Origin of the sequence: Variovorax sp. RA8, assembly GCF_901827175.1 — a bacterium.
GTDB lineage: Bacteria > Pseudomonadota > Gammaproteobacteria > Burkholderiales > Burkholderiaceae_C > Variovorax.
Window position 1 is genome coordinate 4,423,685 of the sequence record NZ_LR594662.1, and the last position, 54,641, is coordinate 4,478,325.

59 protein-coding genes and 3 pseudogenes (2 of these 62 running past the window's edge) are annotated in these 54,641 nt (G+C 63.8%); 43 read left to right on the top strand and 19 right to left on the bottom strand.

The genetic code is table 11. From position 1 onward, the window contains the following. From E5P3_RS20705 to E5P3_RS20720, 4 genes are all read left to right on the top strand, one after another. On the top strand, nucleotides 1-486 hold the 3' end of the coding sequence (locus E5P3_RS20705) for a LysR family transcriptional regulator (protein ID WP_162587688.1). The gene continues 558 nt to the left of window position 1, outside the view; 486 of the gene's 1,044 nt are visible here — the last part of the coding sequence; its start codon lies off the left edge, out of view; the stop codon is at nucleotides 484-486. Between the two features lie 119 nt (nucleotides 487-605). After that, entirely contained in the window at nucleotides 606-1,574 is a 969-nt protein-coding gene (locus E5P3_RS20710; RefSeq protein ID WP_162587689.1) for an alpha/beta fold hydrolase, read from the top strand. A gap of 36 nt (nucleotides 1,575-1,610) precedes the next feature. Then, nucleotides 1,611-2,486 (top strand): hypothetical protein, encoded by an 876-nt coding sequence (locus tag E5P3_RS20715; protein ID WP_162587690.1) that lies wholly within the window; start codon nucleotides 1,611-1,613, stop codon nucleotides 2,484-2,486. Between the two features lie 10 nt (nucleotides 2,487-2,496). Further along, nucleotides 2,497-3,198, top strand: coding sequence for a dienelactone hydrolase family protein (locus E5P3_RS20720; protein WP_162587691.1), 702 nt, complete (start codon nucleotides 2,497-2,499; stop codon nucleotides 3,196-3,198). A gap of 96 nt (nucleotides 3,199-3,294) precedes the next feature. Here the strand turns inward: E5P3_RS20720 and E5P3_RS36160 are convergent, their stop codons facing one another. After that, complete coding sequence (locus E5P3_RS36160; protein WP_269473985.1) at nucleotides 3,295-3,426, bottom strand: hypothetical protein; 132 nt, start codon at nucleotides 3,424-3,426, stop codon at nucleotides 3,295-3,297. Nucleotides 3,427-3,555: 129 nt separating this feature from the next. Here E5P3_RS36160 and E5P3_RS20725 point away from each other — a divergent pair, with 129 nt between their 5' ends. The 3 genes from E5P3_RS20725 to E5P3_RS20735 all read left to right on the top strand — a co-directional run bounded on the left by E5P3_RS20725 (nucleotide 3,556) and on the right by E5P3_RS20735 (nucleotide 6,267). After that, nucleotides 3,556-4,791 carry a hypothetical protein gene (locus E5P3_RS20725; protein ID WP_162587692.1) on the top strand — a complete coding sequence of 412 codons (1,236 nt, stop codon included), beginning with the start codon at nucleotides 3,556-3,558 and terminating at the stop codon, nucleotides 4,789-4,791. Nucleotides 4,792-4,890: 99 nt separating this feature from the next. Beyond that, the gene (locus E5P3_RS20730; protein WP_232073232.1) at nucleotides 4,891-5,595 is read left to right on the top strand and encodes a hypothetical protein; all 705 of its coding nucleotides are present in this window, start codon (nucleotides 4,891-4,893) and stop codon (nucleotides 5,593-5,595) included. A 135-nt stretch (nucleotides 5,596-5,730) separates the two neighbouring features. After that, complete coding sequence (locus E5P3_RS20735; protein WP_232073233.1) at nucleotides 5,731-6,267, top strand: acyloxyacyl hydrolase; 537 nt, start codon at nucleotides 5,731-5,733, stop codon at nucleotides 6,265-6,267. On the opposite strand, the gene E5P3_RS20740 is transcribed toward E5P3_RS20735, so the two are convergent. Next, nucleotides 6,264-7,004, bottom strand: coding sequence for an AraC family transcriptional regulator (locus E5P3_RS20740; RefSeq protein ID WP_232073235.1), 741 nt, complete (start codon nucleotides 7,002-7,004; stop codon nucleotides 6,264-6,266). The genes E5P3_RS20735 and E5P3_RS20740 overlap by 4 nt on opposite strands. Nucleotides 7,005-7,327: 323 nt before the next feature. On the opposite strand from E5P3_RS20740, the gene E5P3_RS20745 reads away from it, so the two are divergent. From E5P3_RS20745 to E5P3_RS20805, 14 genes and pseudogenes are all read left to right on the top strand, one after another. Beyond that, entirely contained in the window at nucleotides 7,328-7,990 is a 663-nt protein-coding gene (locus tag E5P3_RS20745) for a hypothetical protein (RefSeq protein WP_232073237.1), read from the top strand. Nucleotides 7,991-8,394: 404 nt separating this feature from the next. Continuing rightward, complete coding sequence (locus E5P3_RS20750) at nucleotides 8,395-9,027, top strand: glutathione S-transferase family protein (RefSeq protein WP_162587696.1); 633 nt, start codon at nucleotides 8,395-8,397, stop codon at nucleotides 9,025-9,027. Next, nucleotides 9,024-9,383, top strand: coding sequence for a hypothetical protein (locus tag E5P3_RS20755; protein ID WP_232073238.1), 360 nt, complete (start codon nucleotides 9,024-9,026; stop codon nucleotides 9,381-9,383). Before E5P3_RS20750 ends, E5P3_RS20755 begins: the two co-directional genes overlap by 4 nt. Before the next feature lie 41 nt (nucleotides 9,384-9,424). Then, complete coding sequence (gene wrbA, locus E5P3_RS20760; protein WP_162587697.1) at nucleotides 9,425-10,027, top strand: NAD(P)H:quinone oxidoreductase; 603 nt, start codon at nucleotides 9,425-9,427, stop codon at nucleotides 10,025-10,027. A gap of 7 nt (nucleotides 10,028-10,034) precedes the next feature. Continuing rightward, nucleotides 10,035-10,727: a pirin family protein gene (locus tag E5P3_RS20765; RefSeq protein WP_162587698.1), complete on the top strand. Its 693-nt coding sequence runs from the start codon at nucleotides 10,035-10,037 to the stop codon at nucleotides 10,725-10,727. A gap of 16 nt (nucleotides 10,728-10,743) precedes the next feature. Beyond that, entirely contained in the window at nucleotides 10,744-10,959 is a 216-nt protein-coding gene (locus E5P3_RS20770) for a hypothetical protein (RefSeq protein ID WP_162587699.1), read from the top strand. A 17-nt stretch (nucleotides 10,960-10,976) separates the two neighbouring features. After that, nucleotides 10,977-12,170 carry a bifunctional alpha/beta hydrolase/OsmC family protein gene (locus E5P3_RS20775; RefSeq protein ID WP_232073239.1) on the top strand — a complete coding sequence of 398 codons (1,194 nt, stop codon included), beginning with the start codon at nucleotides 10,977-10,979 and terminating at the stop codon, nucleotides 12,168-12,170. A 134-nt stretch (nucleotides 12,171-12,304) separates the two neighbouring features. Beyond that, nucleotides 12,305-12,682: a carboxymuconolactone decarboxylase family protein gene (locus E5P3_RS20780; protein WP_162587700.1), complete on the top strand. Its 378-nt coding sequence runs from the start codon at nucleotides 12,305-12,307 to the stop codon at nucleotides 12,680-12,682. Nucleotides 12,683-12,837: 155 nt separating this feature from the next. After that, on the top strand, nucleotides 12,838-13,257 hold the full coding sequence (locus tag E5P3_RS20785) for a cupin domain-containing protein (RefSeq protein WP_162587701.1): 420 nt from the start codon (nucleotides 12,838-12,840) through the stop codon (nucleotides 13,255-13,257). Nucleotides 13,258-13,480: 223 nt separating this feature from the next. Continuing rightward, nucleotides 13,481-14,380, top strand: a complete 900-nt coding sequence (locus tag E5P3_RS20790) for a glutathione S-transferase family protein (RefSeq protein ID WP_162587702.1) — start codon at nucleotides 13,481-13,483, stop codon at nucleotides 14,378-14,380. Nucleotides 14,381-14,444: 64 nt separating this feature from the next. Continuing rightward, nucleotides 14,445-14,642 (top strand): annotated as a pseudogene (locus tag E5P3_RS36165) (FAD-dependent oxidoreductase); the annotation flags it as partial. A 48-nt stretch (nucleotides 14,643-14,690) separates the two neighbouring features. Next, nucleotides 14,691-15,096 (top strand): annotated as a pseudogene (locus E5P3_RS20795) (4Fe-4S dicluster domain-containing protein); the annotation flags it as partial. A gap of 161 nt (nucleotides 15,097-15,257) precedes the next feature. Beyond that, nucleotides 15,258-15,443: pseudogene (locus tag E5P3_RS36170) on the top strand (UBP-type zinc finger domain-containing protein); the annotation flags it as partial. A gap of 49 nt (nucleotides 15,444-15,492) precedes the next feature. Further along, nucleotides 15,493-16,128 (top strand): peroxiredoxin-like family protein, encoded by a 636-nt coding sequence (locus tag E5P3_RS20805; RefSeq protein WP_162587704.1) that lies wholly within the window; start codon nucleotides 15,493-15,495, stop codon nucleotides 16,126-16,128. Between the two features lie 78 nt (nucleotides 16,129-16,206). Here the strand turns inward: E5P3_RS20805 and E5P3_RS20810 are convergent, their stop codons facing one another. Next, a complete protein-coding gene (locus tag E5P3_RS20810) occupies nucleotides 16,207-16,503 on the bottom strand; it encodes a hypothetical protein (RefSeq protein ID WP_162587705.1) in 297 nt (98 codons plus the stop codon). Nucleotides 16,504-16,793: 290 nt separating this feature from the next. On the opposite strand from E5P3_RS20810, the gene E5P3_RS20815 reads away from it, so the two are divergent. The 5 genes from E5P3_RS20815 (at nucleotide 16,794) to E5P3_RS20835 (ending at nucleotide 20,862) form a co-directional block, all read left to right on the top strand. Beyond that, the gene (locus tag E5P3_RS20815; RefSeq protein ID WP_162587706.1) at nucleotides 16,794-17,273 is read left to right on the top strand and encodes a carboxymuconolactone decarboxylase family protein; all 480 of its coding nucleotides are present in this window, start codon (nucleotides 16,794-16,796) and stop codon (nucleotides 17,271-17,273) included. Nucleotides 17,274-17,338: 65 nt separating this feature from the next. After that, nucleotides 17,339-18,094: an SDR family oxidoreductase gene (locus tag E5P3_RS20820; protein WP_162587707.1), complete on the top strand. Its 756-nt coding sequence runs from the start codon at nucleotides 17,339-17,341 to the stop codon at nucleotides 18,092-18,094. 84 nt (nucleotides 18,095-18,178) lie between these two features. After that, nucleotides 18,179-18,760: a YceI family protein gene (locus E5P3_RS20825; RefSeq protein ID WP_162587708.1), complete on the top strand. Its 582-nt coding sequence runs from the start codon at nucleotides 18,179-18,181 to the stop codon at nucleotides 18,758-18,760. A 39-nt stretch (nucleotides 18,761-18,799) separates the two neighbouring features. Then, the gene (locus tag E5P3_RS20830; RefSeq protein WP_162587709.1) at nucleotides 18,800-19,345 is read left to right on the top strand and encodes an Ohr family peroxiredoxin; all 546 of its coding nucleotides are present in this window, start codon (nucleotides 18,800-18,802) and stop codon (nucleotides 19,343-19,345) included. A 59-nt stretch (nucleotides 19,346-19,404) separates the two neighbouring features. Continuing rightward, nucleotides 19,405-20,862: a catalase gene (locus E5P3_RS20835; protein WP_162587710.1), complete on the top strand. Its 1,458-nt coding sequence runs from the start codon at nucleotides 19,405-19,407 to the stop codon at nucleotides 20,860-20,862. Nucleotides 20,863-20,874: 12 nt separating this feature from the next. On the opposite strand, the gene E5P3_RS20840 is transcribed toward E5P3_RS20835, so the two are convergent. Further along, entirely contained in the window at nucleotides 20,875-21,855 is a 981-nt protein-coding gene (locus E5P3_RS20840; protein ID WP_232073240.1) for a LysR family transcriptional regulator, read from the bottom strand. Nucleotides 21,856-21,866: 11 nt separating this feature from the next. Here E5P3_RS20840 and E5P3_RS20845 point away from each other — a divergent pair, with 11 nt between their 5' ends. Continuing rightward, entirely contained in the window at nucleotides 21,867-22,616 is a 750-nt protein-coding gene (locus E5P3_RS20845; protein ID WP_162587712.1) for an SDR family NAD(P)-dependent oxidoreductase, read from the top strand. A gap of 37 nt (nucleotides 22,617-22,653) precedes the next feature. Here E5P3_RS20845 and E5P3_RS20850 read toward each other — a convergent pair whose 3' ends face one another. The 3 genes from E5P3_RS20850 to E5P3_RS20860 form a co-directional block, all read right to left on the bottom strand. Beyond that, the gene (locus E5P3_RS20850) at nucleotides 22,654-23,166 is read right to left on the bottom strand and encodes a hypothetical protein (protein ID WP_197893977.1); all 513 of its coding nucleotides are present in this window, start codon (nucleotides 23,164-23,166) and stop codon (nucleotides 22,654-22,656) included. Nucleotides 23,167-23,244: 78 nt separating this feature from the next. Further along, nucleotides 23,245-24,240 (bottom strand): acyltransferase family protein, encoded by a 996-nt coding sequence (locus tag E5P3_RS20855; RefSeq protein ID WP_443083255.1) that lies wholly within the window; start codon nucleotides 24,238-24,240, stop codon nucleotides 23,245-23,247. Nucleotides 24,241-24,256: 16 nt separating this feature from the next. Then, a complete protein-coding gene (locus tag E5P3_RS20860; RefSeq protein ID WP_162587714.1) occupies nucleotides 24,257-26,140 on the bottom strand; it encodes a CocE/NonD family hydrolase in 1,884 nt (627 codons plus the stop codon). Nucleotides 26,141-26,665: 525 nt separating this feature from the next. Between E5P3_RS20860 and E5P3_RS20865 the strand changes: the two genes are divergently transcribed. From E5P3_RS20865 to E5P3_RS20875, 3 genes are read left to right on the top strand one after another with little or no spacing between them, the layout of a single operon-like run. Then, nucleotides 26,666-27,355 (top strand): glutathione S-transferase family protein, encoded by a 690-nt coding sequence (locus E5P3_RS20865; protein ID WP_162587715.1) that lies wholly within the window; start codon nucleotides 26,666-26,668, stop codon nucleotides 27,353-27,355. 1 nt (nucleotide 27,356) lies between these two features. Then, nucleotides 27,357-27,701 carry an ArsR/SmtB family transcription factor gene (locus E5P3_RS20870; RefSeq protein ID WP_162587716.1) on the top strand — a complete coding sequence of 115 codons (345 nt, stop codon included), beginning with the start codon at nucleotides 27,357-27,359 and terminating at the stop codon, nucleotides 27,699-27,701. After that, the gene (locus tag E5P3_RS20875; protein ID WP_162587717.1) at nucleotides 27,698-28,156 is read left to right on the top strand and encodes an SRPBCC family protein; all 459 of its coding nucleotides are present in this window, start codon (nucleotides 27,698-27,700) and stop codon (nucleotides 28,154-28,156) included. The genes E5P3_RS20870 and E5P3_RS20875 overlap by 4 nt, the downstream gene beginning before the upstream one ends. A gap of 568 nt (nucleotides 28,157-28,724) precedes the next feature. On the opposite strand, the gene E5P3_RS20880 is transcribed toward E5P3_RS20875, so the two are convergent. The 6 genes from E5P3_RS20880 to E5P3_RS20905 all read right to left on the bottom strand — a co-directional run bounded on the left by E5P3_RS20880 (nucleotide 28,725) and on the right by E5P3_RS20905 (nucleotide 36,652). Further along, nucleotides 28,725-30,515 carry an acyl-CoA dehydrogenase C-terminal domain-containing protein gene (locus E5P3_RS20880; RefSeq protein ID WP_162587718.1) on the bottom strand — a complete coding sequence of 597 codons (1,791 nt, stop codon included), beginning with the start codon at nucleotides 30,513-30,515 and terminating at the stop codon, nucleotides 28,725-28,727. A gap of 142 nt (nucleotides 30,516-30,657) precedes the next feature. Continuing rightward, nucleotides 30,658-31,188 carry a MarR family winged helix-turn-helix transcriptional regulator gene (locus E5P3_RS20885; protein ID WP_162587719.1) on the bottom strand — a complete coding sequence of 177 codons (531 nt, stop codon included), beginning with the start codon at nucleotides 31,186-31,188 and terminating at the stop codon, nucleotides 30,658-30,660. An 84-nt stretch (nucleotides 31,189-31,272) separates the two neighbouring features. After that, a complete protein-coding gene (locus E5P3_RS20890) occupies nucleotides 31,273-32,079 on the bottom strand; it encodes an alpha/beta fold hydrolase (RefSeq protein ID WP_162587720.1) in 807 nt (268 codons plus the stop codon). A 120-nt stretch (nucleotides 32,080-32,199) separates the two neighbouring features. After that, nucleotides 32,200-33,417, bottom strand: a complete 1,218-nt coding sequence (locus E5P3_RS20895) for a xanthine dehydrogenase family Fe-S subunit (RefSeq protein WP_162587721.1) — start codon at nucleotides 33,415-33,417, stop codon at nucleotides 32,200-32,202. A 5-nt stretch (nucleotides 33,418-33,422) separates the two neighbouring features. Continuing rightward, nucleotides 33,423-34,274, bottom strand: a complete 852-nt coding sequence (locus E5P3_RS20900; RefSeq protein WP_162587722.1) for an FAD binding domain-containing protein — start codon at nucleotides 34,272-34,274, stop codon at nucleotides 33,423-33,425. After that, entirely contained in the window at nucleotides 34,271-36,652 is a 2,382-nt protein-coding gene (locus tag E5P3_RS20905) for a xanthine dehydrogenase family protein molybdopterin-binding subunit (RefSeq protein ID WP_162589774.1), read from the bottom strand. Before E5P3_RS20905 ends, E5P3_RS20900 begins: the two co-directional genes overlap by 4 nt. A gap of 467 nt (nucleotides 36,653-37,119) precedes the next feature. On the opposite strand from E5P3_RS20905, the gene E5P3_RS20910 reads away from it, so the two are divergent. The 13 genes from E5P3_RS20910 (at nucleotide 37,120) to E5P3_RS20970 (ending at nucleotide 48,787) form a co-directional block, all read left to right on the top strand. Beyond that, nucleotides 37,120-37,437 carry a non-heme iron oxygenase ferredoxin subunit gene (locus E5P3_RS20910; protein WP_162587723.1) on the top strand — a complete coding sequence of 106 codons (318 nt, stop codon included), beginning with the start codon at nucleotides 37,120-37,122 and terminating at the stop codon, nucleotides 37,435-37,437. Further along, nucleotides 37,434-38,687, top strand: coding sequence for an NAD(P)/FAD-dependent oxidoreductase (locus E5P3_RS20915; RefSeq protein ID WP_162587724.1), 1,254 nt, complete (start codon nucleotides 37,434-37,436; stop codon nucleotides 38,685-38,687). Before E5P3_RS20910 ends, E5P3_RS20915 begins: the two co-directional genes overlap by 4 nt. A 26-nt stretch (nucleotides 38,688-38,713) precedes the next feature. Further along, nucleotides 38,714-40,024 (top strand): aromatic ring-hydroxylating oxygenase subunit alpha, encoded by a 1,311-nt coding sequence (locus E5P3_RS20920; RefSeq protein WP_162587725.1) that lies wholly within the window; start codon nucleotides 38,714-38,716, stop codon nucleotides 40,022-40,024. Then, a complete protein-coding gene (locus E5P3_RS20925; protein ID WP_162587726.1) occupies nucleotides 40,021-40,536 on the top strand; it encodes an aromatic-ring-hydroxylating dioxygenase subunit beta in 516 nt (171 codons plus the stop codon). The genes E5P3_RS20920 and E5P3_RS20925 overlap by 4 nt, the downstream gene beginning before the upstream one ends. 17 nt (nucleotides 40,537-40,553) lie before the next feature. After that, the gene (locus tag E5P3_RS20930) at nucleotides 40,554-41,549 is read left to right on the top strand and encodes an amidohydrolase family protein (protein WP_162589775.1); all 996 of its coding nucleotides are present in this window, start codon (nucleotides 40,554-40,556) and stop codon (nucleotides 41,547-41,549) included. Nucleotides 41,550-41,572: 23 nt separating this feature from the next. After that, nucleotides 41,573-42,616, top strand: coding sequence for a 2,5-dihydroxypyridine 5,6-dioxygenase (locus tag E5P3_RS20935; protein WP_162587727.1), 1,044 nt, complete (start codon nucleotides 41,573-41,575; stop codon nucleotides 42,614-42,616). Further along, complete coding sequence (locus E5P3_RS20940; protein ID WP_162587728.1) at nucleotides 42,613-43,254, top strand: isochorismatase family protein; 642 nt, start codon at nucleotides 42,613-42,615, stop codon at nucleotides 43,252-43,254. The genes E5P3_RS20935 and E5P3_RS20940 overlap by 4 nt, the downstream gene beginning before the upstream one ends. A gap of 76 nt (nucleotides 43,255-43,330) precedes the next feature. Further along, complete coding sequence (locus tag E5P3_RS20945; RefSeq protein WP_162587729.1) at nucleotides 43,331-44,509, top strand: ABC transporter substrate-binding protein; 1,179 nt, start codon at nucleotides 43,331-43,333, stop codon at nucleotides 44,507-44,509. 15 nt (nucleotides 44,510-44,524) lie between these two features. After that, nucleotides 44,525-45,394, top strand: coding sequence for a branched-chain amino acid ABC transporter permease (locus tag E5P3_RS20950; RefSeq protein ID WP_162587730.1), 870 nt, complete (start codon nucleotides 44,525-44,527; stop codon nucleotides 45,392-45,394). Further along, nucleotides 45,391-46,404, top strand: coding sequence for a branched-chain amino acid ABC transporter permease (locus E5P3_RS20955; protein WP_162587731.1), 1,014 nt, complete (start codon nucleotides 45,391-45,393; stop codon nucleotides 46,402-46,404). The genes E5P3_RS20950 and E5P3_RS20955 overlap by 4 nt, the downstream gene beginning before the upstream one ends. Further along, nucleotides 46,401-47,153, top strand: a complete 753-nt coding sequence (locus E5P3_RS20960) for an ABC transporter ATP-binding protein (protein ID WP_162587732.1) — start codon at nucleotides 46,401-46,403, stop codon at nucleotides 47,151-47,153. The genes E5P3_RS20955 and E5P3_RS20960 overlap by 4 nt, the downstream gene beginning before the upstream one ends. Continuing rightward, nucleotides 47,146-47,868, top strand: coding sequence for an ABC transporter ATP-binding protein (locus E5P3_RS20965; RefSeq protein ID WP_162587733.1), 723 nt, complete (start codon nucleotides 47,146-47,148; stop codon nucleotides 47,866-47,868). Before E5P3_RS20960 ends, E5P3_RS20965 begins: the two co-directional genes overlap by 8 nt. A 46-nt stretch (nucleotides 47,869-47,914) precedes the next feature. Continuing rightward, complete coding sequence (locus E5P3_RS20970; protein WP_162587734.1) at nucleotides 47,915-48,787, top strand: LysR substrate-binding domain-containing protein; 873 nt, start codon at nucleotides 47,915-47,917, stop codon at nucleotides 48,785-48,787. Between the two features lie 66 nt (nucleotides 48,788-48,853). On the opposite strand, the gene E5P3_RS20975 is transcribed toward E5P3_RS20970, so the two are convergent. The 6 genes from E5P3_RS20975 to E5P3_RS21000 form a co-directional block, all read right to left on the bottom strand. Then, entirely contained in the window at nucleotides 48,854-49,669 is an 816-nt protein-coding gene (locus tag E5P3_RS20975; RefSeq protein WP_197893978.1) for a hypothetical protein, read from the bottom strand. A gap of 146 nt (nucleotides 49,670-49,815) precedes the next feature. Continuing rightward, nucleotides 49,816-50,685, bottom strand: coding sequence for a Bug family tripartite tricarboxylate transporter substrate binding protein (locus E5P3_RS20980; protein ID WP_232073242.1), 870 nt, complete (start codon nucleotides 50,683-50,685; stop codon nucleotides 49,816-49,818). A gap of 161 nt (nucleotides 50,686-50,846) precedes the next feature. Next, complete coding sequence (locus tag E5P3_RS20985) at nucleotides 50,847-51,770, bottom strand: tripartite tricarboxylate transporter substrate-binding protein (RefSeq protein ID WP_162587736.1); 924 nt, start codon at nucleotides 51,768-51,770, stop codon at nucleotides 50,847-50,849. A 162-nt stretch (nucleotides 51,771-51,932) separates the two neighbouring features. Then, a complete protein-coding gene (locus tag E5P3_RS20990) occupies nucleotides 51,933-52,898 on the bottom strand; it encodes a tripartite tricarboxylate transporter substrate-binding protein (RefSeq protein ID WP_162587737.1) in 966 nt (321 codons plus the stop codon). A 113-nt stretch (nucleotides 52,899-53,011) separates the two neighbouring features. Beyond that, a complete protein-coding gene (locus E5P3_RS20995; protein WP_162587738.1) occupies nucleotides 53,012-53,788 on the bottom strand; it encodes an enoyl-CoA hydratase/isomerase family protein in 777 nt (258 codons plus the stop codon). Nucleotides 53,789-53,797: 9 nt separating this feature from the next. Beyond that, a protein-coding gene (locus tag E5P3_RS21000; protein WP_162587739.1) for a CaiB/BaiF CoA transferase family protein crosses the window boundary here: on the bottom strand, nucleotides 53,798-54,641 show its 3' portion. 347 nt of this gene lie beyond the right edge of the window; only the last 844 of its 1,191 coding nucleotides appear in the window; the start codon falls outside the window, past its right edge; it ends in the stop codon at nucleotides 53,798-53,800.

Sequence of the window (54,641 nt, forward strand, 5' to 3'; positions counted from 1 at the left end):
ATGCAGTTGCTGCTGTGCGCCTCACCCGCCTACCAGGCAGCCCACGGGCTGCCCGACAGCGTGGAAGCCCTGGCCGGGCACGAGTGCATCAACTTCCGCTTTTCATCCGGCCGGATCTTCGAGTGGGAGTTCAAGGTCGGGGGGCAGCCACGCAAGCTCGTGCCCCAGGCCAAGCTCACCTACAACGATGCGGACCTGGTGCTGCAGGCCGTGCTCGACGGCCACGGCATCGCCCAGCTGCCAGGCTACCTGGCGTGCGAGGCGCTCAGGACCGGTGCGCTTGTCCCGTGCCTGACCCAGTATGCGCCCGACGACAGCGGCCATTACATCTGCTATCTGAGCCGCCAGCACCTGCCTTCGCGCATGCGCGTGTTCATCGACTTCATGACCTCGAAGATTCGGGCCGCCGACCTGGATTGCCTCACCGACCTCAGCCCGAAGCTGCAGGCCGAGGCCGGGATTGGTGCCGACGCGACAACAGCGTGAGTCCCTGCGCAGGCCTACTCCCTCGCCTTCGGCGAACCTAGCATTTCAATCGTTCCACGGCCTCCTTCCCAGCGCTCGCGCACCGTGGTCCGACGTTTCAATTTCAACCGCAGGAAACCATGAAGACCACACAGAATCCTTCGCGCCGACACCTGATTGCGACCGGCGCTGCCGTCGCCACCGGCACCCTCGCCTTCGGCATGCAAGAAGCAGCCGGCGCAGCAACCCGCACCCGGCCCCTCCAGCCTTCGAGCCCTTCGAGGACTAGCAACACCATCACCACCCCCGACGGCACGCAGATCTACTACAAGGACTGGGGCGAAGGTCCCGTCGTCACCTTTTCTCACGGATGGCCGCTCAACGCCGATGCATGGGACGGACAGATGCTCTTCCTGGCGCGCAACGGCTTCCGCGTCATCGCGCACGACCGGCGTGGGCATGGCCGCTCGAGCCAGTCCTCGTCGGGCAATGACATGAACGGCTACGCCGACGACCTCGCGGTTCTCTTCGAGGCACTCGACCTGAAGAAGGCCACGATGGTCGGCCATTCCACGGGCGGCGGCGAGGTGGCGCGCTACATCGGACGCCACGGCAGCAAGCGGGTGGCCAAGGCGGTGCTCATCGGCGCTGTTCCGCCTGTCATGTTGAAGTCCGCGGCAAACCCCGAAGGCCTGCCGATGGAGGTGTTCGACGGCCTTCGCGCCGGGGTCGCCGGCGATCGCTCGCAGTTCTACAAGGAGTTCGCTCTCCCGTTCTTCGGCGCCAACCGCCCAGGCGCGAAGGTGTCGCAGGGCATCCTGGACCAGTTCTGGCTCTGGAGCATGCAATGCGGCCAGAAGAACTCCTACGAGTGCATCAAGGCCTTCTCCGAAACCGACTTCACCGAAGACCTGAAAAAGATCGATGTGCCCACGCTGATCATGCACGGCGAGGACGACCAGATCGTGCCCATCCACGACTCGGCAAAGAAGTCCGCTCAGCTCGTCAAAGGCGCCAAGGCGATCTACTACCCCGACGCTCCGCACGGGCTCACCGCCACGATGCAAGACAAGATCAATGCAGACCTGCTTGCCTTCCTCAAGAGCTGAACCACGCACACGACCGACCGACCTCGAACCTGCACCATGCTGAATCTTTTGCTGCAAACCACGATCGAAGGAGACCCAGACGACTGGAACATTTCGCGATTCAGTCGCCTGGGTTCGTTTCTCTCGCAGCTTCAGGACGACAACGGTCGGCCCGCCTTCCAGGTGACTGCGCGCGACCGTTCGTCGCGCACTGCTCCCGACCCCGTGCTGTCGACGCTGGATGAATCGGACTTCGACCAGCTCTGGCTCTTTGCCGTCGATACAGGCGACGGCCTCACACCGGAAGACTGCGCGAGCATCAGCCGATTCCGCCGTCGCGGCGGTGGCCTCATGGTCACGCGTGACCACATGGACCTGGGCAGTTCGATCTGCAACCTCAGTGGCGTCGGCGCCGCACACCACTTCCACAGCCGCAACTGCGAGCCCGATACGAACCGCCAGTGCGTCGACAACCCGTTCTCGGGCGCCATCTCGTGGCCCAACTACCACTCGGGCGCAAACGGCGACTACCAGCGCATCCGGTCGGTCGGCAGCATTCACCCGGTGATGCGCGACAGGCGCTCGGCCACGGGCGTGATCCAGTACCTTCCCGCGCATCCGCATGAAGGCACGGTCGGTGTACCGCCCGGTGATTCGAGCTGCCGCGTCGTCATGGAAGGGCAGAGCTCGCTGTCCGGCAGGCGCTTCAACATCGCGGTCGCGTTCGAGCACTCCGAGCACGGTGGTCGGGCCATCGCGCAGTCGACCTTTCATCACTTCGCTGACTTCAACTGGGACCCTTCGGCCGGTTGTCCTTCCTTCGTGGCGGAACCGGCCGGCGATGGAATCATCCGCTTCTCCGAAGCGCTTCGCTCGACGAAGCAATACGTGCGCAACGTCGCCTTCTGGCTCAGCGCCGACCAGCCCGCCTGAGGAGAAAACCATGCACGCGCCCTTTCGGATCGCCACCACGGGGGGCAGCTTCACCGCGTACGTCGCCCGTCCGCAGAAACTTCCCGCGCCGGCCATCGTCGTCATCCACGAAGTCTTTGGCGTGAACGCCGACATGCGCCAGACCTGTGATGACCTCGCGGCGCAAGGTTACGTGGCGGTCTGCCCCGACCTGTTCTGGCGGATCGCGCCGGGCCTTGACCTCTCCGATCGCACGGAAGCGGAGCTCGCGCAAGCCCAGGCCCTGTACAACGCCTTCGACCTCGATGCAGGTGTGAGCGACATCGCCGCCACCGTACAGGCCACCCGTGCGATGCCGGAGGTCACGGGCAAGATCGGCGTGGTCGGTTACTGCCTGGGCGGCCTGCTGGCCTTCCTCACGGCCGCGCGCGCGAGACCCGACGCAACGGTGGCGTTCTACCCCGGCAACGCGGACAAGCATGTCCGCGAAGCGGACCGGATCGCCAACCCACTGATCGTTCACCTCGCGCAGAAGGACGAGTACATCCCCGCCGATGCGCAGCGGCAGATCGCATCTGAGTTGAACCGACGGCCGCAGGTGCAGGTCTACAGCTATCCGGGATGTGGCCACGCCTTTGCACGGCACCGCGGCACCGCCTACAACGCCGAAGCGGCGGCCTTGGCCAACCGCAGGACCGCGGATTTCCTGGCCCTTCATCTGCAGCCGCACTGAAACGCCTGACGCACCCGTAGCAGCAACGGCTTTCTCCAGCGAAAATCGCCGCACGGCCTTTCGCGGGCCATCACTTGATGGAGTCATGCTGCGTCTCTACGACAGCCCGCCAAACTCCCCGAGGTCGCCCGGCTGCTGAAGAAGAACTACCCCAATGAAGTCGCCGACCTGGGCAACAACGCGGGCGTCAAGCTCGACGCGCTGCTCGAGAGCCTCTAATATGTCCATGGTGAGCGCCTGGCCGCGAACGCATTGGTGCCTTGCAGACAACGCCGTGCTCCCTCTCGCATACCTACCGCTGAGGGCCGGCCGTTCCTAGGATCGATGGGGTCCATCCCACCCTTCAAGGAGCTCCCCATGCGTCTGCGCACCATCGTCACCGCCCTCGCCTGCTGCCTCTGCACCTCCCTCAACGCCGTCGCGGCGGATGTAAAGTCCATCTCCCGCCTTGCCGCGGGCCCCGGCAACATCCTGTTCATCGCCGACTGGAAAGCCGCCCGCGTCCACGCGATCTCGCTAGCTGCGGCACATCAGCAGCCGGCAGGCACGGCGTTCAACATCCTTGACCTGGAGCGCCTGCTCTCCGCCCAGGTCGGCGGCGCCAAGGTTACGGTCGAGGACATGGTCGTGCGGCCTGGCACCGCACAGGTGTACGTGGCTGTGAGTTACGGCGCCGCGAAGACGCCGGCGCTCATCATGGTCACCAGCGACAAGAAGGCGCGCCGCGTCGACTTGAAGGCGGCGGCCTCTACGTCGGTCGCACTGCGCGACGCGCCCACCTCGGACTACAGCTTCTGGAAGGAAACGCCGGAGCGCAGCTTCACCGTCACCGACATGAAGTGGCGCGAAGGCGAACTCTTCGTTGCCGGCCTCTCCAACCAGGACTTCGCCTCAACGCTGCGCCGGGTGAAGTACCCCTTCGACGCGAAGCAGTCGATCACCTCGGTGGAGATCTATCACGCGGGCCACAACCTGATCGAGACGCGCGCGCCGATCCGCGCGATGAGCTTCGCGAGCTGGGGCGGCAAGCCCTACCTGGTGGCCGCCTACACCTGCACGCCGCTGGTGACGATCCCACTGGATGACCTGAAGGACGGCGCGCACATCCGCGGTAAGACCGTCGCCGAACTCGGTTATGGCAACACGCCGGCTGACATGATTGCCTACTCGCGCACCGAGCAAGGCAAGACCGAAGACTTCCTGCTGCTGGCGAACTTCAACCGCGTGTCGAACGTTATTCCCGTGTCGCAACTGGAGGCGACGGGTTCGCGTCCTGGCATCGAGAAGCAGGTGCCTTTCGGGCAGCTCGCGGGTGTCGAAGTCATGCAGGCCCCGCTGGCCGGCACGCTGCGGCTGGACAATCTCGACGAGAAATCGTTCGTCGTCGTGCGTCGCCGGCTCGAGAAGGACGCGCTGCAGCTCGTTTCCATCGGCAAGGAACTGAGCTTCCGGCTGACCGACCACGTCTCGGAGTACGCCTTCGCAGAGTACAGCTTCAAGCGCGACAACTTCCAGCTGCAGAACATCAAACCCCGGCAGGACATCCTGCTGAAGGACGAAGGCTTCCCGGACCTGATCAAGGCATCGGAGTAAGCCGTGCGTCTTCGCCGACTATGCGGTGCCGTGGCGCTCGCCGCGACGCTGGGCGCGTCGCACGCCGGACCAGCCGCGCCGTCCCCCGCAGCTGCGCAAATGGTGCGCGTCCAGCCGTCCGCTGGCCAGGTGCCGGCCAACCTGCTGCGCCTGTCCATCGAGTTCGCGACACGGATCGAAGGCCCGGTGCTGCCGAGGCTCGCACTACTGCGCCCCGACGGAAAGCCGCTCACGCAACCGTTTCTCGAGCAGGAACTCTGGTCGCCCAGCGGTCGAGTCCTGACCGTGCTGATGCATCCGGGCCGCGTCAAGACCGGCTTGAAAGCGCGTGACGTCCTGGGGCCGATCCTGGTCGACGGAGACGAGGTGACCTTGACGCTTGACGACCATCCCATCCATCACTGGCGCGTCGGCCCCCCGGACACGAGCGGTCCCGCGGTGTCGGCATGGCGCCTGTCGTCCGTGCACGCCGCATCGAAACAAGCGCTCGTCGTGACGCTGGACGACGCCATCGATGGCCGGGAAGCCGACTACATCGCGATCGCAGACCCACACGGCCGGCGCGTAAGTGGCCAAGCCCTGCTGAAAGACGGCGAGCGCACTTGGTCGTTCACGCCACACACCGCATGGCGCGCAGGCGAATACCGATTGATCGCCCGCGGCACCCTCGAAGACCCGGCCGGCAATCGCCTTGGCGGACGCTTCGAAACGCCCGCAGATGCGCCGGCGGCTGCACCCGCCGATGCAGCACTTGCATTCACCGTGGGCTCGACCTCGCGATTGGCCAGCGCGCGTCGCCCTTGAACCGCTGAGCCTCATGCATTCGACGACACCGCGAGACCCGCGCTGCTCGAAGCACCCGCGAATCAAATGTCCGACCCTACTTTCCACTTCAACCTCCGGCTACCGCAACTGCATCGCAAGCGACATAGCGCAGCAATGGTCCTTCTCGGCATCGTCGCCTGCATTTCGCAGGTGGCGCGCGCTGACACGCCTGCGCACCAACCCTCTTCCCTCTTCACTCAGTTCGGCTCGGCGCACGGTACCCGCACGCTGACCGCGGGGCTGACCTGGGACCTGCCCCATCGATGGCAACTGGGGCCGGGCGAGCTGAGCAGCTATCTGGAGGCCTCTTACGCTTACTGGCAGATCCAATCGTCAGACCGGGCCGGGCTGTCGCATTTGTCGCAGCTCGCGCTGGTTCCCGTGGTGCGCTACCGCCCTGCGGAAGGCTCCTCGCCGTGGTTCTTCGAAACCGGCGTGGGGTTGACCGCCACCTCGTCGCGCTACAGGACCCGACAGAAGAGCTTCTCGACCAGCTTCAACTTCAGCACACACCTGGCGGTCGGCCGCAGCTTCGGCGCGCAGCGCGAACACGAGATCGCGCTGCGCCTGGAGCATTTCTCGAACGCAGGCATCAAGCACCCCAACCCCGGTGAGAACTTCCTGCAGTTGCGCTACGCACGCAGGTTCTAGCGGCGCTGCGCAAGGTAGCGCGCCGGTGGCTGGCCCATGGCCTTCCTGAACATGGCGATGAAGGCACTCACCGAGTCGTAGCCCAGGTCGTGGGCGACCTGCTGCACCGAGAGGCCTGAGGTCAGCCATTGCAGCGCAACGATCAGGCGCAGGCGTTGGCTCCAGCGGCCGAAGGACATGCCCGTTTCGAGCTGCACCAGGCGGGTCAGCGTCCGCTCGCTCATGGCCAGGCGCGACGCCCACCGCGCTGCGGTGGTCCGGTCCGACGGGTCGCGCATCAACGCATCGAGGATCCGACGCAGGCGCGGCTCCTCCGACACCGGCAGGTACAGGGCTTCGGTCGGCATGCGCACCAACTCGTCCAGCAGCACGGCATGCAGCCGCTGCGCCCTCGGTTCGCACTGTGCGTCGCCGGCCATGGCGACCAGGCGAAGAATGAGTTCGCGCAGCAAGGGGCTGATGCCCAGCGCGCAGCAGGTCGGCGGCATGGCCGCGGCAGCGTGTTCCACGAACAGAAAACAGACATTCCCGCCCGGCGAGACACGCAGGCTGTGGGGCACGCCGCCGGGAATCCAGAAGCCACCGTGCAGCGGCGCCATCCACAGCGCGCCCGGCAACTCGCAGGTCACGGTGCCGCGCAGCACCATCGCCAACTGTCCCTGCCGATGCTGGTGCGTCGGCAGCTCTTCGGCCGGCGCATGGGCGCGAATGCGCACGGCGGCCACGCGGGCCTGCATCTTGTCGAACTCGAAAGACCAGGGACCTTGCTCTTGCGAATCCCCGGATTCATGTTGACCGGATTTGCGCATATTCAGTCGGACCACAGGCATTCGAATTTGCGCATCGTCACTAGATTCGACCGTGGCATCCCGCATTTCCTCGGACCTCCAACGTCCTGTTGCCCAGCCTTCTCAAACGAGACTTTCCCCACCATGTGGCCAAGCTCACCGCCTGCTACGCGCTGGCGATGATCGCCGCCGCAGGCATCGCATCGGCCGTGGCCGTGCCACTGGACCATGCACTGGGCGCCTGATGGCCCGCCTCGCTGGGCATCGTCGCCGTGCTGCCCCTCCTCGCCGCGGTACTGTGGCTGCCGCAACTGCGTTTTCGCACGGTCTCGGCGCCGGGCCTTCCCACAGGCGCGCGGGGGGCATCGGTGTGGAAGGCCTCGCTGGCCTGGCAAGTGGCCGGGTATCTGGGTCTCACCTGCTTCATCTACTTCGCGGCGATTGCATGGCTGCCTTCGATCCTCCAGGAGGCCGGCTTCTCGCGCGCGCGCGCCGGCACGCTGCACGGATGGATGCAACTGGCGGGGGCCGTGCCCGCGCTGTTGTTGATGCCGCTGCTGCATTGCATGCCCGACCAACGCTGGCTCGCCTTCGCCTCGCCCGCGCTGAGTGCCTTTGGCTTGGCGGGCCTGCTGGTCCTGCCTGCACTGACGCCGCTGTGGATCTTCGCCTTCGGCATGGGCATGGGATCGGCACTGATCCTGAGCCTGGCCTTCGTCGGACTGCGCGCCGGCAGCCAGCAGATTGCCGCGTCGCTCTCGGGCATGTCGCAGTGCATCGGCTACCTGCTGGCGGCCATCGGCCCGACCTTGGTCGGCTTCCTGCACGAAGCCGCGGGCAACTGGACGATGCCGCTGGCGGTCTGCCTGGTGCTGTGCCTGGCGATGTGCGGACTCGGGCTGTCGGTGGGCCGAGCCGTGCACATCGGCCATTGATACGGCTGGGCCCGCAACCTCACAGCCCGCGGGCTGCATCTGCGCCACGGCCCGCTGCGCGCCGCTCAGGACCTTCACGTCGCTGTCCGATTCGCCGGCTCGATAGGCGGCATGCGTGCTCCAGGTGTCGGGGTTCACAGGGATCGTAGAAGCACCTCGCCGACCGCGGTAGGTGCCATGGCGTGACTGCGGTGTTGCCCTGCGCGCACCAATGCGTCGCGCACCGTCACCGCGATTGGTGCGCCGGTGACAACACGGTGCACCCCGACACAGGCCTACCGCCTCTGCGCACGCCTGCCTAGCATCGAATCGTTCGCCAGCCCTCCCTTCACGACGCGAGGCCGACCGCCCCGCCGAAAGCGAAGAACTCACTTCAACGCAACGTTCAACCCAACGGATTCCTCATGAAGCTCTATCACATGCCCGGCGCATGCTCCCTCGCCGACCTGATCGTTCTCCAGTGGATCGGTGCAGACCACGAGCCGGTGCGCATGAGCCTGGAAAGCATCAAGTCGCCCGACTACCTTGCCATCAACGCGGGCGGCACGGTACCGCTGCTGGCACATGGCGACCTGACGCTCACCGAGAACGTCGCCATCCTCGGCTACCTGGCAGACCTGTACCCCGCGGCGCGCCTGCTTGGCGACGGCTCGCCGCGCGCCCGCGCCGAGGTCATGCGCTGGCTGGGCTTTCTCAACTCGGATGTGCACAAGGCGTTCAAGCCGATCTTCGTGCCGCAGCGTTTCCTGAAGGACGCGGCGATGGCGCCCGTGCTGGCCGACAACGCGCGCGGCCATGTGCGCGACTATCTCGCGCGACTCGACGACCAACTCGAAGGGCGCGACTGGCTCACCGGCGAACGCTCCATCGCCGACCCGTACCTGTTCGTGCTCTCGCGCTGGTCGGCGGCCAAGAAGGTCGACATGCAGGGACTGGACAACCTCGCACGCTTCGTCCGGATGATGGACGGTGACGCCGGCGTGCAAGCCGCGCTGGACGCAGAGCGCGATATGCCGCAGCAAGCTGGGACGCCATGAGACTTTCGCTGGCCGCTTCCCCCCAAGCCTCCGAACCGCGTTGCGCCACCTCGGGCACGCTCGCCCGCTGGTACGCCGAACAGCCCGCCGTGCGGCGGCTGTGGGCCGTCCAGGCGACGGACAGGCCCATGCTGCGCGTCATCGTCATGCTGGAACCCTCGCTGGACGGCGACGAGATCAGCCCCGCCTGGATGGCTCACGGCAGCCGTTGGGCGCGCGATCTGCGCGAACGGCTGGCCGGCGCCGTGCAACTGGAACGCATCGACGGGCCGTTGCCCGACGAGTTCGAGATCGAAGGCGAAGGTGCCGTGCTTGCGGCGCTGTGCTGGCGCGATTCGACCGCGCCCGACGCCTGAGCCCCTTCATCTTCCCCTCACACCACACCCGGACCTTCACCATGAGCAAAGTTCTCGTTCTCTACTACAGCATGTACGGCCACCTCGAAACGATGGCCCACGCGATCACCGACGGCGCGCGATCCGTCGAAGGCTGCGAAGTGGCCCTCAGGCGCGTGCCCGAGACCATGCCGGCCGACGCGTTCCGCCAGGCCGGCGGCAAGGCCGATCAAGCGGCACCGATTGCCACGGTGGCGGAGTTGCCGGACTACGACGCGATCATCTTTGGCGCGCCCACGCGCTTCGGCAACATCGCCGGGCAGATGCGCACCTTCCTCGACCAGACCGGTGGCCTGTGGGCCTCGGGCGCGCTCATCAACAAGATCGGCAGCGCCTTCACCTCGACAGGCACGCAGCACGGCGGACAGGAAACCACCCTCGTGTCGCTGCATTCGACGCTGCTGCATCACGGCATGCTGATCGCTGGCGTGCCGTACTCGTGCACAGGCCTGACGAACATGGCCGAGATCACCGGCGGTTCGCCCTACGGCGCTGCCACGCTGGCCGGCTCCGACGGCAAGCGCACGCCCTCGGACAACGAGCTGTCGATCGCCCGCTTCCAGGGTGAACACGTGGCGCGGCTCGCGGCGCGCCTGGCAGACTGAGACTGTCATGTCCACTCGCCAGAGCGAAGTCGCTGGTGTCGAAGCCGTCATCCTGCCGCCAGTGCGCGATCTCGGAGACGGTTTCAAGGTTCGGCGTGCCTTGCCGTCGGCGCACCGGCGGATGGTCGGGCCGTTCATCTTCTTCGACCACATGGGGCCTGCGACCTTCGCCGCTGGCCAGGCCTTCGACGTGCGACCGCACCCGTACATCGGTCTGGCCACGGCCAGTCCCCGCACGGCATCGGAGGGCGCCACATTGACGCTGATCGCCGGACGCAGCGACGGCCTGGTATCACCGATGCGCACGTACTCTGACATGGTGTACGCCGACATCGCGCTCGAGGACGCCGCGCGCTACCGGGTGAAGGCAGAGCACATCGAACGCGCGGTCTATGTGGTGTCAGGCGCGCTCGAGGTCATTGGCCAGGCCGGCCGCTTCGAAGCCGGAGAACTCGTGGTCTTCAAGCCGGGCGCCGAACTCGTGTTGCGCGCGGCCGGCGCCACGCGGTTGGTGCTGGTCGGTGGGGAGCCGTTTGCCGAGCCACGGCACATCGAATGGAACTTTGTCTCTTCCCGCGCCGAGCGCATCGCACAGGCCAAGCACGACTGGCGTGCACAGCGCTTTGCGGGCGTACCCGGCGACAGCGAACTCATCCCCCTGCCTGCGGACACGCCGCCCGCAGGCTCCGCTTCGGCGTGAAGAAAGAGGCTCGACCATGGCCCAAGGCACAGCGCGCATCGGACGCGACCACTACTGCACGCAGATCGACCTGGCCAGCGGCCAAACGCTCGTCTCGGACGAGCCCTCCGTTCTTGGCGGCGAAGGCGGTGTGGACGACGTCCAGAAGGCGCGCCTGGTCGACATCGCCGAGCGAACCCCGGTGACCCTGACGCTCAAGGCCGGCATCTCGATCCGAACGCATCTGCTCTAGACACAGGAACTCGCCCCGTGCCAACACGCCCCTTCGAAGTCATCAATGCCCAGGGACACCGCCTGTCAGGCAGCCTCGAAATGCCCGAGGGCATTCAGCGGGGTTGGGCGCTTTTCGCACACTGCTTCACCTGCGGCAAGAACGACCTCGCGGCCGTGCGCATCGCTCGCGCGCTGGCCAGCGCGGGTATCGGCGTGCTTCGCTTCGATTTCACCGGGCTGGGGGACAGCGAGGGCAGCTTCGCCGATGCGAGCTTCTCGCTGAACGTGCAGGACCTCGTGTGCGCCGCCGATGCCATGGAGGCCGCCGGCATGCCGGCGCGCCTGCTCATCGGTCACAGCCTGGGCGGCTCCGCCGTGCTCGCCGCAGCAGGCCGCATCGCGAGCGCGCGAGCGATTGCGACCATTGCTGCGCCGTTCGACGTGGCCCAGGTGCTGCACCTGCTGGACCCGGCGGGTCTTGCGCGCCTGGAGACCGAGGGACATGCGCGGGTCCAGGTGGTCGGACGGCCCATGGCGGTGGGCAAGGCCTTCGTGGACGACTTGCGTGCACACGACCCGGGTGCGCGCATCGCGGCACTTCACCGACCGCTGCTGCTGCTGCACGCGCCGCAGGACCGGACGGTCGACATCGAGAACGCCACACGCATCTTTCTGGCGGCAAGGCACCCGAAGAGTTTCGTCTCGCTCGATGATGCGGACCATCTGCTGTCCAAGCGCGAAGACGCCGAACAGGTCGCGCGCCTCATCGCGACCTGGGCGGCCCCCTACCTGCCCGAGCCGCCCGCCGGGCACCCTCTCGCGGCGGATGCCGAGGCCGAAGAAACGGGGTTGGGCAAATTCCAACTCGCGCTGCGCTCAGGCGGGTCGCGCTGGCTCGCCGACGAACCCGCCACGGTGGGAGGGCTCGGTTCAGGACCGACACCCTACAACCTCCTGTCGTCCGCGCTCGCCGCCTGCACGACCATGACGCTGCGCCACTACGCCGACAGCAAGGGCTGGCCGGTCGCGCGCATCCGCACCGCGGTGAGCCACCGAAAGGACAAGTCGGCCTCCCCGCCCGATGTCTTCAGCCGCCGGGTGTCCATCGAGGGCCCCCTCACGCAGGCGCAACGCGAGGAGCTTGTGGAAATGGCGCAGCGATGCCCCGTTCACCGAACGCTCGAAGCGGGCGCGCGTTTCGAGCCTGTGGAAGGGGAGCCCCCGGCATGAGCGAGGCGCCGCGCCAAGCAAGCGCACACCGCCTTGCGACACCCGAAGGTCCCCCGGGGAGCCCACCTTTCCCCCATGAAGCCGCCGCCGATCTCATTCATCGGTGCGTCGAGCGCAGCGGCCTTTGCATGGGCTTGGTCGGGCTGGCCAGGCTGCGTGTCGCCCAGGCTCATGGATGCGAGGCGCGCATCGACGCCCACTTCCTGTCGCTGATCGATGCGGGCTTTTCGATCGACAAGCTCATGCTGGTGGCCGATTGGCGCGAAGCGGGCGCGGCACTCCGGCCGCAGGAGCAGGCCGCGCTCGCATGGGCGGAGGCGCTGGCGCGGCGAGGTACGACACCCGCTCCCGATGCGCTCTGCCAGGAAATCCTCGCGCTGATGGGGCAAGAAGCGCTGGTGGGCCCGAGCCTTGCCATCGCGCTGGAGAACGCACTGAGCCAGCCGACCCGCACGCCTGCACAGGGCGACCGACGCCAGCGAGCGCTGCATCAGGGAAAGGATCAACGATGACTGCACCCATCGCTGCGGCTGGTGCCGGCGCGCCAGGACGTGCTGCCAATGCGCGATTGGTGCCTTGCAGACAACACCGTGATCCATCGCACAGGCCTACCGCACCCCATGACCCGATCCTACGATTCATCCATCGCATCAACAAAGGCAAGACCATGGTCAAGATCGCAAGAAGCCTCGGGCTCACATTCCTGCTCGCCGCAGGCGCTGCCCTGTCACAGCACGCCGCCGCGCACGGCGGGCCCAAGGACGCCAAGGTGACGCCGCTGCTGACCCAGGAGATGAAGGACATCCCCGGCAAGGAAGTGCTGATGATCACGGTAGACTATCCGCCCGGCGCCGCCGACCCCGTGCATCGTCATGACGCCCACAGCTACGTGTACGTGCTCGAAGGCTCGATCGTGATGGGCGTCAAAGGCGGCAAGGAAGTCACGCTCAAGCCCGGCGACACGTTCTACGAAGGCCCCGACGACATCCACACCGTCGGGCGCAACGCAAGCAAGACCAAACCTGCGAAGTTCGTCGTCATGCTCGTGAAGAACAAGGGCGCCGAGTTCTTCATTCCAGTGAAATAACCCACCGGTTGCATTCCACCCGCCGCAACGAAGATGACGGGTGTCAGATCGCCGAGGCGGCTGTAATGAGGCGTGCACTTTCCACCCGTTCGTGCACGGGACAGACTCACGTCGGCGCGGTGTCCCCGCGTAAATCCGACCAGCAACACGGCGACGCGGCGGGTGGAAGGCATCCCTTGCTTCCTGCAACAGGAAGCCGGCACACGCACACAGGACCCGCGCCATGAAACTCTTCTACATGCCAGGCGCCAGTGCGCTGGCCGATCACATCGTGCTCGAGTGGTCCGGCCAGCCGTACGAGACGGTACGCATGGACCGCCGCAGCATCAAGACGCCGGAGTACCTGGCACTCAACCCGACGGGCACTGTGCCGCTGCTCGTGCATGGCGACTTCACGCTGACCGAGAACGTCGCCATCCTTGGCTACCTTGCGGACCTGCATCCGCAACTGCAGCTGGCTGGCGACGGGTCGCCGCGCGCACGGGCGGAGGTGATGCGCTGGCTCGGTTTCCTGAACTCCGATGTGCACAAGGCGTTCAGGCCGATCTTCTTTCCCGAGCGCTACCTGCCGGACGACGGCCAGGCGGCGCGACTGGCTGCCACGGCGCGCAGCCACGTGCGCGAGTACCTCGCGCGGCTCGATGCGCAACTCGCCGGACGCGCATGGCTCACGGGCCAGCGCTCCATCGCCGACGCCTATCACTTCGTGATGCTGCGCTGGGCCATCGGCACGAAGGTCGGACTGCACGGCTTCGACCAGCTGACGGCCTTCGTTCGCCGCATGCATGCCGATGAAGGCGTGCATGCGGCGCTCGTGATGGAGGAAGGCCTGGCGCCGCATACCCAGCATGCGCGCAGCGCCCCGGATCAGCTGATGCGCCTGAACGAACGGATCCGCGACAACCTGGCCACCACGCTGACCGCCGAAGTGGTCGGCGTGGTCGAGTACAGCGAAGGCGACGGCCCCGAGCTCGAAGTGCGCCGTGGTCTCGTGCAGGTCGAAGTCGCCCGGATGGACACGGTCTTCAGCTGGCAGGATGAGAACTACCGCGCGCAGGCGGCCATCCCATTCCAGAACTTCTCCCGTTATGTCAGCAACGGCGCGATCCGGCTCGACCTGTAGCCCCCCGTCCATGACCCCAGCGCCCGCCCCCTCCGCGCTGTCTGCGCCCGTAGCACGTGAGTCGATGGACTACGACGTCGTCATCGTGGGCGGTGGTCCCGCCGGCATGGCGGCGGCCATCCGGATCAAGCACATCGATGCGAGCCTCTCGGTCGCGGTGCTTGAAAAAGGCAGCGAGCCCGGTGCGCACACGCTCTCAGGGGCGGTGATGGACCCTGGCGCCATCGACGAGGTGCTGCCCGAGGTGTGGGCCGCGACGGCGAGCCGACAGCCGCGTTCCAGCATGCCCAAGCTGGGCATTGCCGCGCCGCCATGGACGCTGCACAACACGCGCCCGGACCATGCGAGCCTGCGGCCCGCGGACCAATGCGAGCCCATCGCCTATCCGAAGCCGGACGGCGTGCGCAGCTTCGACCGCCTGAGCTCGGTCTATCTGAGCAACACGCACCATGCGGAAGACCAGCCGGTGCACCTGACGCTGCGCGATGCGGCGGTGCCGGTCGACGTCCACCTGCGCGTGTACGCCGGCCCCGAAAACCGCTACTGCCCCGCCGGCGTCTACGAGTTCCTCCAGAACGACAAGGGCGAGGACCGGCTGCAGATCAATGGGCAGAACTGCATCCATTGCAAGACACTGCGACATCAAGGACCCGACCCAGAACATCGTGTGGAACGCACCCGAAGGCGGCGACGGTCCCACCTATGCATCCATGTAGATCGACCTGTTCGCCGCCGGCGAACGCCAAGGAGCCCATGCCATGAAGATCCCCTTCCTCTTGTCACCGTCCCAGGCGCAGGTGCACGCATGACCGCCGGCTGCGCGCACTTGGCCCAGATCCGCCCCGTCACGCCGAACACCAATGGATGCGAGGAATGCCTGCGCACCGGCGGCCGCTGGGTTCACTTGCGCATGTGCCTGACCTGCGGGCACGTCGGGTGTTGCGACTCGTCGCAGGGAAAGCACGCGACCGGGCATTTCCACGAGACCGGCCACCCGGTCGCGCAGTCTGTAGAGCCCGGCGAATCCTGGCGATGGTGTTATGTCGACAAGCAGCTCGTCTGAGCCTCGGCTGCGATGCGATCGATCTCCACCTACTTTTCAGAGCCTTGCCATGAGCCCGCAACTTTCCGCCTTTGATCACAACGACACCGCCGATGCGGTGTTCGACGCCACGGGCATCGCTGCACGCGCCAAGCGCGCCGGCGACCTGGCGCCTGACGCGACATTGCCGGACGGCTCTGGCCGTCTGGTTCGTCTGTCGGACTGGTGGCGCAAGGGACCGCTCGTGCTGGTCTTCTACCGCGGCGGCTGGTGCGGGTACTGCAGCCTCCAGCTGCGGGCCTGGCATCAGCGCGCTGATGACCTGGCACGGCTCGGTGCCACGCTGCTGGCGATCTCGCCGCAGACGCCCGACCATTCGATGCGAACGGCCGAGGACAACCAGCTCGCGTTTACCGTGCTCAGCGATTCGAACCTCGAGGCCGCCAATGGCTTCGAGTTGGCCTTCACGCTGCCGCCCGAGCTCGTGAGCTTCTACGGTTCGGTGGGCACCGACATTCCCGTGCTGAACGGCAATGGCTTGTGGGTTCTGCCAGTTCCGGCGACCTATGTGATTGACGAGGAAGGCCGCATCCGTTTCGCCCACATCGAGGAAGACATTCGAAAGCGCGCGGAGCCGGCCGATGTGTTGCGCGTCGTCGCAGACATGGTTAACGCCCGTGCTCTTTCGGTGGCGACCGGCAGCTGACGACTGCAGCGCCTCCAATGCGACGAAGCCCGCAAATGACTGGCGGGCTTCCTTCGCTCGGTCCCAACAGTGCGTGGCTCAGTTGGGCGTGCCGCCGGGAACGGGCTTGCGACGATTCGGCTTGCGCGCGTCGCGCGTCTGGTGGCGCTTTTCACCGGCGACGGCGGCCCTGTCGGTTCCGATCGCGCTCCCTTCCGCGGTCTTTTCCGTGTCGCCCGAGGGTGCGGCAATCTTGCCCTGTGTCTTCGCCGCCACCTTGGCCTGCGCGCGCACCTGGGGCTTGCTGCCGGTGATGGCCTGGTTCTCCGCCGATTGTGCGAAGACGCTTGTCGCGGCCAGGAAGGCGGCGGTCATGACGGTGATGTGCTTGAACATGGGATTGGCTTTCCGAAAGTGAATGGGATGACGCCGCGTTGGCCCGGGCGCCCCAAAAAATTCTAGGACGCGGTCTCTCCGCTTTTCACTTTCGACTGGTGCCATTTCGGAAACATGCCGAGTCCCCGGCGGGATTGTTGCGCGAGGGGCAACACCGTGAAGCCTTGCGCGTGGCTACCGGTCGCGACCTCCCAAACCTACGCTATGTCCCTGTCCAAGCGATCCTCGCAAACGGACGACTCAGCCGATTCTGAGTCCAGGCATCCGCCACCCATTCCCAGGAGCTAGTCATGACCCAACGTGTCAACTATGTCGAGCAGTCGCAAGAACTCTTCAAGAAGTTCGTCGAGTTTCTCAATGCCATCAAGGAGGGCGCGATCGAAGAGCCGCTTCGCAACCTCGTGTCGATCCGCACGTCGCAGCTCAACGGCTGCACCTTCTGCCTGGACATGCACGTCAAGCAGGCCAAGATCCAGGGCGAGCGCGAGCTGCGCCTGTACCACCTGGCCGCATGGCGCGAATCGACGCTGTTCATCCCGCGCGAGCGTGCGGCACTGGCCTGGACCGAAGTGCTGACCAAGCTGCCCGAGCAAGGCGTGCCCGACGACATCTACGAGCGGGTGCGCACACAGCTGTCGGAAAAGGAAATCTCCGACCTCACCTTCCTGGTCATGTCGACGAACGCCTGGAGCCGTCTGAACATCGCCTTCAAGAGCGTGCCCGGCGCCTCCGACAAGGTCTTCGGCCTGGACAAGGCGAAGCTCGCCTGAGTCCCACTGGCAGGAACCGCTCCCCATCAACCACCCGCCCCCTTGCGGGCTACAAGGAAATCATCATGAAGATCGTTGTCATCGGCGGCTCGGGCCTCATCGGTTCGAAGGTCGTCAGCAAGCTACGCGACGCCGGCCATGAGGTCGTCGCCGCATCGCCTGCCTCGGGCGTGAACACCATCACCGGCGAAGGCCTGGCCGAGGCCCTGCAAGGCACGCAGGTGGTGCTGGACGTGGCGAACTCGCCCTCGTTCGAGGACAAGGCAGTGCTCGAGTTCTTCGAAACCTCGGGGCGCAACCTGCTGGCCGCGGAAGCCGTGGCCGGGGTGAAGCACCACGTCGCGCTGTCGGTAGTCGGCACCGATCGCCTTTCCGAGAGCGGCTACTTCCGCGGCAAGATCGCACAGGAAAAACTGATCCGCGAATCGAAGATTCCGTACACCATCGTCCATTCGACGCAGTTCTTCGAGTTCCTCGGCGGCATCGCGCAGTCGGGCACCGACGGCGACACCGTGCACCTCTCGCCGGCCTTCGTGCAACCGATCGCATCGGATGACGTCGCCGCCGCCGTCGCGGACTACACCCTCGGCAGCCCCGTGAACGGCGTGGTCGAGATTGCGGGCCCAGAGCGTGTTCGCTTGTCCGATCTGGTGCAGCGTTTTCTCGCCAAGACCAACGATCCGCGCAAGGTCGTCCAGGACGTGCACGCGCGTTACTTCGGCGCGGAACTGAAGGACGACACGCTCGTGCCGGGCCCCAACCCACGCATCGGTGCGCTCAACTTCGAAGCCTGGTACGCGCTGCCCAAGCCCGCACGCTGACACGAAGCCCGCCCTCGGCCGCGGCCTGACGCGACCGGGGGCTGCTGCCCCCAAGGGCTCCCCTCCCCCCTCCTGGTGAATCCCATGCCCGACAGCCCCCAGCGCTCCACATTCGCCTCATCGAACCTGGCCGACGTAAGCCGCGGGCGCTATGTCATCGATCCCGTCCATTCGCATGTGCTGTTCAGCGTGTCGCACTTCGGCATCTCGACCTACCACGGCGAATTCACCGCGCCTGCCGGCACACTCGACATTCCACTGTCAGCAAATGGCAGCCAGACACGCCTGGCGGTGTCCGTACCGGTAGCCAACGTGAGAACGACGAGCCGGATCCTCGATGACGAACTCAGAAGCCGCGAGTGGCTCGATGGCCAGCGGTTTCCATCGATCGCATTCGACTTCGCTGCGCCTCTTTCCCTGTCCGAAAATTCGTTTCAGGTGGCTGGCGCACTCACTTTGCACGGCGTGACGCGCAACGTCACGTTCGACGTGAGCTTTGTCGGTGCCGGCATGAATCCGGCCAAGCAGGTCTACACGATCGGATTCGACATCCGGGGGCACATCCGCCGCAGCGAGTACGGCGTCACCACCGCGCTCCCGATGATCGGCGACGAACTCGGTCTCATCATCAGCGCGGCCTTCGAACTCGAGGTGTCGGCCGCCTGAGTAGAGCGCTCCTCCCCTTGAATTGAACGGAAGCCTGGAATGCCCACGCAGAAAGACAAAGCCGGCGTCGTCGCAGCGAAAGCGGCGCAATGCGGTCGATTGCAACCGCCTCCCGTCGCGCTGCTCGACAGGTACAAGGGGCAGGCGTTCGAACCGATCTATTCGACAGTCGTCACAGTGAGCGGCGGCGAAGCCGAACACGGAAGGGCTTCGGGCGTGGCGCGCTCCGAAGACGGCAACCTGAACGTGCAGCTTCGCCTTCCCACCGCCCTGGGCGGAGACGGCGACGGCACCAACCCAGAGCAACTGTTTGCAGCAGCGTACGCCGCGTGCTTCCATGGGGCCTTGAACTTGCTGGCCGCGAAAAGAAGGATTCCGGTTCACGACGCCAACGTGCAGATGTCCGTCGCATTCGGTCGCGACCCCGTCGACGGGCTCTTCATGCTCACGGCCGATGTCCGGATTCACTTGCCCGACGTCGAAAAAAGCGTGGCCGAGGAACTGGTGCGCAGCACCGAGAGGTTCTGTCCGTACGCCAAGATGGCGCGCAACGGCATCACCACCATCGTGGCACTGGCGACCTAGGAGCCTCCCCTCCGCGCCCCTTCGACGGCGCATCCATTCCCTGCTTCGAGAAGCACTCCATGAGCAATCCCTCCGACACGCCGCGCAAGACGCCGCTGACCACTGCCTTCGGCGCCCCCGTGGTCGACAACCAGAATAGCCTCACCGCCGGCCCGCGAGGCCCCCTGCTGATGCAGGACGTGTGGCTGCTGGAGAAACTCGCCAACCTCAACCGCGAGGTCATCCCCGAACGCCGCATGCATGCCAAGGGCTCCGGCGCCTTCGGCACTTTCACCGTCACGCACGACATCACGCGCTACACCCGTGCCAAGCTTTTCAGCGCCGTGGGCAAGAAGTCCGAGATGTTCGCCCGCTTCACCACCGTGGCCGGAGAACGCGGTGCGGCCGATGCCGAGCGCGACATCCGCGGCTTCGCGCTCAAGTTCTACACCGAGGAAGGCAACTGGGACCTGGTTGGCAACAACACGCCCGTGTTCTTCCTGCGTGACCCGCGCAAGTTCCCGGACCTGAACAAGGCCGTCAAGCGCGACCCGAGAACCAACATGCGCAGCGCCAGCAACAACTGGGACTTCTGGACCCTGCTGCCCGAGGCGCTGCACCAGGTCACCATCGTGATGAGCGACCGCGGCATTCCGGCGAGCTACCGCCACATGCACGGCTTCGGTTCGCACACCTACAGCTTCATCAATGCGGCCAACGAGCGCTTCTGGGTCAAGTTCCACTTCAAGACGCAGCAGGGCATCAAGAACCTCACCGACGCCGAAGCCTCGGCCCTGGTGGGCGGCGACCGCGAGAGCCACCAGCGCGACCTGTTCGATTCGATCGGCCGCGGTGACTTCCCCAAGTGGACGCTGTACGTGCAGGTCATGGCCGAGGCCGATGCGCAAAAGGTGCCCTACCACCCCTTCGACCTGACCAAGGTCTGGCCCAAGAAGGACTATCCGCTGATCGAGGTGGGCGTGATGGAGCTGAACCGCAACCCCGAGAACTTCTTCGCCGACGTGGAGCAGAGCGCCTTCGCACCGAGCAACCTGGTGCCGGGCATCGGCGTGTCGCCCGACAAGATGCTGCAGGCGCGCATGTTCGCGTACTCGGATGCCCAACGCTACCGGCTGGGCGTGAACCATCATCAGATCCCGGTGAACGCCGCACGCTGCTCTGTGCACAGCAACCACCGTGACGGCACGATGCGCGTCGATGGCAACTATGGCGGCACGCCGCACTACGAGCCCAACAGCTTTGGCCAGTGGCAGGAACAGCCCGACCATCGGGAGCCGCCGCTGAAGCTACGCGGCGATGCGGACTTCTGGAACTTCCGCGAGGACGATGCCGATTACTACAAGCAGCCCGGTGACCTGTTCCGCCTGATGAGCCCCGCGCAGCAACAGGTGCTCTTCGACAACACGGCGCGCGCGATGGGCGATGCCCCGGAGTTCATCAAGCGTCGCCACATCGACAACTGCACTCGGGCCGATCCGGCCTACGGCGCGGGCGTGGCAAAGGCGCTGGGTCTGTAAGGCCGCGCTGTCTCAGGACAGACGTTCGAGCTGCACCGCGAGGAACTCGATGAACAGCCGCGCACGCGCCGGCGCCTGGCGCCCGAAGGCGTGCAGGGCCGAGATGGTCACACGCGGCAACGGCTGCGATGGCAGCACGGGCTCCAATCGACCGGCATCGATGTCGTCCTGCACGAACAGGCGCAGGATCTGCACGATGCCCAAGTCGCCGAGCGCCGCGATGCGCAGTGCGACACTGTTGTCCGTGTCAAACACGCCGGGGGGATTCAACACGGTGCCATCGGCAAAGCGGATCGGAAAGGCCTTGCCGCCCAGCATGTAGCGCACGTGCGCGTGGCTGTGCAAAGCCTCAATCGATTCGGGCGTGCCGCGGTTCGCGAGATATCCAGGCGACGCAACCAGCGCGAGCGGCAGATCGGCGAGGCGCCGCGCTGTGAGGTCGGAGTCCGCCACGTCCCCTGCGCGGATGGCGATGTCGTAACCCTCGCGGATCATGTCAACGTGGCGATCGGCCAGGCTCATTTCCAGCTTCAGCTCCGGGTGCCTGGGCAGGAACTTGCCGACCACGGGTTCCAGCAAGATGCGCCCCAGGTCACCGGGTGCGGTGATGCGCAACAAGCCCCGCGCCATGCCGACTGGCTGCATCACGTCGCTGGCCTCGTCGAGCGCGCGCAGCAGCGGCGCGATGCGTTCGTAGTACGCGGCCCCCTCCTGCGTGAGCGACAACAGCCGCGTCGAGCGCTGGAAAAGGCGCACGCCGAAGCGCTGCTCCAGCCGCGCCACGCCCTTGGAAACAGCTGATGGTGAGGTGCCCAGCACCCGCGCGGCCGCACTGAACGAGCCGGCCTCGACAGCAGTGGCAAAGGCCATCAATCCGGGTGCGTGGGGTAGAACATTCATTGAAGACTCCGAGGCACAAGTGTTTCCATTTTTGCCCACTACTGGAGTTCGCGTGGACACCCTAGATTGAAGACTTCTCTCTTCGTTGAACAAGGAAACACATCATGAAAAAACTCTCTGGCAAAGTGGCCGTGATCACCGGCGGCAACAGCGGCATCGGCCTGGCCTACGCCCAAACTTTCGCGGCGGAAGGCGCCCACGTCGTCATCGTGGGGCGCCGCCAGGACGCAGTGGACACAGCGCTGGCCAGCATCAGCCCGGACGCGATGGGCTTCGTCGGCGACGTGGCCGACCTGGCGATGCACGACCGCCTGCTCGCTGCAGTGAAGGCACGCTTCGGCGCCATCGACATCTATGTGGCGAATGCAGGAACGGCCATCCTCGAGCCGTCGTCTGCCGTCACCATCGACACCTACGACGCGCAGTTCGCGACCAACACGCGCGCGGTGTTTATCGGCGTGACCAAGGCGCTGCCGTTCATGCGCGATGGCGGCTCGATCATCCTCACGAGCTCGATCGCCGGCAGCAAGGTGATGGACAACCACGCGGTTTACGCCGGCAGCAAGGCAGCCATCGAGGCCTTCGCACGCAACTGGGCGCTCGAGCTCAAGGAGCGCCGCATCCGCGTCAACGTGCTGAGCCCGGGTCCGGTCGACACGCCGATCCTCGCGAAGCTGGGCATCACGGACGCTGCGCGGCCTGAGTTCGACAAGAGCATGGCGGCAGCGATCCCGTTGGGCCGCTTGGGCCAGCCGAACGATCTGGCGCAAGCGGCGCTGTTTCTGGCGAGCGACGACAGCGCGTTCGTCACGGGCGTCAACCTGAACGTCGACGGCGGCATGGCGCTGACCTGACAGGCCGCGCCGTGTCTGAAACCACGGCGCCCGGTCGTCAGGCCTGAGCCACGGTGCGCGGAGGGAGAAATCCCTTCGCGTGGGCCAGGTCAGGCCACGGCATCACGGTTTCGCCGGCGACCAGCCACTTGCCGTCCGTGCGCCGAAGCCGCAGCTCGTAGAGCGCCGGATCAGCGTTCTGGCTCATGCGCCGAAAGAGGATCGCGGTGGCTTCATCGCCCTGCTCCTCGATGTGCAGGATGCGTTTTTCCGTCGACAGCGGCGCCTCGCCCGCATCGCGACGGCTTCTGAATTCGGCCATCATCTCCGACTTGGAAAAACGTGCGATCTCTCCCTGGGGCGTCAGTACCAGGAAGCCGAGGTCTTCGGTGTAGAGCGCTTCCATTTCATCCATCCGGTAGTGGCTTCCGGTGTCGGCGAGCACGTCGATGAAGGCAATGATGTCGGGATGGTGAGATTGAGGCATGTGACGCTCCTTGGACTGGGCTGCGAAAAGAGCCTCTACGCACGCGACGGATGCGGCCTTGCGATGGAAGCTCGAGGCTTTCATCGTAGGAAGGGCTGCGTCGCTGCGGTAGGTCCGCGCAGGGACGCGTGCTGATTCCGTTCCGGCATCAATGCGGGACGATCACGCGGTGCTGCGGGCCTGCGGCCATGCCTTCTGGCGCCATCTCTTCAGCGGTGTGTCCATCAGATGCAGGCAGATCGCCGCCATCGTGAACGAGAACGCAAGGGTCGCGCTCAGCGTGATCCACAACGGTTGCTCATCGCGAAGCAGCAGCGCCAACGGGAAATGCCAGAGGTAGATGCCGTAGGACAGTCGGCCGATGTAGACCATGGGCGCCGAGGCGAGGAACTTCGCTCGTTCGTGCTCCGCGGCAAAGCAGATCAGCACGAAGGCCGACAGCTCCGCCAATGTGATGCGCAGCGTAACCGCTTCGGTCTGGTGGCTCGTCGGCAGCGAAGGCAGGGCCATGAGGACCAGCAGGGCCACGCAAGCCATCGCGAGCACATGCTTCGATGCCTTGAAATGGGTCAGTGCAGCAATGGCTCCGAGCAGGATTCCGCTCATTCGTGTGTCGAAGCGGAAGTACGCCTGCGACCAGGTCCAATTCATGGCCACGAAGTACCGCCATGCAGTCACGGCAAGGAATGCAAACACAAGCCATCCGACAGGATGCCGTGTTCGCAGAAGCAGCGGCAGCACGAGGGGCCACAGCAGGTAGAACTTCTCCTCCACGCCGAGGGACCACGTGTGCCCGATGGTGTAGGCCAGCTCCCAGAAGGCCAGCGCATAGTCGTAGACGTAGAGTGCGGCGAGCACGGCGGAGAGCCAGCGATTTTCCGCCGGCCAGAGGACGGGGGCCAGCCCCACGTAGACCGCCACCATGAGCAGCAGCGTCGGATACAGCCGCAACGCCCGGCGCGCGTAGAAGCGCCCGATCTCGATGCCGCCATGGCGGTGCTCCGCCGTCAGCAGCGAAGTGATGAGATAGCCCGACAGGACGAAGAAGACGTCCAGCCCGATGAAGCCGCCATGCGCACCGGGGACCTCGCAGTGGAACAGGACCACCGCGAGGATGGACAGCGCGCGAACGCCGTCGAGCGCGGGGTTGTAGGTCAAGGACATCTGTCCGCGCTCAGCGAGTGGCCAGCGGGTCCGGCCTGCACGGTTGCAGGATCGTCGCACCGCAGGCCGGATAGCTTGCCGGCCCCTTGACGTCCTTCAGCACGCCGAGCCGCAACACGGAGTCGTACGTCGCGTTGTGCAGCACATGAAGGCGCTGCTTCTGCGTGAAGGTGTCGAACACCAGGCCACCGGTTTGGGCGGGCGTGTCGATCCAGATCCGCAGCCGCGAGCCGCTGCGAAAGTAGTGGCCCATCTTGTGGATCTCGACACGGGCAAGGACCGGCCGGCCCGGCAGCAGCGGCATTGGCTGCTCGGGCCGTTCAAGCCGGATGGGCAGCAACGGCGTCGAGCGCGCAGTGTCCAGGGCGCGGTTGGACAAGCGCAACCAGCCCCGCTGGACATAGGTTTCCTGCCCATCGGGCCGCAGTTCGGTGACGGTGACCTGCAGGTCGGCGTCGCCGGCACCGGCCGTGACCCAGAGGTCGGCGCTGCCCGGCCCGTAGACCATCATGTCTTCACCCAACGGCGCAGAGGTGTAGGCCACGCCCGTGGCCTTCCAGTCGCCGGGCAGCGGACCCCAGAAGCTTCTTCCCGCAATGTCGTTGACGACCACACCGGCGCCGGGATAGTCGAAGCCGTAGGCGGCTCCGGAACCAGGCGCATCGGCGAGGGCTTGGCCCGCAGCCAGGTGGAACGCCTTGACGGACAGGTCATTGCTGCGGATCGGCCCCCGTTGCACCACCCAGCGCGGCTTGGGAGAGACGCGCCGCTCCAGCGCATTGGCGCTCGCGCTTGTTTCGGCGGTCTCCACCCACACGGTGGTGCGCGGCGTGTCGCGTTCGAATCCGTTGTTTTCGCCCTTGACGAATCGGTCGAGAAATCGCACGGCCATCGCCTGGAAATCCGAGGCCAGGTACATGTCATGCCGGCCGTTGGTCTGCACCGACCACAGCATGGCCGGATCGAGCCGGGACTGGTAGTAGCCGCTGCGCGGCGTGATGGCCTGGTCCTGGAACGCTTCGAGCGACAGCACGGGAACCTGCACGCGGTCGGCATGCGGTGCCAGGTCGAAGCTCTTCATGTGGTCGTCCCGCAGGGGATGCGCCAGGAACAGGTGCATCACGGAGTTCGCATCCTCGGCCGCGAGGTTCTTCGGGATCTGCCCCAGGCAGGCCGCATCGCCCTCTTCCGTGGCCGTCTGCGCAACCACCTTCTCCCAGTACGCGCGCATGGAGCCACGCAAGGGCGTGATGAAACCGGGCGCCGGCACGCCGCCGGGCATCAGTGCATCGCGAAAGTCCGTCAGCACCATGCCGGGCACGATGGCCCGAAGGTGCGGCGGGCGTTGCTGCGCCGTCGCCAGTTGGGACGACCCACCGTACGACCAGTTGACCATGCCGACCTTGGTGTCGGACCAGGGTTGCGACGCCGCGAATTCGACGGCTTCGGCGCCATGTCTTCCGAGTTGCGGACGCGTGTACTCGAGCGGGCCTGTGGAACAGCCGCTGCCCGCGGCGTTGACGCCCATCACCGCATAGCCGGCCTCGACGAGGCCCTGATCGAGTTCGACCGACATCGACGTCTTGTAGTGGAGGTAGGGCGTGCCGCCGATCGATCCGGCGTCGTAGCCGTTGATGCTCAGGATGACCGGGAACCTTCCCGATGCCTTCGGCAGCAGCACGCTGTAGCGCAGCCTGATCCCGTCCGATGTCATGAGATAGCCGGTCAGGCGCTTGGCCCAGAACGCAGCGGCCGGTCCCTGCGCGGGGAATTCGAAAGGCCGCGACGCCGGCAGGCCCGTGTCGGGATCCAGCAGGACATCCTGCCCATGTGCTGCGAGCGACGTGACGAACGCCGTGGTGAGCGTGATGGCGGCGACGATGAATTTCTTCATGGTTCGTGTACTCGGGGGCTTGCTGGATCGGCGGCGGGTGGCGATGTTAGGGCATTGCTGCGTCACCGACAGTCCTTCGCACGACAAACGTTGTGCGCCGGAAAGTACACCCGGTCCGACGCTGTCTTGTGACTGCGTTTGGCGAATGCGTACCGCGCCACCGAACCGATTGATGTCCGTCGCTCAACACGGTGCGGCCTCTCGCGCGGCTAGTGGCAGACCTCGCCGGAACCTACGATCGACGCGGCCTTCAATATCCCCACACACGCACCCTACCGAAGGTCCAGGCCATCGACTTCATGTGCGACGCGACGACGGAAAGATTCAGATGATGGATTCAGTGACCCCATCGTCGCCGCCGTCCAGCGTCACCGTCCGCACCGGTATCGCAGGCAGCAAGGCTCGAGCTCGTGCGCGCGGACCGTCGCACGCGTTGAGCTTGCGCAACATCGCGCCTCGAGGCGGTGCTTGATTCGGTGCGCCGCCGATCCTATACTTTCCAAAACAGGAAAGTATTAGCCCCTCATGAACGCCCTCACACTGCACTACCACCCGCTCTCGTCCTACTGCCACAAGGTGCTGATCGCGATCGACGCGTTGGGCATCGACGTAGAGAAGCGGCTGCTCAATCTGGGTGACCCCGAAGAACGTGCCGCGCACCTCGCGCTGTGGCCCACGGGCAAGATGCCGCTGCTGGTGGACCGGCTTCGGCCCGTGCCCGAATCGAGCATCATCATCGAGTACCTCCAGCGTCACCATGCAACCTCGGGCCGCACCCTCATTCCGGAAGACCCGGACGTCGCGCTCGACGTGCGCTTGTGGGACCGCCTGTTCGACTTGCAGGTGATGACACCGATGCAGGCGCTGACCGCCGACCTTCTGCGGCCGCAAGGCGAACGCGATGCACGCGGGGTAGCCAAGGCGCGAGAAGGCTTGTCGTCGGCCTACGCGTTCATCGACCGTCACCTGGAAGGGCGAACCTGGGTTGCCGGCAATGCCTTCAGCATGGCCGACTGCGCTGCGGCGCCCGCTTTTTTGTATGCGGTGACCTACGTGCCGCTGTCGGCGCAACATGTGCACCTGGCCGCCTACTTCGAGCGGTTGATGGACCACCCCTCGGTGGCAGCCACCATTGATGCGGCGCGCCCTTGGTTCAAGTTCTATCCCGGGCGCGCCGGTCTGTCGCGTCGCTTCTTCGATCCGGCGAGTGCCTGAGATGCGAGCAGCGATCGCCGAGCCCGCGCAGCTCGACCGCATGTTCTTTGCACTGGCCGACGCATACCGCCGCGGCATGCTCGACCGCCTGAGCCGCGGACCGGCCTCGGTGTCCGAGCTGGCCGCAACGCTGGGCATGGCGCTGCCTTCGGCCGTCAAGCACCTCGCCGTGCTTGTTGAAGGCGGGTTCGTCGCCTCCCAAAAGAGCGGCCGTGTGCGCACCTACACGGCCGAACCCGAGGCGTTCGATGCCATGGAATCGTGGGTCGCGAAGCGCAAGACGCTGCTCCACGCGCAATTCGACCAACTCGATGCCTATCTGGCCGAGCAAAAAGGCAAGTCATGACGCACATCCCCGCCGCACACACCGACTTCGTCATCGAACGCGAACTCGACGCCTCGCCCGAGAAAGTTTTTCAGGCCTGGGCCGATCCCGAAGCAAAGCGCCGCTGGTCCGACTGCCATGCCGAGTACACAACCGAGTACCGCTTGGACTTTCGGCCGTTCGGCCATGAAACGCATCGGGTCGCCTATCCCGATGGCCGCATCCAGCACATCGAGAAGGTCTTTTTCGACATCGAACCCGCACGGCGCATCGTCTTTGCCTACGACATCCAGCTCGACGCACGCCGACTGTCGGTGTCGCTCGTAACGGTCGAGTTCTTGGCGCACAAGCATGGAACTCGCATGGTCTACAAGGAACAGCTCACGTACCTGGACGGTCATGAAGATCGCGCCGAGCGCATCCGTGGAACGGAAGAAGGCTTGGACCGGCTTAGGCTGGAAATGGCACGGCGCTAGAACAGGTGCCCAGCCGTCTCTGCGCACTGCGCAGCATCAGGCCGCTTCGTCGCCACGACAGGGGTTGCGTCGACCCCACCGATACCATCATCGAGGTTTGCGGCACGGTGTGCACCTCAGAAGGTGTCAAACGTTGTTAAGGCGCTCGATGGCAAACGCGGGGTTGCGCCCCCGTCTTCCCCATGAGATTCGATTCAAGCCACAAGGGCGTCGACTCAGAGCCAAACCGCAGAGGCTCTTCTCCCTTCCTCGCATCTTTGGTGTCTACGAGACAACAGGGTGACGCACTCTGGCCATCTACCGGCGTGCGGGTCTGGTCAATAGCATAGAGTGCGCTGAGTCAGTGACCAGCAGCTCCTTGCAGGCAACACCTAGAACTACTCACATGCGCGGTTTCACTGAGCACCAACCTCCATGGATCGAGATCATTTCAAGGGTGACTTGATGAATCAAACTTTCAATGCAAGTTCTACGGCTGACGACGTTCTTGCTGGCGTTGACCCTCGAGGCTGGCTGAGCGTCTGCTCCCGATTTGACATTCAAGAGACCACCTGCCGCCTGGTTTCTACTAGTACATTTCGGTTGGCAGCGCATTCACGCTCTCTGCACCATCCACGATGTTGTCGCGAACGCCAGGCGCGCGGCTGAGGATATGGTCGGCGTAGAAACGCGCGGTGGTGATCTTGGCCTGCATGAAACCTGTATCCGTTCCGTTGGCCAACTGGTCCTCGGCGACCATCAGCGCACGGGCCATCTGCCAGCCCGCCACTAGGTTGCCCGCCAGCATGAGGTAGGGCACGCTGCCTGCAAAGGCGGCGTTAGGGTTGGTCTTCGTATTGGCGGCGATGAAACCGACCACGTCGACGAAGGCCTGGCGTGCGGCCTTCAGGCGGACCAGCACGACCTTGGCATGGGCACTGCTGCGTTTCGCCAGTGCGGCTTCGGTCTTCTCGATCTGTGCAGCGATGGCCTTGGCGCCAGTACCGCCGTCGCGCGCGGTCTTGCGGCCGACGAGGTCGTTGGCCTGGATCGCGGTGGTGCCTTCATAGATGGTGAGGATCCTGGCGTCACGGTAATGTTGCGCCGCACCGGTCTCCTCGATGAAGCCCATGCCACCGTGCACCTGCACACCCAGGCAAGTGACCTCCAGGCTCATCTCGGTGCTGTAGCCTTTGACGAGCGGCACGAGGAACTCGTAGAACGCCTGGTTTTGCTTGCGTGCTTCGGCGTCCGGGTGGTGGTGCGCCGCATCGTAAGCGGCAGCGGCCACGCTGGCCATGGCACGGCAACCCTCAGTGGAGGCGCGCATGGTCATGAGCATGCGCTTGACATCGGGGTGGTGGATGATCGGCGCGGCCGTGCTCATGGAGCCGTCGACCGGTCGGCTCTGCACACGGTCCTTCGCATAGCCCACGGCCTTCTGGTAGGCACGCTCGGCAATCGCGATGCCCTGCAAACCCACGGCGTAGCGGGCTGCGTTCATCATGATGAACATGTACTCAAGGCCACGGTTCTCCTGGCCCACGAGGTAACCCACCGCGCCGCCGTGGTCGCCGTACTGGAGCACCGCCGTCGGGCTCGCCTTGATGCCCATCTTGTGCTCGATGCTCACGCAATGCACATCGTTGCGCGCGCCGAGCGAGCCATCATTGTTCACCATGAACTTCGGCACGACGAACAGGCTGATGCCCTTCACGCCCTCCGGCGAACCGGTCACGCGGGCCAGCACCAGGTGCACGATGTTCTCGGCCATGTCGTGCTCACCATAGGTGATGAAGATCTTGGTTCCGAACACCTTGTAGCTGCCGTCCGGCTGCGGTTCGGCGCGGCTGCGCACCGCCGCGAGGTCGGAGCCCGCCTGCGGCTCGGTGAGGTTCATCGTGCCAGTCCATTGCCCGCTCACCAGCTTCTCAAGGTAGATGGCCTTCAGCTCGTCGCTGCCTGCGGTCAGCAAGGCTTCGATGGCGCCGTCGGTCAACAGCGGGCACAGCGCGAAACTCATGTTCGCGCTGTTGAGCATTTCACCGCAGGCCGCGCCGATGGTCTTGGGCAGGCCCTGGCCGCCGAAGTCCACCGGATGCTGCAGACCCTGCCAGCCGCCTTCGGCGTACTGCTGGTAGGCTTGTTTGAAGCCCGGGGTGGTGGTGACCTGACCGTCCTTCCAGGCGGAGGGGTTCTTGTCGCCTTCGAAATTCAACGGGGCGATCACGCCCTCGGTGAGCTTGGCACATTCCTGCAGTACAGCCTGCGCGGTTTCGAGGCCGGCGTCCTCGAAGCCCGGCATCTGCGCCACCTGATCGATGCGCGCCAGATGCTCGATGTTGAACAGGATGTCTTTGAAGGGAGCGACGTAGTTCATCCAAATTTGCTTCTAGAGCAACTCCGAAATAGTGTGGGAAACGCTGTCCTGCATGTCGGCACAAGCTTGCCGGCTAAAAGTCAGGGACGATGTATGGCCGCTGCCACTGAACTGGAGGTCAGAGCAGTTCAACTCAGCCGGTTTAGCTCAGCTTGCCCGTCTTTTCATGTGCGTCCACCAGCTTGGCTAGAAGCCTCATGAACTCGACACGTTCTTCTGGAGATAGCGGTTCGATGAGCAGTTCTTGAGAGCGATGGATGCTCCCTTGCAAGTCGTTTATCAGGTTCAATCCCGGCTTTGTGATGACCGAAAGTCTTGACCGACGATCATCAGGATTTACTCTGAATTCGACCAACCCTTTGTCTTGCAGCCGTTTGAGCACTTCCGCTGCCGTCGTCCGGTCCAACACAAGCTCTCGGCAAATGGCTTTCTGATCAAGCCAAGGGTTCACCGACAGCGCTGTCAGCATGCCGACCTGGAGGGGTGTGATGCTCTCGGACTTGCATAGATCGAAAAAAATTGCCTGCCCAATCTGGGTCAACCGACGAATCAAATATCCTGGGCGGCGCCACATGACTTCACGCAATGGGCTAAAGGGTTCGGGCCCCTGGGGCTTTGCCGAATCTGTGGAGTCGACTGTCTTTTCCTGAGCAGGAGAACGCTTTTTCATCATCTCGATATCGCCGATAGTGTCAGTTGGCGAGTTTATCGACTCCCTCCATGGAGGCAGGAAAACCGAGCAGCGTCCGAACATCGTCTACAGCAAGTCGACCTTTAGGTACTCGCCCAGCAGACGATGGAAGTCCACCTCGTCATCCCACGGAATCATGTGGCCGGCAGCAGAGGCCTTGCATTGCTTCAAGTCGGGTGCGAGCACTTCGATTTCGGCCAGGTCTTCCGGGAGCACGACACCGCCTTTCCCTGCCGTCATGAGAAGTCCAGGCGTTCGCAGCTTAGGAAGATCTGCGTGTATGTCGTCTTCGTGAAAGCCCACGTGTGCTTGGACGATAGCCTCCTCGCTGCACGTGTGAAGCCACTCGGCCCGCAATTGCAGGTGTTCCACTTTCCAGGTCGGAGCATAGGGGCGAAGCTCTTCTGCCGTGATTCCCCTGATCGCCAACTGAATCGACTCTAGGTACCAAGACAGCGGCACGGGGTAAGCCCGGCGACCTGGGCCGGACATGGGAGGATCGATAAGCAACAGCCTACCTATGCGCCGTGGGTCACGTGCCGCGGCGCGAACCGCAACGCGAGCACCCATGGAGTGTCCTAGCACTAACACGGATGACCACCCCAGAACGTCCATCAAATCGAGCACATCGGCCGCCATCGTGTCGAGGCTTGCGTCCATTCCTGGCGAGCTGAAGGACAAGCCGCGTCCACGAAAGTCAAGCACATGGACGTCATAGTGCCGAGCCAGCCTCTCGGCGACAAAACCCCAGGTGACCGCAGGGCTCGTGATCCCGGGCAACAGTAGCAAACGAGGGCCCTGCCCTCCATAGCGCAGGAGGTGCAGACGTACACTGTTGGCGCGCACGTGATACCCATGAAGAAAGGAACTCATTAGGACTCCTAGGTGATCCCCTCGCCCGGACCTTCTGATTCCAGGCAAGCGGTGGGACAGATGCAATGAAGCGCTGGACCTTCGCACCAAGGGTGCTTCCCGCACCCTGCACGTGTGGCCTTAGCCTCGCGGAGGCTTTCCAACCCAGCCACGGATGCGATTCCAGAGCACGCTCCACATCATTCCCGCGATCGATACCGAAGGTTGCGGCTCGTTGGGAACAACTGCTTCGCCACCCAGCCTGCGGGTGATCTGCTTGCCGAAGTCCGCCACCATACGGCGCACAAAGTCCTTGACGAGGCCGGAGCGGGAGAACTGGGCAAGCGGACCCTGCAACGCATAGACCATGTCCACGTGGACCCTGGTGCTGTCAGCCGACAGAGCTTCCAATCGATAGGTGATGTCGCCCTGGGTGCGCGACTTGCTCAAACTGTCCTGGCCCGCGCCGCGAAGGACGGCGCGCTTGGCGGCGTCGTCACGCTCCAGCCGCGCGGCGCCAGCAAAAGCCGCCGACATCGGACCAAACTTAATGGAAATGCTGCCCCGGACCTTCTCCCCCTCGTGCGAATCGACGGTTGCGCCGGGCAGACAGGACGCGACGGCAGGCAAGTCGCCCATGAACGCCCAGACCCGCTCCATGGCATAAGGCACATCGAAATGGACTTCGATCGCGTTGCCCTTGGCTTTGGCCTTGGCCATCGCCACCGGATCGACTTCCGCCAATTCCGCAGAAGTGGCCCCGTTCACAGCGGGTGACTTGCCCGGAGCGTGCGCAGGCACGTCTTTCAACACGGCAGCCGCGACCGGCTTCATCGCGACCATTCGCGGCGCGCTCAATCTTTGCCGCAGTTGTTCAAATTGCACGTCAGGTGCGTCGCGCTGCTGTTGCAGCACGTCCAGAATGGCATCCACGATGCCCTGGTACCCGGTGCAACGGCACAGGTTCCCGGACAATTCCAGGCGCACCCGCGCTTCGTCGGCGTTGGGCAGACGGAGCACGATGTCGCGGGCAGTGGTCAGCATCCCGGGGGTGCAGAAGCCACACTGCAGCGCGTGGTGGCGCGTGAACGCCGGCCGCAGTAGTCGCATGACCGCATCGTCGTCGTAGCCCTCAATAGTGGTGACCTCCCTGCCTTCGCATGCCACGGCGAACGTGATGCACGAGCGCGTGGGCTGGCCGTCCACGAGCACCGTGCACGCGCCGCAGACGCCGTGCTCGCAACCGAGGTGGGTGCCGGTCAACTGCAGTTCGTCGCGCAGGAAGTCGCCAAGGTGCATCCTGGGCTCGGCATCCCGTCGGAAAGTGCGGCCATTTACTTGAATGGAAATCGGGTCCAAGTCTCTTACTCCGCTTGTTTGAGATCGGCAAAGATGCCGGACTGCTCGAGGGCGCGCTCCACACAGGCCGTGAAAAGCTTCCGGTCGATGGCATCGCGTTCGGGGAGAGCGGTGCGGACAGCGGCCCGCAGTTGCTCATGACCCGCGGCACCGGCCCCCCTGGCCGCGATGTTGGCCGCTAGTTCTCCCAGTAGAAGAGGAGGACCGTCGGCAGCCCCCAGCACGATTCGTGCACGCGCGTGCGATGCATCGAAACAGACCGCCGCACTCGCTTCGGCAAATTCGCCTGGCTTGCGGCAGACCTTGTGATAGCCCCAATGCAACGTTCGCGTCTCTGACGGCACGGCAACAGAGACGATCAGTTCATCGCTCTCCAGAACTGTCGTGTACGCTCCAAGCATCAGCGCGTCGGCCTCAATCGTGCGCTCACCGCGCGGTGACTTGGCCACGATGCGCGCACCGAGTGCCGCGAGCGTGACCACCCAGTCTGCGGCCGGATCGGCATGCGCCAGGCTGCCGCCGACGGTGCCGCGGGTGCGGATCGCCCGGTAGGCGATGCCGCCTGCGACTTGGCGCATCGGGTGCGCCGCTAGCGGCTCGTGCACGCCGTCTTCTATCTCAGCGTGCGTGACGGCAGCGCCGATCTCAACCCAACCCTCCTTACGACGGACGGTGCGCAGACCGGGGATGTCAGAGATATCGACCACGTGCGCTGGGCGCGCCAACCTAAGGTTGAGCATGGGCCCGAAGGACTGGCTTCCGCCCATGGCTTTGGCAGTGCCACCGCCCGTCGCCAGCACCGCGAGGGCGTCACTCACTTCGAGAACGCGGGTGTATGCAAAACGAGGGGCTTTCATTGGGCGCGCTCCTGTCCCAGCGTCGATTTCTCAAGGGCCTTGAGCAAGCGGCGTGGCGTCAACGGGGTCATCAAAACCTCGTCGGCGCCCGTGCCGCGCAACGCGTCGTTCACGGCGTTGAAGATCACCGCAGGCGGCGCGATCGCACCGCCTTCGCCCACCCCCTTCGCACCGAAATCGGTGTGAGGCGAAGGGGTCTCAAAATGTTCGATACGGATGCGCGGCACTTCCGTGGCGCCCGGAAGGATGTAGTCCGCAAGGGTGGAGGCCAAGGGCTGGCCTTGCTCGTCGTAAGGGCTCTCCTCGTACATGGCCGTGCCGATGCCCTGCGCGATGCCACCGATGGTTTGTCCTTCCACGATCATCGGGTTGACCATGGTGCCGCAGTCTTCGACCACGACATAGTCAAGGATTTCAACCTCGCCCGTCTCAGTGTCGACGGCGACCACCACGGCATGCGTCGCGTACGTGAAGGTCCCGGTATCGACATTGGGTTTGTACGCACGGGACACTTCCAGCCCACCCAGATGAACGTTCGCCGGTAAGTCCTGCGGGGTGAGGTACCAAACCCGCCCGACCTCTGAAAGGGGAATCGACTTGTCGCCAGCGACAGCGCGCCCTTCGATCAAAGCAACCGCGCTCGGCTCCACGCCCATGAGGTAAGCTGCAATCGATTGGATGCGGGGCAATAACTCTTTGCACGCGGTCGATATGGCCCCGCCGGACATGACGGTGGCGCGAGACGCATAGGTTCCAGAGGAGAACGGCGTCAGCGCTGTGTCACCATGCACGACCCGGATTCTGGCGACCGGAATGCCAAGAACGTCGTTGGCGATCTGCGCAAAGCTGGTCTCCATGCCCTGCCCATGCGAGTGCACGCCCACACGCACTTCGAGCCCGCCATCCGCCGTCATCCTGACCATCGCTTGATCAAAACCGGGCACTACAGGTAGCCCCCAGTTGGCGAACACAGTGGTCCCGTGGGCTGACTGCTCGGTGTAGGTGGCCGTACCGAAACCGATCCGGCGCCCGTCAGGCTCTCCACGCGCCTGCCGCTCGCGGACAGCCGCCACGCCGATCATCTCCACTGCGCGCCGCAAGCTCGCTGGAAAGTCGCCGCTGTCAAAGTGTTTGTTGGCCACGTTGACGTAGGGCATCGCAGCAGCCGGGACCAGATTCTCCATCCGGACTTCCCAGGGCTCACGACCGACTTCCCGCGCCACTGCGTCCATGAGCAGTTCGATCGCGAAGCAGACGCCCGTGCGCGCCACGCCGCGATAGGCCATGAACCCGGGCTTGTTGGTCGCGACACACAGGGTTTCACAGCGGTAGCCGCGAAAGGTATACGGACCCGGCAGGTTGCCGATCGCCTGCCCCGGCTCCAAGCCCACGAAGAAGGGATAGTAGGAGTACGCCCCGCCGTCGATGGTGATGATAGCGTCCAACGCCAGAAGCTTTCCAGTTCGGTCCGCGTAAGCCGTTAGCTGGTAGTGATGCTGTCGCGTGTTTGCTCCGACGATCAGATGCTCACGACGATCTTCGAGATATCGGAACGGCGTGCGATAAGTCTTGGCCAGCCAAGCCACGCAAAGATCCTCGGGATAGAGCTGCCCCTTGTAGCCGAAGGCGCCTCCGACGTCGGGCGACACCACGCGCACCGCCTCTTCATTCATCGCGAGGTGCTGGGCAATACCCACACGCAGCAAATGCGGCACTTGGGTCGCACTGACCACCACAAGCTGCTCAGTCTGGAAATCCCAGTAAGCCAGCACCGACTTGCCCTCCAACGGCACGATGCACTGGCGCGACAGTTCCACCGTGCGGCTGACCTTCACCTCCGCCTTCGCTGCCAACTCATCGAAGTCGCGGTTGGCACGCAAGGTGAGGAACCGGTTGTCCTTCCACCCAGGGTGCATGAACTCTCCGGTGGCTGCGAGGGCCGACTCCACATCGTAGTAGACCGGCAGTTCCTCATAGGAGATCTGCACATCCTCCAGCAAGTCTTCCGCCACGGCACGGGTAGGGGCCACCGCCATCGCGATGGCCTCCCCGACGTGGCGGACTCTGCCTGATGCCAGGGGCGGCAAAGCCGAGAACTGATACGTGGGTATTGAAGAGGGTGATCCGATGTCGGCCGCGTCCGACATCATCTCGCGGAGGAACACCTTCCCGGCGAACTTGTCTGGGATCTCAACGCCAGTGATGGAGGCGTGCGCCAAAGGGCTGCGCAGAAATGCCACCTCCTGCATCCCAGGCAGCACGAAGTCACCCACGAAGTTGCCCTTGCCCACCAAATGACGTGCGTCTTCCTTGCGAGGTACCCGGGCACCAATGCCCTCGCGCTTCAACAGCCTCGCCGGAATGTCTGATCGGTCCATGCGCTTCTTGTCCTTCACCAATGTCTTTGTGTCGGCCGGCACGGAATTGGGCACCTGTGGAACCACCCCGCGGAACCTCCGACGCTGCATCTAGATGTCCTCCCCTGACGTGATCGGCCACATAGGCCAGGTCAGTGGCACTACGCGTAGCCCCCCTACTTTGCAAGCAGGGTCTTCGTTGAGGAAGAATCACGATATGCCAGTTAACTTGCACAAGTATATGCCTGATGAATGCGCATGGAAAGCGGGTAAACGCTGATGGGTGCCAGGCAACACCTTGCGCCCCCATTCTGGTGCCTTTTTCCAATGAACGCGGCAAATTTCTGCACCATAAGAAGCAGCCCTTCCGGTCAGCATGGTGCATTGCACCATAGTGCAAACCCGCACTTGAAAACAACAACGCACCTCCGTAATATGACCGTACACTGTCATAAATCTTTAGTGCTGAAAGTTACAGGAATAGAGCCATGGATTGGATCAAGGTCGCCTCGGCGCAGGAGCTCAGCAACGATGAGGCGAAGACAGTCAATGTGGCCGGTCGTGGCATCGCGCTGTACCGGATCGACGACGAGTTTTTCGCTACCGATGGCATGTGCACACATGCCACGGCGTTGCTGTCAGAGGGGTATGTGGAAGACGGCTGTGTGGAGTGCCCTCTGCATCAAGGTCGCTTTGACATCCGCACCGGAAAGGCTATGTGCGCACCGGTCACGGTGGACCTGCGCATCCACCCCGTGAAACGAGAAGGAGACGACATCTACGTGTTGTCTCCCGCGAGCGAATGACGTCGCCCGGCGTTGTCATCGTCGGCGCGGGCCAGTCTGCAGCCGTCGCTGCGCGCACCCTGCGCGAGCAGGGCTACCGAGGCTGCATCACGATGCTCGGTCGTGAACGCCACAGACCGTACGAGCGGCCGCCCTTGTCAAAGGCTGTCCTGACAGCCGTTGAAGAGCCCAGGCTCGACGTGCTCACGGAAGATGCCTGGGTGCGCAACGATATCGAACTGCTGAGCAACAGCGAAGCGGTTGCCGTGGATCTGCAGCGTCGGCATGTCCGCCTCGCCGACGGTCGGGTGATCGGGTACGAAAGGTGTCTGATCGCCACAGGCGGGGAAGCCCAGACGCTACCCTTTGTCCCTACCGCCCACCCCCGGGTGCATCACATCCGTACCCTGGATGACGCACGCAGGCTGCGTGCCTCCCTTCAGGTCAGGCCCCAGGTCGCGATTCTGGGTGGTGGCTTCCTAGGTCTCGAGGTCGCCCACTCGGCGCTCTCTGCAGGCGCATCGGTCACGGTTCTCGAACGCGCGGCCTCTCTGCTGGTTCGCTTTCTGCCATGCGAGGCGTCAGCCTGGCTGGAAGCCCGTATGCGGGATGCCGGTGCGAAGCTCCTGCTCGGGGCCTCCCTCAGCGACGTCCATGCATCGCCCAGCGGTCGCATGCGCTTGATCGCGGGCGCCGGGGATCTGGAGGTGGACGAATTGATCGTGGCGGTCGGCCTCTCACCCAACGACTCGCTGGCTCGCGAAGCAGGCCTTGAGGTGGCAGCAGGGGGTGGGATTCTGGTAGATGCATCCTGCCGCACCAGCAACGAACACGTATTCGCGTGCGGTGACTGCACTAGCCAGCAACGCCCGGGTCAGACGGCGCCAACGCGCTTGGAGTCCTGGCAAAACGCGAACGAGCAGGCACGTACCGCCGCTGCCTCCATGCTCGGCGCCCCTCTTCCCGCGCCCGCAGTGCCGTGGTTCTGGACCGACCAAGGACAACACAACATCCAGGTACTCGGTCTGCCCGCGCCCGATCTCGAATATGTGCGCCGCGGTGACCTGGCCAGCGACAAGGTGATGTGGATCGGCCACCGGGGCTCTGTTCCGCTGCACGGCGTGGTCATCAATGCCGGCTCCGATCTGCGAGCCATTCGCCCTCTTTTCGAACGCGGCCAGCCTGTGCAGTGGGAGGACTTCCCGCTGCACACAACCAACCTGCGTGCATGGGTCAAGCAATTGCAAGCCCACGCCAGCACGACCGCCTAACCCACTCTCATCGCTAAGGAGCTTCCATGTATCAATCGCAGGCGGTCATCGGCATCACGAATGCCCGAAAGAACCCGCCATTGGAGCAGTGTGTCTGGCCCGCGGACGCCCTGAACAACATTCCAGATTGGGTCTACACCAGCCAGGCCATCTATGACCAGGAGATCGAACGCATCTTCCGCGGAGACACCTGGAACTTTGTCGCTCTGGAGGCGGAGATTCCCAACCCGGGCGACTACAAGCGCGGCTACGTCGGCGCCACGCCCGTCGTGATCGCCCGCGCGGAGGACAACACGATCTCTGTCTTCGAGAACCGCTGCGCCCACCGCGGTGCCGAGTTCTGCCGTTCCAGCCAGGGGAATACGAAGGAGTTCGTCTGCCCCTACCACCAGTGGTCGTACGACCTCAAGGGGAACCTGCAAGGCGTTCCTTTCAGACGCGGAATCAACAAGGTGGGCGGCATGCCGGCGGATTTCAAGAACGCCGATCACGGCACCCGTCAGTTGCGTGTGACGACACGGAACGGCGTGGTGTTCGCTACCTATTCCGACAAGACCCCTCCGCTGGAGGAGTACATGACCAAGGAGATCGTCGAGGAGTTCGATGTCGCCTTCTCAGGCAAGAAACTCAAGATCCTCGGCTATTGCCGCAATGAGCTTCCGTGCAACTGGAAGATGTACCACGAGAACCTCAAGGATCCGTACCACGCGACGCTGCTGCACTCGTTCCTCGTGGTGTTCGGCCTGCTGGTGCCGGGCATCAAGTCGACCGTGGTGGCGGACAAGGTTCATGGCCGCCACGGCTTCATGGCTTCGTCCAAGCCCGACGAGATCTATGCCACGGTCGCCGCGAACGACAAAGCGGAGATGCGATCGTTCAGCGACGACCTCAGGTTGCGAGACGAACGTTTCCTGGACTACGTGCGGGAGTTCAAGTCGCCCTGGTCCGCCAACATGATGACTCTGTGGCCGAACCTGATCGTTCAACGTCAGATGAACACCATGGGCGTGCGCCAGATCATTCCGAACGGCCCCAACAGCATGGTGATGCAGTGGACGATGTTCGGCTACGAAGATGACACACCGGAAATGACGCGGCACCGCCTGCGCCAGGGCAACTTGATGGGCCCTTCCGGCTTCCTCGGTCTTGAGGACAACGAGGCCTTGAAGTTCGTGCAAGAGGGCCTGCGCAACTCTTCAACAGACAACAACGTCGTCAAGCTGGATGCCGGTCACGAGGGCTCAGCGCGCAACCTGATCTCGGAGTCTTGCATCCGGTCCCTCTACCAGTACTACCGTGAAGTGATGGAAATCCGTGTCGCGGAGAAAGCAGCATGAAAGAGCGACTCGCCTACGCCAAGACCACGGTGTCGCCCCAACGCGCGGCCGAGTTGCGCGCTGAGATCGACTCCTTGCATGTCGAGTACTGCGCTGCCCTCGACGCGAACGATGTCGAACGCTGGCCCGACTTCTTCTGCAAGGATGCGACCTACCGCATCACCTCGCGCCACAACGCCCTGCTGAACATGCCCGTGGGCCTCGTGTACTGCGAAGGCTTGGACATGATCATCGACCGCGCCCAGGCGGTAGCGCACTCGCAGATGTTCGCACCGCGGCACATGCTGCATGTGCTCGGCATCACGCGGGTGCTGCAGGAAGCCGACAACACGGTCAGTTCCCAGACGCCATTTATCTTGATGCAGACCCTTGTCGAAGGCCCATCCACGGTGCACCTGTCGGGCACATACCACGACCGTTTCGTGCGCGAAGGTGACCGGCTTCTCATCGCCAGTCGCCAGGTGGTGCACGACACGGAAATTCTTGACACCGCCTTGGCCTATCCAGTCTGAGGCCACCTAGGATGAGCATGAACAAAACCCCAAAGATCGCGCTGGAAGAGCACTTCTCCGCCCCAGGATTCGGCGAGTACTCCGCTAAATACACCCGAGCGCTCCCCGCCGATTTCGTCGCCAAGCTCGATTCCAAGCTGGCTGACTTCGATGATCAGCGCCTTCGAGAAATGGACGCGGGGAACATCGAGTACGTCGTGCTGTCGCAAACAATGCCCGGCGTGCAGGCCGAGACAGATCGCGACAACGCCGTGCGCCGGGCGCGCGAGAACAACGAGTTCCTGGTCGAGCGCGTGGCACGCCATCCGCGACGCTTCGGAGCCTTCGCCCACGTGGCTCTGCAGGATCCCACTGCCGCCGCCTGTGAGCTGGAACGCACCGTCGTCGAGTATGGCTTCAAGGGCGCAATGATCAATGGCCACACCCTGGGGCGCTACTACGAAGGTGCGGAATTCGATGTGTTCTGGGAGCGCGCGCAGGCGCTCGGCGTCCCCATCTACCTGCATCCCAACGCGTTCAGTCAGCCGCCAGCGTTGCTGGAAGGCATGCCGGTGCTTCAGGGCGCAGCCTGGGGTTGGGGCGTGGAAACGGCAGGTCATGCGTTGCGCCTGTTGTTTGGAGGAGTGTTCGACCGGTTCCCACGCCTCAATCTTCTTCTGGGGCACATGGGGGAGGCTTTGCCGTACCAGCGCTGGCGCCTCGACAGCCGTTTTTCCGCGTATCCGTCGGGCATCAGGCTGGCACGCAAGCCCAGCGAGTACATCGGCAGCAACATCCTCATCACCACCTCCGGCGTGTGCTCTGCACCTGCCTTGATGGGCGCAATAGGCGAGCTTGGGGACCAGGCTGTTCTCTTTTCAGTGGACTACCCATACGAGTCGACCGCCGAGGCCTGCGCCTTCATCGAGGAAGCACCGCTCACCGACAGAACCCGTGCACTGGTGTGCCATGGCAATGCGCGCCGGCTCTTCAGGATGGGCAGCACGGAGGAGCTCGCGCTCCTGCAGATCTAACACTCCAAACCAAAGGACGAAAAATGCCAGTCAGCGACTATCAGTTGGTCAAAGCGTGGGATGAGGTTCTGAAGCTCAGCAAGGTGGAGCGCGGACAGAAGGTCTCGATCCTGTGTGGCCCTCATACGCATCCGCAAACGCTGCAGACGGCGACGATTGCAGCGCAGGCAGCCGGCGCGATCGTCACCAAGATCGAGCTGCAGCCCATCAACGCGGAAAAAGCAACCAGCCGCGACCGGATGAACTACTTGGGTGAAACACCCCTCACGAACAATCCAGTTGCACTCGCGGCAATGAAGAATAGCGATCTCGTCCTTGACTTGATGGTGCTGTTGTTCTCTCCTGAACAGCTCGAAATTCTCGAGTCCGGAACAAAGATCCTTTTGGTCGCGGAGCCACCCGAGGTACTGGTGCGGGCGATTCCGAATGAGGACGATCGCAAGCGCGTGCTGGCAGCATCGAAGCTCCTCAAGAAGGCGAGAAGGATGCACGTGACGTCGCCGGCTGGCACGGATGTGACCTTCCAGCTCGGAGATTTCCCGACCATCTGCGAGTACGGATTCTGCGAGGAACCCGGGCGCTGGGATCACTGGCCAAGCGGTTTCCTTTTTACCTTCGCCAACGAAGGCGGCAGCGACGGCACCATCGTGGTCGATCGTGGCGACATCCTTCTGCCACAGAGGAACTACGTCTCGGACAAGATCACATTGAACTTGCGCGACGGTTTCGTGCGCAGCATTGAAGGTGATGTCGATGCCGCCATGCTGCGCGAGTTCATGGAGGCCTACAACGATCCCGAAGCCTACGCTATCGCGCACATCGGCTGGGGCATGCAGCCACGTTGCTACTGGCACACGCTGTCGCTGATGGACCGCGAGGCGACAACAGGTCAGGATGCGCGCGCGTTCGAAGGCAACTTCTTGTTCTCGTTGGGTCCAAACAACGAGGCTGGTGGGCCTCGCACAACGCCTTGTCACCTCGACATTCCCTTGCGCAACTGCACAGTGAAGCTCGATGACATCGTCGTGGTTCAAGATGGCAAAGTCATTGACGAGGCTTTTCAATGAGCCCCGATCAGGACATCTATCAAAAGCAGGGCTTCGGCAATACGCTCGCGCCCAAGGCGCCGTTCGGTCTGCTGATCGTCGACTTCGTCAATGGATTTGCTGATCCGCTCACGTTCGGCGGCGGCAACATCGACCAGGCCATTGAATGCACACGCGGCCTTCTGGCGGCAGCACGACATCGCAACTGGCCGGTCGTGCACACGCGAGTTGTGTACCAAGACGATGGGACCGACGCAACCATCATGGCGCTCAAGGTCCCGTCCCTCCTAACCCTGCGCGAGCACGCACCAGAAAGCCATATCGTCCCGCAGCTTCAACCTGTCGGCGGCGAACTGGTGCTGCGCAAAACCAATCCTTCGGCATTCTTCGGTACGTCGCTGGCAGCATGGCTGTCTCAACGCGGCGTGCAAACCTTGCTGATTGCGGGCTGTACGACCAGCGGCTGTGTTCGCGCCAGCGTGGTTGATGCCATGTGCCACGGGTTCCGCCCTCTCGTTGTCACTGACTGCGTGGGCGATCGGTCGCTACAAGCGCACGAAGCCAATCTTTTCGACATGAAACAGAAGTATGCGACCTTGATGCCCTGCGACGTTGCACTGAAAGCAACTGCCGCTGAAGAACAAGGCGTCTCGCCCTGACATCTCAACTGAAATTGCCGCTCGTCACAACCGCGGAGCACTCCGTGCCAGCAACCCCCACTATCTGGAGAAGCAAATGACCATCAAACTCGTTGCCGCCCTTGCGGTATCCCTCGCGACCATCGCAGTCCCAAGCCGTGCCGACGTCATCAAAGTTGGTGTGATCGCACCCATGTCGGGCCCGTTCTCCGCAGTCGGTCAAACGTGGGAAGGTGGCACCAAGGCGTATCAAAAGCTCAATGGCACAACGGCGGGAGGGCACACGATCCAGGTCATCTTCCGCGATCTTCCGGATATCAACCCCGCGCAAGCCAAGGCACTGGCGCAGGAGCTCATCATCAAAGAGGGCGCCCAATACATCGGCGGCCTCTACTTCACGCCCGATACATTGGCTGTCGCTGCGCTCGCGCAAGAGGCCAAGGTGCCCGTCGTGATCTTCAACGCCTCGACGTCGTCGCTGCTCGAAAAGTCGGACTATCTGCTGCGCACCTCGTACACCTTGCCGCAGATGGCAGTCCCCGTCGCCAAGTACGCACTAGAGAAAAAGGTCAAGAACGTCGTCACGCTGGTCAGCGACTTCGGCCCGGGTCTCGATGCAGAGAAAGCCTTCACCACCGAGTTCGTCAGCGGTGGCGGCAAGTTGCTCGAGGCCATCCGTGCGCCTCTGAAGACGACTGACTTCGGCCCTCTGATGCAGCGCGTGAAGGCGCTCAAGCCCGATGCCCTCTATGTCTTCGGCCCCGGCGGCCCGGCCACCTACGCAATGATCAAAGCCTACAACGAAGCAGGCTTGAGGGCTGCAGGCGTGCGCTTTCTCGGCACTGGCGAAACCGATGAAGATCAACTGCGCGCGATCGGCCCGGACCTGCTCGGCATCGAGACCGGCATGTTCTATTCGGCATCACACAACTCGCCTTTGAACAACGCTGTCATCAAGACCCTGGGCGAAGTGGCACCCAAGGCCATCCCGACCGTCCAGCTGGCGAACGCGTTTGACGGCCTGCATGTGATCTATCACATGGTCAAGGCAACGGACGGTAAGCGCGATGGTGCCAAGGCACTGGCTGCTGCCAAGGGCTTTTCGTGGGAGAGCCCTCGAGGCCCGGTGAAGATCGACTCGGTCTCTCGCGAGTTTGTGCAGAACGTCTACATGCGCGTGGTTGAGAAGGATGCTTCTGGTCAATACGTCAACCGGGAATTCCGGACTTTCGAGATGCAACCCGATTACGGACGCATCCAAAACACGTCCAAGTAACGCCGGGACAGCAGCATGTCTGTCGCTCTTTTCAGCAGCATTCTGATCGACGGGATCACGTACGCGATGATCCTGTTCATGATCACCGTGGGTCTGTCGATGACCATGGGTCTCATGCGGGTGGTGAATCTGGCCCATGGTGCATTTGCGATGCTGGGCGGGTTTCTTGCCGCCAGCCTCCCACAGCGCCTGGGCGTGCCCATTGGAGTGGGCTTCGTGCTGGCCATCGTTCTGGTCGGGCTCATCGCGGTGCTGTTCGAGCGCATCTTGTTACGCCGCTTCTACCGGCGCGACGACCTCGATCAAATGCTGGTGACGATTGGGTTGATGTTTGTCGCGACGGCCGCAGTAAACCTGTTGTTCGGGTCCTCGGTGACATCCGTCGCGCTGCCCGAAGCATTCATCGGCTCGGTGGATCTTGGCTTTCGTTCGATCCCCCGGCATCGGCTCATCGTCGTTGCCTGCGGCCTGGTCGTCGTCACTATCCTTTGGCTGACAGTGGACCGATCGTCCTTCGGCATCCGCGTGCGTGCTGCAGTGGACAACGCGCCGATCGCACGGGCCATCGGCATCGACACGACGAAGATCTACGCGGCCACCTTTGCAATCGGCGCAACACTTGCGGCGTTGGGGGGGATCGCTGGCGCGGAGTTGTTGCCGATGGAGCCTACCTACGCCTCGAAGTATCTCGTGATCCTCCTGGCGGTCGTGGCCGTGGGGGGTAACGGAAATCTGTTCGGCTCCTTCTTTGCAGCGTTGCTGCTTGGCATTGTGGAGACTTCTATGAAGTACATGGTTCCGCAGCTCGCATCGGCTGCGTTTTTTCTGACGATGATCATCGTCTTGCTGGTGCGGCCGCAAGGTCTGTTCGGGAGGCAGGCATGAGCGCAGTGAATCCTTCCTTGGCGATGGTCGCTCCGTCCCCAACCCGCCCGTGGATGCAACTGCGTGTCGAGATCGTGCTGACGCTGGTGGGATTGCTGGCCTTCGTGCTGTTCCCTCAAGACCTCGGGTTGCTGACCAACATGGCGACCATGTCCATTTTTGCGCTGTCGTTGAGCCTCGTGCTTGGCCAGGCAGGCATCGCGACCCTGGGTCAAGCCGCGCTGTACGGAAGCGGCGCCTACGTGGCGGGTTGGACGGCGCTGTACCTGACGGCCGATCCCATCGTTGGCCTGCTGCTGGGCGCACTGGGTGGTGGTTTGATTGCGTTGCTGAGTGGTGCCGTGATGCTGCGGGCGACCAAGCTCACGCTCGTCATGCTGACCATTGCAGTGGCCCAGCTGCTACTCGAACTGGCCAACTGGGCCAGGTGGCTGACCGGTGGAGACGACGGACTGGCGGGATTCAACATTGGCCCGCTGTTCGGCATCTGGGAGTTCAATTTCCTCGGCCACACCGGCTACTTCTATGCGTTGAGCGCATTGGTCCTGGTGTACTTCCTGGTGCGCAATCTTGTGGAGTCGCCTTTCGGTCTGACGGCCAAAGCGATCCGGCAAGACCCGGGCCGGGTACAGGCGCTGGGGGGACGCGTCTACCTGCATCTGCTGGCGGTGTACACCGTAGGCGGCATTGTGGCCGGGCTCGCCGGCGCATTGACGGCGCAAACCAGCAAAGTAGCCAATCTCTTCATGCTCGACTTCACGACATCGGCAGGTGTCGTGGTCATGATCGTACTGGGTGGCACCCGTCGTCTGTCGGGTGCGGTGCTCGGCACCGTCGCGTACATGACCATCCACCACATCGCATCAACTTTGAACCCCTATCACTGGCTGTTCTTCATCGGATCGATGCTGATCGTCGTACTCATCGTCCTGCCTGAAGGGCTGATCGGGCTTCTGGATCGCGCCATGGCGTACGCGAAGCGGCTGGGTGCGAGCGGGGGAGCCCAATGACTTACCGACTGCAAACTCAGAACCTCTGTCACTCCTTTGGTGGCCTGGCCGCCACGCAGCATGTCTCGCTCGCCCTCCCCAAGGGCGCCCGCACGGCATTGATCGGACCGAATGGAGCAGGCAAGACAACCTTGGTGAACCTGCTGAGCGGATCGCTGCGCCCGCAGTCCGGTGACATCCTTCTTGATGGCCGCTCTATCGTCCAACTGCCCCAGTACGCACGTGTGCGCAGCGGCATCGTTCGCACGTTCCAGATCAGCCGGCTGTTCAAGGACCTCACCGTGGAAGAGAACGTCGAGATCGCCGTGCTGCAGCGGCACCGCGCATCCATGCAGTGGTGGCCTTCACGCACGCGTTCCGCAAAAGTTCGCGAAGAGGTCTACGAGACGCTCGGCATGCTGGGTCTGCAGTCGTTCGCGCATCGGCTGGTAGGGCAATTGGCCCTAGGCGAGCAGCGGCTGGCGGAAATCGCTCTGGCTCTCGCGATGAGGCCTGACGTGCTGCTCCTTGACGAGCCAGGTGCAGGCGTACCGCAAGGCGAAGGCGGCCGCATCATGGACGCCGTTGAGAGTCTGCCGAAAGACCTGTCTGTTCTGCTGATCGAGCACGACATGGACCTGGTCTTCCGGTTTGCTTCGCACATCGTCGTCCTGGTTGGAGGTGCGGTCATGGTCGAGGGCTCTCCGCAGGAAGTTGCCGCCAACGAACAAGTCAAACAAATTTACTTCGGACGGGACGGTCATGCCTAAGCCCCGTACCGAACTTCGGTTCGACAACGTTACGGCAGGCTATGGCGGCGTTCCTGTCGTCGAGCATCTCAGCTTCAACGTCCGCGAAGGCGAACGTCTTGGGCTGATCGGGCGCAACGGCGCAGGCAAGACAACGACGCTGGCGACGGCGATGGGTCTGGCCGATCTGATGAAAGGACGCATCGAGTTTGGTGGAAACGACATCAGCGGCGCGAGTACGTATGCGCGCGCCCGCGCTGGCCTTGGCTACGTGCCACAAAGTCGCGACATCTTCCCTTCACTGACGGTGGAAGAAAACCTGCTGTCGGGCCTGCAGGGTCGCTCGGCGAGCGATGCCCTGCCTCCGATCTATGCCCTGTTCCCGCGCCTGAAGGAGCGGCGACGCAACGGTGGCACGCAGCTCTCGGGTGGCGAGCAGCAAATGCTGTCAGTGGCACGGGCCCTCGTCGGTCAACCCCGCATCCTGCTACTCGACGAGCCGCTGGAAGGTCTGGCCCCAATGGTGCGCGAGGAGTTGATGGATGCCATCGTTCGGATGAGCGATCAGTTCGGCGTCGGCTGCGTCCTCGTGGAGCAGCACGTGGACGTCGTTCTCGAGTTTTCCAAGAATGTCATCGTTCTGGAGCGCGGCATCGCCGCTTACGCTGGCTCAGCGACAGCACTGCGAAACGAAGAGGAGCTGCTCAACCGAACCATCGGTATCCAGAAGTGCTGAGACCAGTGCCTGACTCTCAGCTTCGGCAACAGGCTCTCATCCTGTCATGCAGAAGTTTCGCGCACTCCTAGGTTCATTGCGCGTGTTCGACGCGGTATGTCGAGCCAAGGGGGTTTCGCGTGCTGCTGACCTACTGCACGTCACGCCAGGCGCCGTGAGCCAGCAGATCAAGCATCTTGAGATCGGGCTTGGCGTACAGTTGTTTCAGAAGTCTGGTCGCGAAATCGAGCTTACTGCGGTGGGCGAACGACTCGCTCACCGCGTCTCGGATGCATTTGATCGTCTGAACGATGCGTTGAACGAGGTGGTCGACGAGCAAGCGGAAAAACGGCTGCGCCTGAAAGTGACACCCAGTCTGGCGATTCGCTGGCTCGTTCCTCGCCTGCACGGTTTCTACGCGCACTATCCCGACATGGATCTGGAGATTGCCACGATTGCGATAGCTGACGACATCCGGCTGGAGGGGGCTGACTGCGCGATCCGGCACGGCGTGGGCGATTGGGGCGATGTCGAACTGGATCATCTGTTTGATGACGAGTTTGTCCCTGTCTGTGCACCCAGCATGGCCGGGCAGGTGCAGACACCTCAGGATCTACTGCAGGCCAACCTGCTGCACTCCATGATGCGGCCGCAAGCATGGCCGCTATGGTTCAGCTCCGCGGGTTTGGCGGCCCCCCCGCGCCAACGAGGAATTACGTTGGCCAATGCGGCTCTGTGCTACCAGGCTGCGGCAGATGGCCTCGGCATCGCTATGGCCCAGCGAGCCTACGTGGAGGATGACCTGCGCATCGGGCGCCTCGTCATTGCCGTGGACCACGTGGCCAAGACAGAACTCGGTTACTACCTTGTCTGCGATCCCATGAAAGCGACCACGGTCCCCGTCCGGCTCTTTCGCGACTGGATCCGTTCGGTCCGGTAGGGACGTTGCCAAGCCGGCGCGCATCCCCATATAGCACGCCGGCCTCATGGGCTCGGTAGACAATCATCACCCTTCGACCGCTGCCAAGAATCGATCGAAAGATGAATCCACCGCAGCCCTGCCGTCTCCGATGATGTTCAAACCCCACGTAAATCCGAACACGTCCGCAAAGTCATAGCCTTTCAACCGCTCGCGTATCGCACGAATGTCACTAGTTTTCATCGGTACGAAGTTCGGATAGCTGTACATGAACGAGACGTGCCGCCGGTCGTATACGACCTGAAACGCGTCACCCGGGAAAAGCGCACCACCCGCACGTGGCCCTTGCTTCCAGTGAAGCACGGCGCTTCCCGGAAAATGCCCTCCGACGCGAAGGAGTGTCACCTGATCGGAGACCCTATGCACATCCCCATCCCAGAACTCGATCTGTGGGGCCTGTCGCTGGATCCACACTTTGTCTGCAGCATTCAACAGGATCGGTACGCCGCCCAAAGCTTCGCTCCACTCGATCATGGATGCGTAGAAATGAGGATGCGAGATGATGATTTTTCTTACGCCCCCGCGCCCCTTGAGTTCGGCAACGGCATCGTCTGTCACCATGCTCACGCATTCCCAAAGAATATTTCCAGCGTCAGTCGGCAGGAGAAGCGCCCGCTGCGGAATGGCGAACCCATTCGGCATGCCAATACCCAGCAGACCACAGTCGTCCTCGACTCGAAGCTTGTGCTTCTCTATCAGAGCATCGTGCGTGGTCCACTTCTGACCTCCCCACCCGACATACTGGCGGTCATCCACACATACAGGGCACTGGAGCGGCGGCTTTTCGGACTCTGCGTATTGCGTTCCGCAGGTCTCACAAATGTAGTTCGGCACCGTTTTCATTCCTGGACATGCGTGGTGAAGCCTATGGTTTCCTTCTGCGGAAACACGCGACGGCTGGGATCAAACGCCAACCCCAACTTGCGTTCCATCCCTTCATGTCGTCGACAGAGATGGCGGAGCAAACAGTCCCTCGGCCATAGCGCTCCCTAGTCTGCCTTAAATCCCGACGCCTTGATCACGGGCTCCCAAAAACTGCGCAGTTCATTGAACTTGGTATGCGCCTCAGCCGGAGTGCTCCCTGCAGTCACGAAGCCGAGCACGCGGATCTTGCTCGCGAACTTCTCCTCGGCCACGGCTTTGCGGATCGCCGTGCTCCATTGAGCCACGATGGGCTCGGGCGTCTGCGGAGACATGCATATCGCCAGTGTTCCGACCGCAGCCAGGTCCTTGTGGCCGAGTTCGGAGAAGGTCGGAACATCCGGCAGAAGCGGCGAGCGCTTCGCGGATGTGACCGCCAGCACGCGGAGCTTGCCGGCATTGTGGTACTGCGCGAAGTCGCCCACGGTCGAACTTCCCGCCGCCACGTTGCCGCCGATGAGGCTCGTGATCATTGGGGCAGCGCCCTGGTACGGAATGTCCTCCAGCGGCGTTCCAATGACCCTGCCGATCTGCAATCCGAGGATGTGTGTCGGCCCACCCGCTGCGGCGTGCCCGAAGTTGGCCTTGTCGGGATGTGCACGGACCCACTGTGCATATTCGGGGAAGGTCTTCACAGGCGAGGAAACCGGCACCGCGATCGCCATTGGAAACTCGACAACAGTGGACACGGGAAAGATGTCCCGCTCGGCCTCGTAGTTGAGCTTCCTGAAGACGAACGGGTACATGGTCCTGTAAGAGTCCGGACACAGCATCGCCACGCTTCCGTCCGCGGGCGCAGCGCGCAGCGCATCGATCCCGATCCGGCCGCCGGCACCGGGCTTGTTGTCCACCGTGACCACCCGGCCGAGCGGATCGTGGAGTTGCTCCGCAAGTGCGCGCGTCACGACATCCAGCGTCCCTCCCGGCGAAAAGCCCACGATGATCCTGGCAGGCGGAGCACCTGCCCGCTGCGCCCGCGCAGGGGATACGAGAACGCAGGCGCATAGGGCAAGCGCGGCAAGACGGTGAAGCTGGGAGAAGGTTGCTTTTTGCAAGGTCTGTCCTGGTGGATTGACAACGCGATGCTGTGCGCGGTGGATCAGTCAAGCGACTTGAAGGCGGAGTCTTCGACCACCTTGCGCCACTTCACGAAGTCGGCTTTCACGCGCTGCGAGAACTGCGCGGGATCGCCGCCGGCCGGCTTGAAGGTGAGTTGACGGAAGCTGTCCTGTACGCTCGGCTGCTGCAGGGCCACCTTCACGGCCGCCTGCAGCTGTTGCACGAATTCCGCAGGCGTCTCGGCGGGGTAGAAGAAGCCGGTGTAGTCATCGGTGGTTAGATCGGGGAATCCGGCTTCATTGGCCGTCGGGACATCCTGCATGGTGCGCTCCGTGCCGCTGGTGGCCAGCAGGCGGACGCGCCCGGTTCCGAGATGCGGCACGATCCCGGCTGTGACGTCGATGCCGAAAGGGATCTGCCCGCCGTTGAGCGCCTGCAGATGCGGCGCGGCTCCATTGAACGGGACGTGGTTCAGCTGCACACCACCGGCGCGGCCCAGCAAGAAGCCGAGGAAGTGCGGGATGGAGCCCGACCCGACTGCACCGTAGTTGCCGTTACTGGGATTGGACTTGACCCACTGCACGTACTCGCGCAGCGTCCTGACGCCCGGCGCCCCGGCCGTGCTGGCGGCATAGCCGAACTCCATGTTGACGACCGGTGTCACCGGAACGAAGTCGCGCAACGCGTCGTAGCCCAACTTGTTGAAGATGTGCGGATAGACCGCCATCAAGGAGGAAGAGGTGAGCAGCAGCGTATTGCCGTCCGGCTTGGCGCTCTTCACGTAGGTGTTGGCGATGCGCGCACCGGCGCCGGGCCTGTTGTCGACGATGACCCTCGCGTTCAGCGGCTTCTCCAGATGCACCGAAACGATGCGGGCGATGGCATCGGTCGATCCGCCCGGAGGAAACCCCACGACGATACGGATAGTCCGCTCCGATTTGCCGAGCAACTGGGCGCGCGCCACCTGCGTGCTGCCTAGGGCTCCAAGTGCGAGCGTGGTGAGGATTTTTCTACGTTGCATGGCGCGATACCTTTGTGGATGGACTTGCTGCCGGTCTTCAGCAGGATGAGCGGAGAGAGATTCGTTGCATGGGACTAGACAGCGCGCGGGCGATCACCGGCCATCTCAGTCGAGCGGCCTGAAGCCGGAGTTCGCGACGACCTGGCGCCACTTGTCGTAGTCGGCACGCACCCGCTGCGCGAACTGCGCCGTTTCGGCGCCGCTAGGCCTGAACGTGAGGTGGCGAAGCCGCTCCTGCACGGCCGGTTGCCGCAGTGCATCCTTCACGGCCGCCTGGAGCTGCTGCACGCGGTCGCTGGGAGTGTGTGCCGGATAGAAGAATCCGGCGTAGTCCTCGGTCGTCAGGTCAGGGAAGCCCGCTTCGCCCACCGTCGGGACACCCTGCATGCTGCGTTGCGCACCGCTGGTGGCCAGAAGACGGACGCGCCCGCTGGCAAGGTGCGGCACGATGCCGGCAAGGATTTCGACGCCGAAGGGAATCTGCCCTCCATTGAGCGCCTGCAGGTGCGGCGCACTGCCATTGAACGACACGTGGTTCAACTGGATCCCGGCGGACTGCGCGAGGATGGCGCCGAGGAAGTGCGGGATGGAACCCGACGCCGGCGACCCACAATTGCTGTGGCCTGGGTCCGACTTCACCCATTGCACATAGTCGCCCAAGGTCTTGACACCGGGCGCCGCGGCGGTGCTGGCCACGTAACCGAACTCCAGGTCGACGATGGAGGTCACAGGCACGAAATCGTGCAAGGGATCGTACGGCAGATGGTTGAACACGAACGGGTAGACCGCCATCAACGAGGACGTACACAGCACCAGCGTGTTCCCGTCCGGCTTCGCGGACTTCGCATGGGCGTTGGCGGTGCGGCCTCCGGCACCCGGCTTGTACTCCACGACGATCCGCGCGCCGAGGGACTTCTCCAAGTGCGGGGTGATGATTCTGACGACGGCGTCTCCCGTGCCTCCTGCAGGAAATCCCTGGATGATCCGGATGGTGCGCGGTGAGGCGCCGAAGACCTGGCCACGCGCGGCCGGCACGCTGCTGCCGGCGCCCAGCGCAAGCGCCATGAGCATTTGTCGGCGTCGGGGGGCACCGCGTTCGGGCGCGGGCCGCGCCGGCAGATTTCCCGCGGCGTCGCTAGCCGCCCTCACAGGAACGGGAGGTTGAGGCATCGTGCGTGCGCCGATCAACGGCCGCGGAACACCGGGGGGCGCTTTTCCGCGAACGCGCGCCGCCCCTCCAGGCGGTCCTCGGTATCGCGCAGCACGCCGAAGGCCTGCCGTTCCAGTTCCAGGCCAGCCGCCAGCGGCAATTCGCGCCCCGTCATGGCCAAGCGCTTGACTGCTGTCATCGCCAGCGGCGCATTGGCTGCCATGACGCGTGCGAGACCAAGCGCAGTCTCCAGCAAGTTAGGCAAGGACACCACGCTGCTGACAAGGCCGATCCTCATCGCCTCCACGGCGTCGATGCGTTCGCCCGTCAACAGCAGCCGCATCGCGTCCGATTGCCCCACGGCACGGATCAGGCGCTGCGTGCCGCCGGCGCCCGGGATGCTGCCCACACGCACTTCGGGCAGGCCGAACTGGGCGTTCTCAGAGCACACGCGAATATCCGCAAGCAAAGCCAGTTCCAGTCCGCCGCCGAGAGCATAGCCATTGATTGCTGCGATAACTGGCTTTTCGGTCTGCAGCGTGCCAAAGTTGAAATGCCTGGTGCCGCCACCAAAAACCTGCCGAGCTGGGCCGTTGGCGGGTGGCATCGTTTTCTTGAGGTCTGCACCTGTGCAGAACGCGCGCTCCCCCGCACCGGTGAGGACGAGCACGCGGATGTCCTCGTTGTTCGATACCTCATCCCAGATCCCGAGCAATTGCTCGTTGGACTCCGGATCGATGGAGTTCATGGCTTCGGGCCGATTCAGGGTGACGATGGCGACGCCATCTTGGACTGTCTTGGTGATGGGCATGGGATTGCTTTAGTTGTGTGTGGAGCAGGCGGCGATCACCGCCTCTATGTCTTCAGACGGCATGCCGAGTTCGACAAGCACCTCGCGCGTGTGCTGTCCGAGCGTTGGCGCAGCGCGTCGCGCCAGAGGACGCTCACCAACCGCACCCAACACGCTGCGTGGCATCGTCAACGCACCTGCGACCGGATGCTGCAAACTCTCCATGAGCACTGCTTCGGCAAAGGGCGAGGACTGCGTCACCTCGGCATAGTTGTTGATAGGGCCACAGATGATGTCCACGGCGGCGAACTTCTCGAGCCAAAAAGCGCGGGGATGGGCAAGCATGCGTGCTTCCAGCAAGCGCAGCAGCGCCTTGCGGTGTTGCAGCCGGCTCCTGTTCTCGGCGAAGCGCGGATCGGACGCCAGTTCCGGCGCGCCGATGGCGGCACACAACGCCTGCCATCGTGCAGGGTGATATGCCGCCACCATGATCCATCCATCGGCGCAACGCAGCGCTTCGTTCGGCGTTGAATAGGGCGCTGCATTGCCTTGTGGACCAGGCACTTCGCCATCCGCAAGATAGGACGCAAAACTAACGTGCTGCAGCGCGATGGCACTGGCAAACATGCTGGCTTCCACGTGCTGCCCCGAACCCGTCCGTTGCCGCTCAGCGAGGGCGGCCAGAACCGAGATGGTGGCGAGCGACCCCGTCATTAGGTCGACCACCGGCACCGGAACCTTGCACGGCTCTCCATCGCGTGTGCCGGTGACGCTCATGAGGCCGCTGACCGCTTGCAGTACGCCGTCCACGCCCGGTAGGTCTTTTCCGGTCCCGTGCTGGCCATAGGCCGAGACCGAGCAGTAGATCAGCCGA

What these genes read in the sequence shown, in the direction of transcription:
- E5P3_RS20710 (WP_162587689.1), top strand. Translation starts at nt 606, where the DNA reads ATGAAGACCACACAGAATCCTTCGCGCCGACACCTGATTGCGACCGGC.
- E5P3_RS20715 (WP_162587690.1), top strand. Translation starts at nt 1,611, where the DNA reads ATGCTGAATCTTTTGCTGCAAACCACGATCGAAGGAGACCCAGACGAC.
- E5P3_RS20720 (WP_162587691.1), top strand. Translation starts at nt 2,497, where the DNA reads ATGCACGCGCCCTTTCGGATCGCCACCACGGGGGGCAGCTTCACCGCG.
- E5P3_RS36160 (WP_269473985.1), bottom strand. Translation starts at nt 3,426, where the DNA reads ATGGACATATTAGAGGCTCTCGAGCAGCGCGTCGAGCTTGACGCCCGC.
- E5P3_RS20725 (WP_162587692.1), top strand. Translation starts at nt 3,556, where the DNA reads ATGCGTCTGCGCACCATCGTCACCGCCCTCGCCTGCTGCCTCTGCACC.
- E5P3_RS20730 (WP_232073232.1), top strand. Translation starts at nt 4,891, where the DNA reads ATGGTGCGCGTCCAGCCGTCCGCTGGCCAGGTGCCGGCCAACCTGCTG.
- E5P3_RS20735 (WP_232073233.1), top strand. Translation starts at nt 5,731, where the DNA reads ATGGTCCTTCTCGGCATCGTCGCCTGCATTTCGCAGGTGGCGCGCGCT.
- E5P3_RS20740 (WP_232073235.1), bottom strand. Translation starts at nt 7,004, where the DNA reads ATGCAGGCCCGCGTGGCCGCCGTGCGCATTCGCGCCCATGCGCCGGCC.
- E5P3_RS20750 (WP_162587696.1), top strand. Translation starts at nt 8,395, where the DNA reads ATGAAGCTCTATCACATGCCCGGCGCATGCTCCCTCGCCGACCTGATC.
- E5P3_RS20755 (WP_232073238.1), top strand. Translation starts at nt 9,024, where the DNA reads ATGAGACTTTCGCTGGCCGCTTCCCCCCAAGCCTCCGAACCGCGTTGC.
- wrbA (WP_162587697.1), top strand. Translation starts at nt 9,425, where the DNA reads ATGAGCAAAGTTCTCGTTCTCTACTACAGCATGTACGGCCACCTCGAA.
- E5P3_RS20765 (WP_162587698.1), top strand. Translation starts at nt 10,035, where the DNA reads ATGTCCACTCGCCAGAGCGAAGTCGCTGGTGTCGAAGCCGTCATCCTG.
- E5P3_RS20770 (WP_162587699.1), top strand. Translation starts at nt 10,744, where the DNA reads ATGGCCCAAGGCACAGCGCGCATCGGACGCGACCACTACTGCACGCAG.
- E5P3_RS20785 (WP_162587701.1), top strand. Translation starts at nt 12,838, where the DNA reads ATGGTCAAGATCGCAAGAAGCCTCGGGCTCACATTCCTGCTCGCCGCA.
- E5P3_RS20790 (WP_162587702.1), top strand. Translation starts at nt 13,481, where the DNA reads ATGAAACTCTTCTACATGCCAGGCGCCAGTGCGCTGGCCGATCACATC.
- E5P3_RS20805 (WP_162587704.1), top strand. Translation starts at nt 15,493, where the DNA reads ATGAGCCCGCAACTTTCCGCCTTTGATCACAACGACACCGCCGATGCG.
- E5P3_RS20810 (WP_162587705.1), bottom strand. Translation starts at nt 16,503, where the DNA reads ATGTTCAAGCACATCACCGTCATGACCGCCGCCTTCCTGGCCGCGACA.
- E5P3_RS20815 (WP_162587706.1), top strand. Translation starts at nt 16,794, where the DNA reads ATGACCCAACGTGTCAACTATGTCGAGCAGTCGCAAGAACTCTTCAAG.
- E5P3_RS20820 (WP_162587707.1), top strand. Translation starts at nt 17,339, where the DNA reads ATGAAGATCGTTGTCATCGGCGGCTCGGGCCTCATCGGTTCGAAGGTC.
- E5P3_RS20825 (WP_162587708.1), top strand. Translation starts at nt 18,179, where the DNA reads ATGCCCGACAGCCCCCAGCGCTCCACATTCGCCTCATCGAACCTGGCC.
- E5P3_RS20830 (WP_162587709.1), top strand. Translation starts at nt 18,800, where the DNA reads ATGCCCACGCAGAAAGACAAAGCCGGCGTCGTCGCAGCGAAAGCGGCG.
- E5P3_RS20835 (WP_162587710.1), top strand. Translation starts at nt 19,405, where the DNA reads ATGAGCAATCCCTCCGACACGCCGCGCAAGACGCCGCTGACCACTGCC.
- E5P3_RS20845 (WP_162587712.1), top strand. Translation starts at nt 21,867, where the DNA reads ATGAAAAAACTCTCTGGCAAAGTGGCCGTGATCACCGGCGGCAACAGC.
- E5P3_RS20850 (WP_197893977.1), bottom strand. Translation starts at nt 23,166, where the DNA reads ATGAAAGCCTCGAGCTTCCATCGCAAGGCCGCATCCGTCGCGTGCGTA.
- E5P3_RS20860 (WP_162587714.1), bottom strand. Translation starts at nt 26,140, where the DNA reads ATGAAGAAATTCATCGTCGCCGCCATCACGCTCACCACGGCGTTCGTC.
- E5P3_RS20865 (WP_162587715.1), top strand. Translation starts at nt 26,666, where the DNA reads ATGAACGCCCTCACACTGCACTACCACCCGCTCTCGTCCTACTGCCAC.
- E5P3_RS20870 (WP_162587716.1), top strand. Translation starts at nt 27,357, where the DNA reads ATGCGAGCAGCGATCGCCGAGCCCGCGCAGCTCGACCGCATGTTCTTT.
- E5P3_RS20875 (WP_162587717.1), top strand. Translation starts at nt 27,698, where the DNA reads ATGACGCACATCCCCGCCGCACACACCGACTTCGTCATCGAACGCGAA.
- E5P3_RS20880 (WP_162587718.1), bottom strand. Translation starts at nt 30,515, where the DNA reads ATGAACTACGTCGCTCCCTTCAAAGACATCCTGTTCAACATCGAGCAT.
- E5P3_RS20885 (WP_162587719.1), bottom strand. Translation starts at nt 31,188, where the DNA reads ATGATGAAAAAGCGTTCTCCTGCTCAGGAAAAGACAGTCGACTCCACA.
- E5P3_RS20890 (WP_162587720.1), bottom strand. Translation starts at nt 32,079, where the DNA reads ATGAGTTCCTTTCTTCATGGGTATCACGTGCGCGCCAACAGTGTACGT.
- E5P3_RS20900 (WP_162587722.1), bottom strand. Translation starts at nt 34,274, where the DNA reads ATGAAAGCCCCTCGTTTTGCATACACCCGCGTTCTCGAAGTGAGTGAC.
- E5P3_RS20905 (WP_162589774.1), bottom strand. Translation starts at nt 36,652, where the DNA reads ATGGACCGATCAGACATTCCGGCGAGGCTGTTGAAGCGCGAGGGCATT.
- E5P3_RS20910 (WP_162587723.1), top strand. Translation starts at nt 37,120, where the DNA reads ATGGATTGGATCAAGGTCGCCTCGGCGCAGGAGCTCAGCAACGATGAG.
- E5P3_RS20915 (WP_162587724.1), top strand. Translation starts at nt 37,434, where the DNA reads ATGACGTCGCCCGGCGTTGTCATCGTCGGCGCGGGCCAGTCTGCAGCC.
- E5P3_RS20920 (WP_162587725.1), top strand. Translation starts at nt 38,714, where the DNA reads ATGTATCAATCGCAGGCGGTCATCGGCATCACGAATGCCCGAAAGAAC.
- E5P3_RS20925 (WP_162587726.1), top strand. Translation starts at nt 40,021, where the DNA reads ATGAAAGAGCGACTCGCCTACGCCAAGACCACGGTGTCGCCCCAACGC.
- E5P3_RS20930 (WP_162589775.1), top strand. Translation starts at nt 40,554, where the DNA reads ATGAACAAAACCCCAAAGATCGCGCTGGAAGAGCACTTCTCCGCCCCA.
- E5P3_RS20935 (WP_162587727.1), top strand. Translation starts at nt 41,573, where the DNA reads ATGCCAGTCAGCGACTATCAGTTGGTCAAAGCGTGGGATGAGGTTCTG.
- E5P3_RS20940 (WP_162587728.1), top strand. Translation starts at nt 42,613, where the DNA reads ATGAGCCCCGATCAGGACATCTATCAAAAGCAGGGCTTCGGCAATACG.
- E5P3_RS20945 (WP_162587729.1), top strand. Translation starts at nt 43,331, where the DNA reads ATGACCATCAAACTCGTTGCCGCCCTTGCGGTATCCCTCGCGACCATC.
- E5P3_RS20950 (WP_162587730.1), top strand. Translation starts at nt 44,525, where the DNA reads ATGTCTGTCGCTCTTTTCAGCAGCATTCTGATCGACGGGATCACGTAC.
- E5P3_RS20955 (WP_162587731.1), top strand. Translation starts at nt 45,391, where the DNA reads ATGAGCGCAGTGAATCCTTCCTTGGCGATGGTCGCTCCGTCCCCAACC.
- E5P3_RS20960 (WP_162587732.1), top strand. Translation starts at nt 46,401, where the DNA reads ATGACTTACCGACTGCAAACTCAGAACCTCTGTCACTCCTTTGGTGGC.
- E5P3_RS20965 (WP_162587733.1), top strand. Translation starts at nt 47,146, where the DNA reads ATGCCTAAGCCCCGTACCGAACTTCGGTTCGACAACGTTACGGCAGGC.
- E5P3_RS20970 (WP_162587734.1), top strand. Translation starts at nt 47,915, where the DNA reads ATGCAGAAGTTTCGCGCACTCCTAGGTTCATTGCGCGTGTTCGACGCG.
- E5P3_RS20975 (WP_197893978.1), bottom strand. Translation starts at nt 49,669, where the DNA reads ATGAAAACGGTGCCGAACTACATTTGTGAGACCTGCGGAACGCAATAC.
- E5P3_RS20990 (WP_162587737.1), bottom strand. Translation starts at nt 52,898, where the DNA reads ATGCTCATGGCGCTTGCGCTGGGCGCCGGCAGCAGCGTGCCGGCCGCG.
- E5P3_RS20995 (WP_162587738.1), bottom strand. Translation starts at nt 53,788, where the DNA reads ATGCCCATCACCAAGACAGTCCAAGATGGCGTCGCCATCGTCACCCTG.